43 protein-coding genes and 2 pseudogenes are annotated in these 51,812 nt (G+C 71.0%); 19 read left to right on the top strand and 26 right to left on the bottom strand.

The window, feature by feature from the left end; all coding sequences use genetic code 11:
- A partial coding sequence (locus Q7A36_RS28435; protein ID WP_305107159.1) for a DNA methyltransferase occupies window positions 1–2,267 on the top strand: 2,267 nt, incomplete at its 5' end.
- Complete coding sequence (locus tag Q7A36_RS28430; protein ID WP_305107158.1) at window positions 2,264–4,375, top strand: 3'-5' exonuclease; 2,112 nt, start codon at window positions 2,264–2,266, stop codon at window positions 4,373–4,375. The genes Q7A36_RS28435 and Q7A36_RS28430, both read left to right, overlap by 4 nt.
- A gap of 23 nt (window positions 4,376–4,398) precedes the next feature.
- Here the strand turns inward: Q7A36_RS28430 and Q7A36_RS28425 are convergent, their stop codons facing one another.
- Entirely contained in the window at window positions 4,399–4,614 is a 216-nt protein-coding gene (locus Q7A36_RS28425) for a hypothetical protein (RefSeq protein ID WP_305107157.1), read from the bottom strand.
- A gap of 112 nt (window positions 4,615–4,726) precedes the next feature.
- Between Q7A36_RS28425 and Q7A36_RS28420 the strand changes: the two genes are divergently transcribed.
- The 4 genes from Q7A36_RS28420 (at window position 4,727) to Q7A36_RS28405 (ending at window position 10,145) form a co-directional block, all read left to right on the top strand.
- Window positions 4,727–4,957, top strand: a complete 231-nt coding sequence (locus Q7A36_RS28420) for a helix-turn-helix domain-containing protein (RefSeq protein WP_305107156.1) — start codon at window positions 4,727–4,729, stop codon at window positions 4,955–4,957.
- 426 nt (window positions 4,958–5,383) lie between these two features.
- Window positions 5,384–7,093 (top strand): SIR2 family protein, encoded by a 1,710-nt coding sequence (locus Q7A36_RS28415; RefSeq protein WP_305107155.1) that lies wholly within the window; start codon window positions 5,384–5,386, stop codon window positions 7,091–7,093.
- Window positions 7,094–7,416: 323 nt separating this feature from the next.
- Window positions 7,417–7,725 (top strand): hypothetical protein, encoded by a 309-nt coding sequence (locus Q7A36_RS28410; protein ID WP_305107154.1) that lies wholly within the window; start codon window positions 7,417–7,419, stop codon window positions 7,723–7,725.
- Entirely contained in the window at window positions 7,722–10,145 is a 2,424-nt protein-coding gene (locus Q7A36_RS28405) for an AAA family ATPase (RefSeq protein ID WP_305107153.1), read from the top strand. Before Q7A36_RS28410 ends, Q7A36_RS28405 begins: the two co-directional genes overlap by 4 nt.
- Before the next feature lie 348 nt (window positions 10,146–10,493).
- Here Q7A36_RS28405 and Q7A36_RS28400 read toward each other — a convergent pair whose 3' ends face one another.
- The 8 genes from Q7A36_RS28400 to Q7A36_RS28365 form a co-directional block, all read right to left on the bottom strand.
- Window positions 10,494–10,913, bottom strand: a complete 420-nt coding sequence (locus Q7A36_RS28400) for a lytic transglycosylase domain-containing protein (protein ID WP_305107152.1) — start codon at window positions 10,911–10,913, stop codon at window positions 10,494–10,496.
- An 18-nt stretch (window positions 10,914–10,931) separates the two neighbouring features.
- On the bottom strand, window positions 10,932–13,268 hold the full coding sequence (gene gspD, locus Q7A36_RS28395; protein WP_305107151.1) for a type II secretion system secretin GspD: 2,337 nt from the start codon (window positions 13,266–13,268) through the stop codon (window positions 10,932–10,934).
- Window positions 13,265–13,894, bottom strand: a complete 630-nt coding sequence (locus tag Q7A36_RS28390; RefSeq protein WP_305107150.1) for a hypothetical protein — start codon at window positions 13,892–13,894, stop codon at window positions 13,265–13,267. The genes gspD and Q7A36_RS28390 overlap by 4 nt, the downstream gene beginning before the upstream one ends.
- The gene (gene gspM / locus Q7A36_RS28385; RefSeq protein WP_305107149.1) at window positions 13,891–14,472 is read right to left on the bottom strand and encodes a type II secretion system protein GspM; all 582 of its coding nucleotides are present in this window, start codon (window positions 14,470–14,472) and stop codon (window positions 13,891–13,893) included. The genes Q7A36_RS28390 and gspM overlap by 4 nt, the downstream gene beginning before the upstream one ends.
- 1 nt (window position 14,473) lies before the next feature.
- Window positions 14,474–15,538, bottom strand: coding sequence for a PilN domain-containing protein (locus Q7A36_RS28380; RefSeq protein WP_305107148.1), 1,065 nt, complete (start codon window positions 15,536–15,538; stop codon window positions 14,474–14,476).
- A 131-nt stretch (window positions 15,539–15,669) separates the two neighbouring features.
- Window positions 15,670–16,266 carry a prepilin-type N-terminal cleavage/methylation domain-containing protein gene (locus Q7A36_RS28375; RefSeq protein ID WP_305107147.1) on the bottom strand — a complete coding sequence of 199 codons (597 nt, stop codon included), beginning with the start codon at window positions 16,264–16,266 and terminating at the stop codon, window positions 15,670–15,672.
- Window positions 16,263–16,640: a prepilin-type N-terminal cleavage/methylation domain-containing protein gene (locus tag Q7A36_RS28370; protein WP_305107146.1), complete on the bottom strand. Its 378-nt coding sequence runs from the start codon at window positions 16,638–16,640 to the stop codon at window positions 16,263–16,265. The genes Q7A36_RS28375 and Q7A36_RS28370 overlap by 4 nt, the downstream gene beginning before the upstream one ends.
- Window positions 16,630–17,109 (bottom strand): GspH/FimT family pseudopilin, encoded by a 480-nt coding sequence (locus tag Q7A36_RS28365; RefSeq protein ID WP_305107145.1) that lies wholly within the window; start codon window positions 17,107–17,109, stop codon window positions 16,630–16,632. The genes Q7A36_RS28370 and Q7A36_RS28365 overlap by 11 nt, the downstream gene beginning before the upstream one ends.
- Window positions 17,110–17,428: 319 nt before the next feature.
- Here Q7A36_RS28365 and Q7A36_RS28360 point away from each other — a divergent pair, with 319 nt between their 5' ends.
- Window positions 17,429–19,132 (top strand): tannase/feruloyl esterase family alpha/beta hydrolase, encoded by a 1,704-nt coding sequence (locus tag Q7A36_RS28360; RefSeq protein ID WP_305107144.1) that lies wholly within the window; start codon window positions 17,429–17,431, stop codon window positions 19,130–19,132.
- 6 nt (window positions 19,133–19,138) lie between these two features.
- Here the strand turns inward: Q7A36_RS28360 and Q7A36_RS28355 are convergent, their stop codons facing one another.
- Complete coding sequence (locus Q7A36_RS28355) at window positions 19,139–20,368, bottom strand: type II secretion system F family protein (protein ID WP_305107143.1); 1,230 nt, start codon at window positions 20,366–20,368, stop codon at window positions 19,139–19,141.
- The gene (locus Q7A36_RS28350; RefSeq protein ID WP_305107142.1) at window positions 20,368–22,116 is read right to left on the bottom strand and encodes a GspE/PulE family protein; all 1,749 of its coding nucleotides are present in this window, start codon (window positions 22,114–22,116) and stop codon (window positions 20,368–20,370) included. The genes Q7A36_RS28355 and Q7A36_RS28350 overlap by 1 nt, the downstream gene beginning before the upstream one ends.
- Before the next feature lie 69 nt (window positions 22,117–22,185).
- Between Q7A36_RS28350 and Q7A36_RS28345 the strand changes: the two genes are divergently transcribed.
- Both Q7A36_RS28345 and gspG read left to right on the top strand, forming a co-directional pair.
- Entirely contained in the window at window positions 22,186–22,932 is a 747-nt protein-coding gene (locus tag Q7A36_RS28345) for a prepilin peptidase (RefSeq protein ID WP_305107141.1), read from the top strand.
- A complete protein-coding gene (gene gspG / locus Q7A36_RS28340) occupies window positions 22,929–23,396 on the top strand; it encodes a type II secretion system major pseudopilin GspG (protein ID WP_305107140.1) in 468 nt (155 codons plus the stop codon). The genes Q7A36_RS28345 and gspG overlap by 4 nt, the downstream gene beginning before the upstream one ends.
- Window positions 23,397–23,425: 29 nt before the next feature.
- On the opposite strand, the gene Q7A36_RS28335 is transcribed toward gspG, so the two are convergent.
- The 7 genes from Q7A36_RS28335 to Q7A36_RS28305 form a co-directional block, all read right to left on the bottom strand.
- A complete protein-coding gene (locus Q7A36_RS28335; RefSeq protein WP_305107139.1) occupies window positions 23,426–24,256 on the bottom strand; it encodes a type II secretion system minor pseudopilin in 831 nt (276 codons plus the stop codon).
- A complete protein-coding gene (locus Q7A36_RS28330) occupies window positions 24,253–25,980 on the bottom strand; it encodes a tannase/feruloyl esterase family alpha/beta hydrolase (RefSeq protein ID WP_305107138.1) in 1,728 nt (575 codons plus the stop codon). Before Q7A36_RS28330 ends, Q7A36_RS28335 begins: the two co-directional genes overlap by 4 nt.
- A 419-nt stretch (window positions 25,981–26,399) precedes the next feature.
- Complete coding sequence (locus tag Q7A36_RS28325) at window positions 26,400–28,274, bottom strand: alkaline phosphatase family protein (RefSeq protein WP_305107137.1); 1,875 nt, start codon at window positions 28,272–28,274, stop codon at window positions 26,400–26,402.
- Between the two features lie 319 nt (window positions 28,275–28,593).
- A complete protein-coding gene (locus Q7A36_RS28320; protein WP_305107136.1) occupies window positions 28,594–30,807 on the bottom strand; it encodes a xanthine dehydrogenase family protein molybdopterin-binding subunit in 2,214 nt (737 codons plus the stop codon).
- Window positions 30,804–33,026: a xanthine dehydrogenase family protein molybdopterin-binding subunit gene (locus Q7A36_RS28315; protein WP_305107135.1), complete on the bottom strand. Its 2,223-nt coding sequence runs from the start codon at window positions 33,024–33,026 to the stop codon at window positions 30,804–30,806. The genes Q7A36_RS28320 and Q7A36_RS28315 overlap by 4 nt, the downstream gene beginning before the upstream one ends.
- Window positions 33,023–34,009, bottom strand: a complete 987-nt coding sequence (locus Q7A36_RS28310) for an FAD binding domain-containing protein (protein ID WP_305107134.1) — start codon at window positions 34,007–34,009, stop codon at window positions 33,023–33,025. The genes Q7A36_RS28315 and Q7A36_RS28310 overlap by 4 nt, the downstream gene beginning before the upstream one ends.
- 3 nt (window positions 34,010–34,012) lie before the next feature.
- Window positions 34,013–34,495 carry a (2Fe-2S)-binding protein gene (locus Q7A36_RS28305; protein ID WP_305107133.1) on the bottom strand — a complete coding sequence of 161 codons (483 nt, stop codon included), beginning with the start codon at window positions 34,493–34,495 and terminating at the stop codon, window positions 34,013–34,015.
- 463 nt (window positions 34,496–34,958) lie between these two features.
- On the opposite strand from Q7A36_RS28305, the gene Q7A36_RS28300 reads away from it, so the two are divergent.
- The 3 genes from Q7A36_RS28300 to Q7A36_RS28290 all read left to right on the top strand — a co-directional run bounded on the left by Q7A36_RS28300 (window position 34,959) and on the right by Q7A36_RS28290 (window position 37,223).
- Window positions 34,959–35,999, top strand: coding sequence for a ribonucleotide-diphosphate reductase subunit beta (locus tag Q7A36_RS28300; RefSeq protein WP_305107132.1), 1,041 nt, complete (start codon window positions 34,959–34,961; stop codon window positions 35,997–35,999).
- 157 nt (window positions 36,000–36,156) lie between these two features.
- Window positions 36,157–36,846, top strand: a complete 690-nt coding sequence (locus tag Q7A36_RS28295; RefSeq protein WP_305107131.1) for an SCO family protein — start codon at window positions 36,157–36,159, stop codon at window positions 36,844–36,846.
- Between the two features lie 95 nt (window positions 36,847–36,941).
- A complete protein-coding gene (locus Q7A36_RS28290; protein WP_305107130.1) occupies window positions 36,942–37,223 on the top strand; it encodes a hypothetical protein in 282 nt (93 codons plus the stop codon).
- An 8-nt stretch (window positions 37,224–37,231) separates the two neighbouring features.
- Here Q7A36_RS28290 and Q7A36_RS28285 read toward each other — a convergent pair whose 3' ends face one another.
- Both Q7A36_RS28285 and Q7A36_RS28280 read right to left on the bottom strand, forming a co-directional pair.
- Window positions 37,232–37,981 carry a tRNA1(Val) (adenine(37)-N6)-methyltransferase gene (locus Q7A36_RS28285; protein ID WP_305107129.1) on the bottom strand — a complete coding sequence of 250 codons (750 nt, stop codon included), beginning with the start codon at window positions 37,979–37,981 and terminating at the stop codon, window positions 37,232–37,234.
- Window positions 37,978–38,190 carry a putative signal transducing protein gene (locus Q7A36_RS28280; RefSeq protein ID WP_305107128.1) on the bottom strand — a complete coding sequence of 71 codons (213 nt, stop codon included), beginning with the start codon at window positions 38,188–38,190 and terminating at the stop codon, window positions 37,978–37,980. The genes Q7A36_RS28285 and Q7A36_RS28280 overlap by 4 nt, the downstream gene beginning before the upstream one ends.
- A 125-nt stretch (window positions 38,191–38,315) precedes the next feature.
- Here Q7A36_RS28280 and Q7A36_RS28275 point away from each other — a divergent pair, with 125 nt between their 5' ends.
- Entirely contained in the window at window positions 38,316–39,317 is a 1,002-nt protein-coding gene (locus Q7A36_RS28275) for a polyprenyl synthetase family protein (protein ID WP_305107127.1), read from the top strand.
- A gap of 25 nt (window positions 39,318–39,342) precedes the next feature.
- Here the strand turns inward: Q7A36_RS28275 and Q7A36_RS28270 are convergent, their stop codons facing one another.
- Window positions 39,343–40,581: an O-antigen ligase family protein gene (locus Q7A36_RS28270; RefSeq protein WP_305107126.1), complete on the bottom strand. Its 1,239-nt coding sequence runs from the start codon at window positions 40,579–40,581 to the stop codon at window positions 39,343–39,345.
- A gap of 59 nt (window positions 40,582–40,640) precedes the next feature.
- Window positions 40,641–42,035, bottom strand: coding sequence for an aspartate aminotransferase family protein (locus Q7A36_RS28265; RefSeq protein ID WP_305107125.1), 1,395 nt, complete (start codon window positions 42,033–42,035; stop codon window positions 40,641–40,643).
- A gap of 149 nt (window positions 42,036–42,184) precedes the next feature.
- Here Q7A36_RS28265 and Q7A36_RS28260 point away from each other — a divergent pair, with 149 nt between their 5' ends.
- Window positions 42,185–43,726 carry a PhoX family protein gene (locus Q7A36_RS28260; protein ID WP_305107124.1) on the top strand — a complete coding sequence of 514 codons (1,542 nt, stop codon included), beginning with the start codon at window positions 42,185–42,187 and terminating at the stop codon, window positions 43,724–43,726.
- Window positions 43,727–43,768: 42 nt separating this feature from the next.
- On the opposite strand, the gene Q7A36_RS28255 is transcribed toward Q7A36_RS28260, so the two are convergent.
- Together Q7A36_RS28255 and Q7A36_RS28250 are read right to left on the bottom strand one after the other, a co-directional pair.
- Complete coding sequence (locus Q7A36_RS28255) at window positions 43,769–44,164, bottom strand: hypothetical protein (protein WP_305107123.1); 396 nt, start codon at window positions 44,162–44,164, stop codon at window positions 43,769–43,771.
- Window positions 44,165–44,442: 278 nt separating this feature from the next.
- On the bottom strand, window positions 44,443–46,101 hold the full coding sequence (locus tag Q7A36_RS28250; RefSeq protein ID WP_305107122.1) for a peptide ABC transporter substrate-binding protein: 1,659 nt from the start codon (window positions 46,099–46,101) through the stop codon (window positions 44,443–44,445).
- Between the two features lie 121 nt (window positions 46,102–46,222).
- Here Q7A36_RS28250 and Q7A36_RS28245 point away from each other — a divergent pair, with 121 nt between their 5' ends.
- Window positions 46,223–48,280 carry a methyl-accepting chemotaxis protein gene (locus tag Q7A36_RS28245; RefSeq protein ID WP_305107121.1) on the top strand — a complete coding sequence of 686 codons (2,058 nt, stop codon included), beginning with the start codon at window positions 46,223–46,225 and terminating at the stop codon, window positions 48,278–48,280.
- Between the two features lie 44 nt (window positions 48,281–48,324).
- Here the strand turns inward: Q7A36_RS28245 and Q7A36_RS28240 are convergent, their stop codons facing one another.
- Window positions 48,325–49,044 (bottom strand): orotate phosphoribosyltransferase, encoded by a 720-nt coding sequence (locus Q7A36_RS28240; protein WP_305107120.1) that lies wholly within the window; start codon window positions 49,042–49,044, stop codon window positions 48,325–48,327.
- Window positions 49,045–49,104: 60 nt separating this feature from the next.
- Between Q7A36_RS28240 and Q7A36_RS28235 the strand changes: the two genes are divergently transcribed.
- Complete coding sequence (locus Q7A36_RS28235) at window positions 49,105–50,076, top strand: mitochondrial fission ELM1 family protein (RefSeq protein ID WP_305107119.1); 972 nt, start codon at window positions 49,105–49,107, stop codon at window positions 50,074–50,076.
- A gap of 173 nt (window positions 50,077–50,249) precedes the next feature.
- Here Q7A36_RS28235 and Q7A36_RS28230 read toward each other — a convergent pair.
- Window positions 50,250–50,895: pseudogene (locus Q7A36_RS28230) on the bottom strand (transposase); the annotation flags it as partial.
- A gap of 67 nt (window positions 50,896–50,962) precedes the next feature.
- Here Q7A36_RS28230 and Q7A36_RS28225 point away from each other — a divergent pair.
- From Q7A36_RS28225 to Q7A36_RS41670, 3 genes and pseudogenes are all read left to right on the top strand, one after another.
- Window positions 50,963–51,325: an IS110 family transposase gene (locus Q7A36_RS28225; protein ID WP_305107118.1), complete on the top strand. Its 363-nt coding sequence runs from the start codon at window positions 50,963–50,965 to the stop codon at window positions 51,323–51,325.
- 15 nt (window positions 51,326–51,340) lie between these two features.
- A complete protein-coding gene (locus Q7A36_RS28220) occupies window positions 51,341–51,664 on the top strand; it encodes a hypothetical protein (protein ID WP_305107117.1) in 324 nt (107 codons plus the stop codon).
- A pseudogene (locus Q7A36_RS41670) lies at window positions 51,628–51,812 on the top strand (transposase); the annotation flags it as partial. The gene Q7A36_RS28220 and the pseudogene Q7A36_RS41670, both read left to right, overlap by 37 nt.

The raw sequence follows: 51,812 nt of genomic DNA, 5'->3' as shown, positions 1-51,812 counted from the left end.
CTACGCAGAGCCGGGATGTAAAAGATGGTAAGCGCGAGGATTTGTCGCGTGAGCCGGAACAGGTAAAAGCATTCCGAGATACATGGAAAGACGGCATACACTCATACCTAACATACCTGCGTGATCGTCTCACTGTAGCGCGAGAGTTATTAAATGAAAGAGGTTCGATTTTTGTTCAGATAAGCGATGAAAATGTACACAGAGTACGCGCCGTTATGGATGAAGTGTTCGGCGCCAACAATTTCGCCGGCCAAATTATATTTTCAAAAACTACTGGCCAATCAGGTGGTGCAATACCTTCAGTGTTTGATTATTTGCTATGGTTCGCAAAAGATTTGAGCTATGCAAAAATTCGAAAGATGACGGTTGCTAAGCCGCCGATTGATAATCCAAAGGAGCGCTATGTGTGCGTAGAAACGCGCGATGGCCAGATCATCGACTTATCTCTTAAGCAAAAAATGGGTTTTGATCCTATTCCAGAAGGAAGGATTCTTCGTCTTGACAATACGACTTCTCAAACCGGGAGCGAGACGTCACGAACGCCTTTTGTTTTTGAAGGAAAAAGCCATGTTCCCGCGGGCGCTCGTGGCTGGTCGCTTTCGATCACTGGCCTCGAACGAGTAGCGAAGGCGGGATATTTGGTTTCCGTGGGTAAAAGCCTGCTGTGGAAGAGATATCGGGATGCTAACCGAAGAGTAGGCGTCACTTCTGAATGGTTTGACCTGAAGCCATCCGGCTTCGGCGGGGAGAAAATATACGTTGTCGAGACTAATAAAGAAGTTGTAGAGCGTTGTATACTCATGACAACCGATCCAGGTGATTTAGTCCTCGATCCTACCTGCGGGTCCGGAACCACCGCCACTGTTGCTGAGCAATGGGGGCGGCGCTGGATTACTATTGACACTTCTCGTGTCGCAATGGCGCTGGCTCGTACCCGCCTGATGTCGACGAGGTATCCATACTATCTTCTCGCCGATAGCCGTGAAGGTCGGGCAAAAGAGCAATCCGTCTCCGGAAAAATCCAAGCCGAAACCGGCACGTTCAACGATATTCGACATGGATTCGTTTACGATCGCGCACCCCTAATCACGTTGAGATCTATTGCAAGCAATGCAGAGATCGACGTCCTGTGGAAAGAGGGTAACCAGATCATTGAACCTCTCCGCGACAAGCTCAACGCCGCGATTGGAAAGGCGTGGGAGGAATGGCAGATCCCGCGCGAGGCCGACCCCTCTTGGCCGAGCGAAACTGCTAAAATCCACGCCGCTTGGCGGGCAGCCAGGAACGAACGGCAGCGGCGCATCGATGCCTCGATTGCTCGCCGGGCTGAGATCGAATTCATCTACGATCGACCTTATGAAGACTTGACGCGTATTCGCGTGGCCGGCCCCTTCACCGTCGAAAGCCTCTCGCCGCATCGAATGGTGCCCGCCGATGAGGACGAGCTATTGGGAGCGGCTACTCCTGGCACACGCCGGAAAGCCGCGACACCGCCGCTCGATTTTGCTGCCATGGTGCTGGATAACCTTCGTACCGCCGGCGTTCACCAGACGCGGAAGGCCGATAAGATCCACTTCACAAGCCTTCATTCCTGGCCCGGGAACTACATCGGCGCCGAGGGCCGCTTTTTGGAGGGCGAGACAGAGCGCCGCGCCGGCATAATGATCGGACCGGAATTCGGTACCCTCAGCCGTACCGATCTTGTCACCGCTGCCCGCGAAGCCTCAGAGGCGCGGTTTGACGTGCTCATCGCCGCAGCCTTCAACTACGACGGGCATGCCTCCGAACTTACCAAGCTCGGGCCGATGCCGATCTTGAAGGCGCGGATGAACCCCGACCTCCACATGGCCGCCGACCTGAAGAACACCGGCAAGGGCAACCTGTTCGTGGTGTTCGGGGAGCCGGACTTGGTGGTGGAACCGGTGTCAGGCCAGCCTGATCACGTCCGCATCCGCATTATCGGTGTCGACGTTTTTGACCCGCAGACCGGCGATATCCGCTCCGGCGACACGAAGAGCATCGCGGCTTGGTTCATCGACACCGACTATAATGAGGAAAGTTTCTACGTCCGGCACGCCTACTTCCTCGGCGCCCAAGACCCCTACAAGTCGCTGAAGGCTGCCCTCCGCGCCGAGATCGACGAGGAAGCCTGGGCTACCCTTTACCGTGACACATCTCGCCCATTCCCGCGTCCTGCCACGGGGCGGGTCGCGGTGAAGGTGATCAACCACTTCGGCGACGAAGTGATGAAGGTATTCACGGTATGAGCCTGGAGTTCCGGATCGCCGCCACCTTCACGGCCGCGCTCGCGCGCCTAGCGGCGCCGGAGCAGAAGGCGGCCAAGACCACGGCCTTTGATCTGCAGATGGACCCAGCGGCCCCGGGGCTGAAGTTTCACCGGATCGACCGCTCCCGCGATCCGCATTTCTGGTCCGTCCGGGTCAACAGCGACATCCGAATTATTGTCCACAAGACGGATGCCAGCTTCCTGCTGGCCTATGTCGGCCATCACGACGATTCCTACGCCTGGGCCGAGCGCCGACGCATCGAGGCGCATCCGCGCACTGGGGCCATCCAGATCGTCGAGGTCCGGGAGCGGGTGGAGGAATTCGTCTCCGCGTCGGCGCCTGCGATACCGCCGACCGCGGCACCTGAACTTCCCCTGCCAAAGCCGTTGGTCATCCCTTTCCGGGCTCTGTCGGACGACGACCTGCTGGGAGTGGGCGTTCCATCGGATTGGGTCGCCGACGTCAGGAAGGCAAGCGAGGATGCCTTCCTTGCCATGGCCGAGCATCTTCCAGCCGAAGCGGCAGAGGCGCTGCTCGAGTATGTCGGCACCGGCCGCTTGCCGAAGCCGGCCCCGACTACCGAGGCGGATCCCTTCGCCCATCCCGACGCCTTGCGCCGGTTCCGAGTGGTGGAGAACCAGGAAGCGCTTGCCCTGGCCCTCGACGCGCCTTGGGAGCGGTGGGCGGTGTTCCTCCACCCGGCGCAGCAGGGGGTGGTCGACCGCAGCTACAACGGACCCGCCCGGACCTCCGGCTCGGCCGGGACGGGAAAGACCGTGGTCGCGCTGCATCGCGCCGCGCGCCTGGCTCAGGAGGCGGCGGACGGCAGGGTGCTGCTGACGACCTTCTCGCAGCCATTGGCAAAGGCGCTGGCGCGAAAGCTGGCGGTGCTGGTCGGGGACACATCGCCGGTGCTGCGCCGGGTCACGGTACTGCCCTATCGCAGCGTGGCAGATGAACTCTACCAGTTGGCATTCGGGCGCCGTGCCGTCGTGGCCTCCGATGAGCAGGTCGAGGACGCGGTGCTGAAGGCGGCCGAGGGGGTCGGCGCCAAAGGATTCACTACCAGGTTCCTGCTGTCGGAGTGGCGGCATGTCGTGGATGCCTGGCAGATCGCGGACGTAGAGGCCTACGCCAGGGTGCCGCGCCTTGGCCGGAAGAACCGGATGAGTGCAGGACAGCGGGAGCGGCTTTGGCCGGTCTTCGCCGCAGTGCGCGCCTCCCTGGCGAAGCGTGGCCTGGCGACCTGGCCGGACATCTTCGGTCGTGCCGCGGCCTACTATGCGACGCGGGAGACCAAGCCCTTCACCCATATCGTGGTGGATGAGGCGCAAGACCTCGGCGTGGCCGAGCTACGATTCCTGGCTGCCATCGCGCCGGCGGCGTCTGACGCTCTGTTTTTCGCTGGCGACCTCGGCCAACGAATCTTCCAGCAGCCTTTCTCTTGGAAGGAGTTAGGCGTCGATGTGCGCGGTCGGTCGTCCACGCTGACGGTAAATTACCGCACCAGCCATCAAATCCGCCAAGCTGCAGACAGGCTGCTGCCCAGCGCCGTCCGGGACGTGGACGGCAACGCTGACGATCGAAACCGGACCGTGTCGGTGTTTAATGGGCCAGCACCTACCATCCAGCAGTTCGACACCGAAGCGAAGGAGACTGCAGGCGTCGCCGCGTGGATCGCGCAAGCCCGGGCGGACGGGATCCTGTCTTCGGAAATTGGAGTGTTCGTTCGATCTCGTGTTCAGCTGCAGCGTGCCCGTGCCGCGGTGGAAGGTGCTGGCCTACCTTGGGTTGAACTGTCGGAGCAGGACCAGGAGGTGACCGGCAGCGTCCTGATCGGGACGATGCACCTAGCAAAAGGCCTAGAGTTCAAGGCGGCTGCCGTGATCGCTTGTGACGATGGAATCTTGCCGTTACAGGAAAGACTCGAAGCGGTGGCTGACGAGACTGAACTGGACGATGTCTACGAGACGGAAAGACAGTTGTTCTACGTCGCATGTACCCGGGCAAGGGAGAGGCTGTTGATTTCAGCAACCCGTCCTATTTCTGAGTTCATTCAAGATATCGCTTCTACGCGGGAAGAGTGAAACTGTACAGCTTGCCAACTCAACTAGTTGGCAGGCTGTTCAAGCGTGTCCGGTCGAATCAGACGTAACTTGTCATCTTCGATTTCGGATTCCAAATCATCCAATCTGCTCAATCGCATCTCGATGGATGAAAGACGTTGTTCGATAGCTGCTAAGCGCGCTCGACGAGTCCTCTCTCTGACGCGCAAGCCTTCTACCGCAGTTAGCAAGACGGCAACATCGGTCTCCAACTCAGACATGGGGCTGACACCCTTTCGAACACATGCACTGCTTGGCAGCGATGCTACCTTCCCAGCGGTTGTAGAGTATACTCCGTAGCAAAATACTCGACAAGGCGGCGCCATTGCGCCGATGCATATCCGAGCCGTCCTGGCGCACAACCTTCGGCACCTTCGACTGGATCGCGGCTTGTCCCAGGAGGAACTAGCGTTCCGTGCCGGCATCGACCGAACGTATGTCAGTTCATTGGAACGCGGAGTATATGGTGCGACGGTCGACATGCTCGATAGGATTGCCCAGGCACTGGGCGTACCAGCGGCAGATTTGCTTCGGGTCCCTGATGAAGGGGAAGCGAAATGCTGACGAGGCATGCAGTTCTCGTCGATGCCAAAATTATATCAGTTTATGTTGATTGTCGTAAATCGTAAAGGTGTTTGCTGGCCTTGGAGCTTCCAAAATTAGGGTTGAAACTAGGCGCTTCATGACGGCGCCGAGGTCGGATTAGAAGGGGTTGCTGCCATGAACTGATTGGGGAACAATTCGAGTAGTTCTCAGAGACTGGGCGCCTGATCGGTTGAACGGGGCCACGCCTAATTTGTAAATCAACGACGCTCGAAGATGGAGAGTTCACTCTGTGCATGTAGCCAGAAATTCACTGGGGACCCTGTATTGGAAGGGTTCGCCGTCAACGTTAATATCGATACGCGGCTTTGTGGGCGCCCTAGTGCTGAGAGATGCTGCACGGTGACCTCAACGCCCAGTGCTACTAGCGCGACGGTCGCTAGTGTTTTGGCCGAGCTTGATGGCCGGTTCTCACCAGTAGCGCGCGCCTTTGAGGACGGAGAGTTTGCACTTTGGGTGGGATCCGGCATATCGCGCCGGGCGCCCAATCTCGGAGGGCTGGTCGCCCGCGCTGTCGAGTTTCTACGCGAGCGCGCCGCTGCCACCGCGACTTCAGCGGACTACCTTCCTGCGTTGCGTGAAGTCGTCGAGCTCGCTGGCATGGACCCTGCAACTCTCGAACCCCAATTTGGGCAGCCGTTTGCAACTTGGCCCGAGCAAGGGCAAATCGTGAACGCACTCTGGACCAGGTACTCCCGCGTCCTGGATATCCGGATTCCGCGCGAGGAAAGCGATTTCATCCTCTGGGAAGCGATCAACGTGCGTGACGCATTTGCTGATGCGCGGCACCCAGCGGCCGAGCACCTTTGTATCGCTATTCTTGTGCTCGAAGGTGCCGTCAAGACCATCGCGTCGGCCAACTGGGACGCGTTTATCGAGGCGGCAGTGCACCGGCTAAGCGGCGGAATACTTGGTACTCTCCAAGTGGTTGTCGATCCGAGTCACATGCGCGAGCCACCAGGCCGGGCGACACTGCTCAAGTTGCATGGATGCATTTATTACGCAACAATCGAGCCAAACACATTTCGAAAGTATCTGGTCGGAAGTCACACTCAGCTAGTTGACTGGCCACACAAGCCGGCGTTCGCGGCAATGCGGAACGCCGCGGTTATGGTGGCCACAAACCAGAAAGCGCTCGTACTCGGTCTTTCGATCCAAGATGCAAATCTGCAGGGTATATTCTCCCAAGCAAGCCAGGTGAATTCCTGGCCGTGGCCCTGCGACCCGGCTGCACCAGCGCACGTCTTCTGCGAGGACCGGATTGGGCAGGGGCAGCGGGACGTGTTGCGCGTGGTCTACGGCGACGCCTACAATCACCATTCCGCCGCCATACATCAAGCCGCGCATCTGCGCGCCTGGGGCGAACAGGTACTCATCGCACTATCGCTGAGGGTAGTGTTCGCTAAGCTCGTCCGCTTGATGGCGCTGGCCCTCAAAGCCATGGGTAAGATGCCACTCATTGCTCCCTTAGTGGCTCAATTAAACGAGTTGCGAGATGCGATCGCTGAGAGGGCTACCCCTGATCCGGTCGAGAGAAGCCGCACGGGCGTGACAGAGCTCGGTATTCGGACTTGGTCGCGGATTGCCTGCATCTTCAGAACGGGCACACTTCCAGCCAAACCTGACGCCTACGAAGCAATAAGCGCCTTCACACCGGCGCTGATCGGTGCCGATCAAGGGGCAGTCGCGTCCGGCCTTGGCCAACTCGCCGTTGCGCTCGCTTTGTTGCAGCGTGGTCAGGCTGTCGGACGATGGGAACTGGGGCCACCAACCGACGATGCCGCAACATCGGGCGCGCTCGGCGCCATGTCTGCCCGGGCCGGCGCGCAGCGGCGGCCGCTGTTCCTGGTCAGGTCCGCTACCGAGGCGCTCAGACTGGAGGGCGCCGGGGCATTCGCCGATGACGCGATTGTCGTGCACGCCGATGACACGTGGGCCCAAGCCTTCGGAACTCGCTTAAGTGCCAGACGCGTGAGGGGAGCCCCCGGACGTACGGGCCGGCTGGGAACAACGCACATTAGTCTCGGCGCCATGCTCGCGCGTTGCGATACCGCCGTGGCGCTCGAGGCCGAGTTCGGATCGGAACTTATCGTATGAGTGGCTCTCCCCTTGTGAGTGCAATATCATTCAGGTTGCGGGAGGCCGGCTACGAGGAAGTGTCGACACCGATCAGAGTCGCGGGGGTCGAGTTCGCATTTACCGGTGCGCTCAGAGGGCGTGGCGGTCGCGGTCGCGATCTCGTACTCCTTTTCGATACGATTGCCGGCGATTTTGGCGACCGGGATGCGATCCGGATCCGGCAGAGGGTTGAAGCGCTAGGGCGGGCGCTTGACCTTACGGGCTCGCGTTATGTCGTGACTGCAATTCTTGCTGGCGCGACACCAATCACGGGAGTGGAGGGACTCGCGGAGACATGCCGCGTGCTCCAGGTTGAAGGGGTTCCACTCGATCAGCAGGGCCAGCCGCTTGATGAAGGTTTTGGGAGGCTGCTCGACGATAGCATCCTGCTTCTACTGCCCCTTACGCTGCCTACTTATAGTTTAGAAGACCAAGCTGGGAGCGAAACCGCCCTGGGGCAACTCACGGCGGCTTTACCCGCCACTGTGGACAAAATTCTCGCTAGCGCGCTGATATCAGCGTCCGAGCAGGGGGAAGAGGCAGTCACTACAGCCGCAGGCGACGCGCTTTCCGCCAAGTTCGAGAAGGACGAATGGGGAAGCCAAGCATGACAGGGCCGCGCCTGAAGGAGCTAGAGGTTACGAATTTCAGGAGCATCCGTGGGCACGTCCATGCCCCACTCGACGCCAGCGTCGTGTTGATCCACGGCGAGAACGGCGCGGGTAAGACCAGCTTACTGTCGGCGATCGAACTGGCGCTTACAGGTGCCGTGCAATCACTGCAAAGGGCAGATCCCTCCTACACGGTGCAACTGCTTCACCGTTCGTCGACGCAAGGCGCGGTAATCCTCCGGACTGAAATAAGCGACGACGAGGCAGTTTTCGATGCGGTGCTCGACTCTGGGAGCTTGCGCACCGGTCGGACACTCGACGCGAAACGTGCTTCGTTTTTTAGCGAGCGCGCTTACCTGCCGCAGTCTTTGCTCGGGCAGCTGCTCCAAATTTACCAAGATTCGAACTCAGAAGTCGGCTCACCTCTGGCAAAGTTCGTCAGCAAGCTGCTCAGCCTCGACCGGCTCGACGCGTTGGAAGCTGGCCTTCGGCCACTCGCGGATTTGCGTAATGTCCGCAAGCTCGCTCCCGGTTGGAGCGGGCTTGAGACGAAGCGGACAAGTGCGGAGAGGCTCGTTAACGATCAGCGCCGGATTAGGAAGGAAATCGCTGAGCGGCTCGGGACCGACATACAGCGCCTTCAGGGACTTTGCGCGACCCTCGGCCTAGAGCATCCGGTGACGGAGGTGACACTGGAAGCGCTCCCGCGTGCCCTCGATCCGTCCGACGATGTTAAGTTGCTCGACCACTTGGAAGACCGAAGCCGTGAACTCAGGGCCCTACGGAGGGAGGTCGAGGGCGCTCGCATCTCGACCGGCACGGATGTAATTCAATCGGAAAACTCCGCTGCGGCTGAAGATTATGTGGCTTGGCAACGAGAGCATGGGCCTGCAATCGCCGAGCTTCGCGCTAGGGTGGAGGCTCTCCTGCCGAACGTGGTGCTATCGAGTGACCTTGCAGGCTTCGTAGACGATGCGCCTACGCGCGTCCTTGCGGCCGCTATGGAAGCGGCATCGCGCGCGACGTCCGCGCGCGCTGACGCTGCGAGGCTCATCGTTGTTGAAGGCCAGCGGGAAGCGTCCGTCCGTCAGAGGGATGCGATTGACAAAGAGATTGCGGCCATCCCGGGTGACGCGAGCGGCCTTGCCACGGCGCTCGCTGAACTGTCGGCATTCGTACGAGACGAAACCTGCCCGGTGTGCGATCGCGACTACGCCGAGAATGGGCGAGGTCGTCTCGCGGAGCACGTTCACGCGAAGGTGCGCCGGCTATCTGGAGCGGCGGAACGGCTGCTCGCGCTCGGTGGGTCCCGCGCGGAGGCACAGGCGCTGGTCGAGAGTCTCGATCGGCAGCTAGAAACTCTGAGGGCCACTGTAATCGACTCAAGGGCGCTTGCAGAACTCGACCGCCGGAGTGCTGCGTTAGAGGCGGCGGCCAAGGCGTTGCAGAGTGCGACCGCGACGTTGCGTGAAGGGGCGCGTCTGCTTGCGCTCGATGTCGAGATCCGTCGGGCCGCAAGCGCCGCCCAAGTGCGCGATGCGACACTTCTAGCTGCGCGCGAGAATCTGCAAGCCTTCGTCGCGTCGGTCAATGCGGAGCCATTGGCCGAGGCCGAGTCGCTGAGCGATGCATTTGGACGCATTCAAGCAAGCCTGCAGGTGGAGATCGAGCGCCTGCGCGCTCGCCTGTCCACACGGCGCGAAGCAACGGCGCTACTGGCCATCGTGAGGGAGACGATTGGCCGACGCGAGGTAGTCGACCGCAGCATTGAGGCGGACTCGAAAATGCTGCGGGAGGCGGCTACGGTACTGAAGCAGGCTCAGGCGGTTAGAGAGCAAGGACTAGCAATTCGCAACGCTGTCGATGGCGTAAGGTCAACAATCATACGACGTGAGTTCAACGACCGGCTGAACAGAGTGTGGCGCGATCTCTTCGTCCGCCTCGCTCCAACTGAGCCATTCGTGCCCGCCTTCAGCATTCCGGAAGCGTCCACTCAGCGACTCCAACCTAAGCTGGTCACTCAGCATCGATCGGGAGGCGATGTTGGCGGGACGCCTGGCGCAATGCTCAGCGCCGGCAACCTCAACACCGCCGCACTCACACTGTTCATTGCGCTGCACTTGTCAGTTCCCCGGGAACTGCCTTGGCTCATTCTCGATGACCCTGTGCAATCAATGGACGACGTGCATATCGCCAATCTTGCGGCGCTATTGCGCACGCTCTCCAAGGAGCACGGGCGGCAGGTGATCGTCGCAGTGCACGATCGGCAGCTATTCGAGTACCTGCGGCTTGAGCTCAGCCCGGCATTCCCGGACGACAGTCTACTCACTCTCGAGCTGTCACGCGGGGTTCGGCGCGGCACGCTCTGCGAGCACAGGCGCTACCACTTCCAAGATGAGACGACATTGCTGGTGGCGTAAGCGAGAGCAAGCCGAAAAGCTCTGCTCCCGCACTTGGTCGCACTTCAACCACGCCCCCCAGCGCGCTCACATGATAGATCCGGGCGTCCACCATGGGCAGTGTGTCTCGTCGGTTGCACATACCAGATGTTGTGTGCTGGGGAACTTGCATCGCCGGGATGTCTTGTTGTGGGACGAGGAAACAAACCGCATACTCTCACTGACGGATTCGCCATGGAGTTTCCGATGCCGAGTGCCGAGATGCGCCTTTTTTGCTTTTTGTTCAGCAGGAAAGGCTCCATCCAACACACAGTTTCCGCAGGCTCCGTCCTATAATGCCAGTAGGCGGGGACTGAACCTAAGGGCTGCTCAGGGCAGCGGCCCGCGCGCCGCGCCGAAGAGGCGCGCCGCGGCCTCCAGCACGCGCGCGGCATAGGCGGCGTGCAGGTCCGGCGTGCGGGAGTGGTAATTGCCCACCGCCCGCATCAGGTCGCCATTCGCCTGCCGGAGATGGCCGTGCAGGATCGCGCCGGCGGCGGCGATGTTGAAGCAGGCATCGCCCACCAGCCGCTCCCGCACGGTGCCCTCGGGCAGGCCGGTGACCTGCGCCACCGGCGCGAGCCAGCGCGTATTGACCTGCATGACGCCGAGATCCTCGGACCCATCCTGGTTGCGGCTGACGGTGCCGACCTGGCCGCCCTCCACCGCCTGGATCGCCGGCAGCACGCGGGGCGGCAGGCCGTAGAAGGTGGCCACCGCCATCATGCAGGCGAGGTAGGGGATCGCCATGGCCCGGGCCCCGGCCGCTCAGCGTTCCAGCGATTCGCGGATGCGGCGGCGGATGCGCTCGTTCGGGTCCACCGAGCCGCTGAGCGGCTGCCGCCCCAGCGTCTCGGGCAGGACGGCGGCATTGGCCAGCCCCTCGCGCAGGTCCTCCGTCAGCGCCCGGGCGTCGCGCTGGTCCTGCACCACCCGCGGCGTGATCAGCACCAGCAGCTCGGTACGCGCGCGGGAGTTGTTCTGGCTGCCCAGCAGCGCGCCGAGCACCGGGATGTCCTTGAGGAAGGGCAGGCCCTGGTTGCCGCGCGAGTCGTTGTCGCGGATCAGCCCCGCCAGCCCGATCGTCTGCCCGTCCTGCACCACCACGCGCGACCGCACCGCGCGCTGCAGGAAGGTCGGCGAGCTGATGCCGGTGGCCGGCGCATTGGGGTCCACGTCGCTGACCTCCTGCGCGATGTCGAGCGTGACCATGCCGCCGCTGCTGACCCGCGGCACCACTTCCAGGATGACCCCGGTCTCGCGGTAGTCGACGCTGTTCACCAGCGGCGCGCCGGCCGAAAGCGTGCTCTGCGCCGATTGCGTCAGGAAGGGTACCAGGCTGCCCACCTGCAGCCGCGCCGGCTCGTTGTCCAGCACGAGGAGCTGCGGCGAGGAGAGCACCCGCACCTGGGTGAGCTGCTGCAGCAGGTTGATGGCGTACTGGCTGCCGCCGGTGCCGTCGCCGCTGAGGACGAAGCCGGGGAAGGGGTTGCCGAGCAGGCGCTGCGGCCCGGGCGCGAGCGTCAGCGCGGCCTGCAAGCCGCTGTTGCCGAAGAGGTATTGCGTGCCGTAGCTGAGCTTGTCGTTCAGCGTCACCTCGGCGATCGTCGCGTCGATCCGCACCTGCAGCGGCAGGATGTCGATCCGCCGCAGCATCGCCTGCACCGTGCTCGCCTCCTGCGCCGTGGCGTAGACGACGATGGCGTTGTTCTGCGGGTTCGGGATGATGCGCATGGTCTCGGCCTGCGCCTCGCCGCCGGACCCGCCGCCCAGGCCGCCGAGCAGCGGATTGGCCGCCGCCGTCGGCTGTGCCCCCGGCACGGCGCCGGCCGCGGCCTGCTGCCCTTGGCCGAGCAGCCCGCCGCCCACCCCCGCCCCGACCAGACCGCCGGCCCCGAGGCCGATGCCGCCCCCGCCGCGGCCGCCGCCGAGCCCGCCGCCTCCATACCCGCCGCCCCCGTAGCCGCCACCGCCGAAGCCGCCCGCCCCGCCGAAGCGGCCCGCGCCGATGCCGCCGCCCGCGCCCATCGTCCGCTGGCCGAGCCCGGGCGCGGTCCCGCCCGGCACGCTGGGCTGCGCGGTGACGCTGCCCGGCGTGAAGGCCTGCTGCAGCAGGAAGGCGACGTCGTCGCTGCGGCCGTTCTGCAGGTAGTAGACGTTCCAGGTCCTGACCGTGCGCGCCCGCGCCCGCTCGACCAGCCCGAAGACCCGGCGCGCGCTGTCGATCAGCCGCGGCTGCGCCGCGGTGACCAGCACGGCATTCACCCGCTGCATCGGCACCACGCGGATCTGCGCCGCCAGCGCGCCGCCCTGCTGGGCGCGCAGCGCCTCCTGCAGCGCGGTGGCCATGTCGCGCGCATCGCCCGAGGGCACGGGCAGCAGCGCATAGGACTGGTTCGCCAGCAGGTCCACGTCGAAGGTGGCGGCAAGCTGCGCCAGCGCCTCGCGTGCCGGCGGGTCGCCGCCGAGGATGAGGGCATTGCGCCCGGGATCGGCCGCGACCCGGCCGCCCGGCCCGGCGAAGGGCTGCAGCACCTTGGCGAGTTCCTCGGCCGAGGCGTAGCGCAGCAGCACCACCCGGCTGCCGCCGGCGGCGGCATCGGCGGCGATGCCGCTCGCCGCCGCCGCGGCGGCCTGCGGCACCACGCGGTAGAGGCCGCCCTGCTCGACGACCGCCGCGCCGTTCGGTGCCAGCAGGGCCTGCAGCGTCGGCAGGAGTTGCGCGCGGGTCAGCGGCGTGCTGGTGCGCAGGGTCGCCGTGCCGCGCACCGCCGGGTCGATGGCATAGTTGACCCGCAGCATGCCGCCGAGGATCTGCGCCGCGACCTCGCGAATGTCGGTGTCGGCGAAGTCGAGGGCGTATTCGCCGCGCCCGCCGGCGGCCGGCGTGCCCGCCGGCTGCGGCAGGGTGGCGGGCAGCGCCACGCTGGTCTGCACCGGCGGCACCGGGATGGGCCCGTCCACGCGGCCGCTGACGCGCGGCGCGGCGGGCGTGACCGGCCCGGCGAGCGGGGGCAGGGGCTGGACCACCGGCTGCTCCGGCGGCGTGGCGCAGGCCGCGAGCGCAAGCGTGATCGCGGCGGCAAGGCTGGCCGGCTGCCTCATCGGGCGAGGGCGGCCGGCGCCTGCGGCACCAGGGGATTGGCCGGCGCCTGCGGCGCGTTGGGGTTGGACGGCGCCTGCGGCGCCAGGGGGGTGGCCGGCGCCGCGACCGCGACGGCGGGGCGGGGCGGCCCGACTGCGGCCGGCCGCGGGTCGAAGCTGGTGCGCAGGCTGCGCTCGCCCTCCGGCCCTGCCAGCATCACTTCCCCGGCCAGGATTGCCTTCACCTCGAACTCCCCGAGACGGTCGCCGACGCGCAGCACCTGCGGCTTCGCATGCTCGCCGGCCGGTGCGAAAATGGCGGCGCCGCCGCCCGGCGTGATCATCACGCCCGCCAGCCGCGGCAGGTCGCGCGCCGCCGGGCCGCCCGCCGCGGCCAGGCGCGGCTCGGCCACCGGCCGGCGGTCCTGGGCGAACAACGGCCGGGCCAGCGCCGTCGCCGCCCATTCGCCGCTGCGGTCGGGCGGCGCGGGCGTCGGCACCTCGGGCGCCGGCCGCCAGCGGGCGACCGCCGCGGCCGCGGCGCCGCGCGCCACCGGATCGCCCTCGATGCCCTGCAGCTCCCAGGCGATGGCGCCGGCGAGCAGCGCCGCCGTGGCGCCGAGGCCGGCGAAGGCCGCGCGGCTCACCGCGCCGCCTCCGCCGCGCGGAAGGCATAGACGGTGAAGCTCGCATCCATCGGCCGCGGGCCGGTGCGGAGCAGCAGCGCCGGCGCGCGGAGCTGCAGGTCGTCCACCAGCATGCGCGGCGTCGCGGTCGCCACCGCCTGCAGCAGCCGCACCACCGCGGGCCAGGGCGCATTCACCGCGATGCGCAGGCCGATGCGGCGCCAGGCCCCGGCGGCCTCGCCGGGCAGCGCCTCGGCCGAGGAGAGCGGCGCGCCGGCCCGCGCGGCCATCTGCTGCAGCCGTCCCTGCAGCTCGGCGGCGGCGATCGGGTCGCTCGCGCCCTCCAGCACCGCGCCGGTCGCGGCGCGCGTCGGCTCGGCCGCCTGGCGCGCCTGGTCGCGCAGCGCCGGCAGGCTCTCGGCGATCTCCGCCATGCGGCGGGCGACGGCGCGGCGCGCCTGCACCTCCTCCGCCCGCATGGCGTACCAGTCCAGCAGCGGCGCCACGAGGCCGGCCCAGCCACCGCCGAGCACCGCGAGGGTGAGGCCGATGGCGAGCAGCCGCCCGCGCGGCCCGGCCGGGAGGTCCAGCGCCGCCATGCTAGAGCCCGAGCTCGGCGCGGATGGAGAAGACATCGACCCCGCCCGACTCCGCGCGGGTCACCGGGGCGACGAAGGCGGTCTCCCGGATGCCGGGATCCGCCGAGAGCAGGCCGATCAGCCGCGCCGCACCGCTCGAGCGGCCGGCGATGGTGAGCTTGCGCTGGCGCAGCGTCAGCTCGGTGAGCCAGGTGTCGTCGGGCAGCAGCTCGGTCAGCGTGGCGATGACGCGCAGCGCGTCGCCGATGCGCGCGCGCTCCGCCGCGAAGGCGTCCTGCCCGCCCTTGGCCGTGGCGAGGCGGCGGCGCAGCGCCTCGGCCTCCTGCACCTGCGGTTGCAGGGCCGCGATCTGCCGCTCCGCCGCGGCGAGGGTCATCGATTGCAGCGCAAAGGGCAGCGCGACGGCGGCGATGGCGAGACCGCCGCAGGCCGTCCCCGCGAGCGCGAGGCCGCGCCGCCGCCAGGCCTCCCGCCGCGGCGAGCGGGCGGGCGCCGCTTCGGCGAGCGGGATGGCGCGCGGCCCGTCCGCCGCCGGCGCCTCGATGCCATCGGTCCGCAGCCCGGCGCGCGCCAGCGCCGCCAGGGCAGGGTCCACCACGATGCGGGGCAGCAGCGACAGGCGCAGGCGCAGCAGGCCGCGCGCGGCATCGCGCGCCTCGAGCCGCCAGGCCCAGGCGACCTCCTCGGCGGCGAAGGGGGTGAGGCGGTCGAGCTCGTAGCGCAGCACGCCGCCCGGGTCCTGCTGCGCCGCCAGCGGCAAGGCCACCTCGCGCTCGAGCAGCGCGCCCGGCGGCGCGCGCAGCAGCAGCCGGCGCGGCCGGCGGCGCAGCCCGGGCAGGGCGGCAAGGGCCACCTGGCCGAGCGGCGTCTCCCGCCCGCGGCGGCGCAGCACCACCTCGGCCCGGGCGGAGTCGGCGGTGAGCGGCAGCACCACGAGGGTCGCATCGGGCAGGCTGGCCGGGGCGCGCCAGCGCGCCGGCAGCAGTTCCGTCATGCGCGCGGCCCACCAGCGCCACAGCTCGCGACCGATGCCGGCCACCGGCCCGCGCGCGGGCGCAGCGGCCACGGCAGTCCCCGGAACCGGCATATCGCGTCTCCCTTACCCCAGCGACCCGCCGCCGTGCGGCGCTACTGGATGCGGGCAGGGCGGCAGCGTCAACGCACCGCCCGTTGCCTCACCGAAGCGTGCGAAGCGCCTCACCAGTCCTGCCGCTCGCGCATGGGCGCGGCGACGATGTCGGGCCAGCGGCGCGCATCGCCGCGCGCGAAGACGAGGCGGATGCGCACCAGGTCCGGCAGTTCCGGCCGCGTCCAGGCGCCGAGCCAGCCGCCGCCCGCGGCGGCGGACCAATAGGCGACCTCGATGCGTTCGAGGCCGCGCAGCAGCTCGCTCTCCTCCGGCGCGGGCGGTGGGCCGAGCCGGCGGGCATGCAGCCAGGGCGTCCAGCGCAGCACCAGCCGTCCGGCGCGGTCCACGCCGAGCGCCGCCTGGGCGAGGCGCGTCGGCAGCGCCGCGGTCGCGGGCAGTTCGGTCAGCGCCTCGAAGCCGGTGGCCGTGCCGCGCAGGCCGGGCACGGTGAGGTCGTCGCTCGGCATCAATTGCGTGACGATGCGGCGCAGCGCGCGGTCGGCGATATCGAGATCGGCGACGCGGCCGAGCTGGCGGGCCTGCATGCCCCAGGCCTGCAGCCCGAAGCGCGTGCCCTGCAGCAGGCCGAGCATGAGGAAGCCGAGCACGGCAAGCGCGACCAGCAGCTCCAGCAGGGTGAAGCCGGCCTCGCGCCGCGCCGTCATCGCGCCGCCGTCACGCCGAGGCGCTGCGTCTCCAGCCGCACCTCGCGCGCCTCCCCGCCATCGCGCCAGCCGACCGCGACGCTGACGGCATAGAGCGTGACGCCGCCTGCGCTCGCTTCCGGCACCACCCGCAACCGCCAGGAGAAGCCGCCGCCATCCTCACCGCGCTGGTCCATCGCCGTGACCGGCCGCCCTTCCAGCGCGGCGAGGCGGGAGCGGGCGCGGGCCAGCGCCTCCTCCGTCCGTCCGGCGATCTGGGTGGAGCGCAGGCCGAGCAGCCCGCCCTGCAGCAGCGCGGCGAGGGCGATGGCCGCGATGGCGAAGGCGACCATCGCCTCCAGCAGGGTGAAGCCGGCCTGCCGCTCAGCGCGCATCGGCGGGCAGTTCCGTGAGCGAGACGCGGCCGCTCAGCCAATCGATGCCGAGTTGCATGCGACGGCGGCCATCCGCGAGCTCGATCCAGCCGCCGGTCGAGCTGCCGTCCGGCGCGAAGCGGATGGCGGCGAGCCGGCCGCCGGTCTCGGTCGCCGCCGCGCGCACCACCATGGCGGTGCCGGGCGGCAGGGCGCGCGGCGCGCCGCCTTCCGCCTGCCAGCGCGCATCCGCGGGGTCCAGCAGCACGCGGCGGGAGGCATTGCGCGCGATCGCCGTGGCGCGCGCGAGCCGCAGGTCCTGCACCAGAGTGCCGGCGGCGGCGCGCAGGTCGAGCGCCGCGCTGCGCGGCGGCCCGCGCATGGCGAAAAGCCCGGCGACGAGCGCCAGCACCGCGAGCACCACGATCATCTCGAGCAGCGTGAACCCGGCTTCGGCGCTGCCGGCGCCGCCCCGTTTCGGTCCCTGCATACCTTGACATTACGGCGTCGCCGCGGGCCGCGGATACCGTAAGCCCGTCACGACCGCGCCAGCGGGTCGCGGGTCGGGCTGCCGGCCGGTCGGTCGGGGAAGCGAGGTCGTGCGGGTCCGGAGGCGCGCCGAGCGCGCCCGGCCCCCGGCAGCATAAGACCAGCCTGCCGCCGTCACGCGCCCGTGCGCTGTGCGGCCGCGCGACGCGGGTTTGCGGCCGGCTGCCGCGTCGGCAGGATGCCGCGGCCGGGCACGATTGCAGCGCCGAAGGCACGACGCGGAATCGCGCGCGACGCCGACGCTGCGGAGGAAACATCGAATGGTCATGCAGCCGTGCCGGCTCTGGGCCGCGCTCGCGCTCTGCCTCGGCACCACGCCGGCCCTCGCGCAATCCGGGGGCAGCCGGTTCTGCGGCGACCTCGCCGCGCTCGCGCTCCCCGCCACCACCATCGCCACCGCCGAGGAGGTGACCGGCGGCAGCTTCACCCCGCCCGGCGCCACCACGCCGCAGACCGGGCTTCCGGCCTTCTGCCGCGTCGCCGGCAGCATCTCGCCAGTCGAGGGATCCCGCATCGGCTTCGAGGCCTGGCTTCCGCTGCAAGGCTGGAACGGCCGCTACCTGCAGGTGGGCAATGGCGGCTATGCCGGCACGATCCAGTACGGCAACCTCGCGCCCATGCTGCGCCTCGGCTTCGCCACGGCCAGCACCGATGACGGGCACGATGCCAGCGGGCCGACCGGTTCCTGGGCGCTCGGCCAGCCGCAGCGCATCATCGATTTCGGCTACCGCGCGGTGCACCAGACGGCCTTGCGGGCGAAGGAGATCGTCCAGGCCTTCTACGGGCGGCCGCAGGACTACGCCTACTGGAACGGCTGCTCGGAAGGCGGGCGCGAGGGGCTGATGGAGGCGCAGCGCTTCCCCGCGGATTTCGACGGCGTCCTGGCCGGCGCGCCGGCGCAGTACTTCACGCATCTGCAGGCCGCCGGCGTCTGGAACCAGCAGGCGCTGCAGGCCGACCCGGCCAGCACCATCCCCGCCAGCAAGGCGCCGGCGATCCAGGCCGCGGCGCTGGCGCAATGCGACGCCGCCGGCGACGGGGTGCAGGACGGCATCGTCGGCGATGTCCGTGCCTGCCGCTTCGATCCCTCCGTCCTGCTCTGCCAGGGCGAGGACAACGACACCTGCCTGACGCCGAAGCAGGTCACGGCGCTGACGCGGGTGCAGCGGGGGGCGCACAACCCGCGGACCGGCCAGCGGCTCTTCACCGGCTACCAGCCGGGGGCGGAGGCGGAGCCCTCGGCCAACTGGAATGCCTGGTTCTGGTCTGGGCCGCAGGCCAACCAGTTCGTCTATGGCGACGCGCTTTTCCAGTACTTCGTCTATGACGATCCGGCCTGGGACTGGCGCAGCTTCGACTTCGACACGGACCTGTTCCAGGCCGACAGCAAGCCGATTGCCGAGCAGTCGCTGGGACGCGTGATGAATGCCGTCAGCCCGGACCTGCGCGCTTTCGCCGGGCGCGGCGGCAAGCTGATCCAGTACCACGGCCTGAACGACCCGGCGATCGCGCCCTATTCGATCAACTACTACGAGTCCGTCCTGGCCCATGCGCGGCGCGGCGGCGCGGCCGATCCGGTGCGGGAGACGCAGGCCTATTACCGCTACTACAGCGTGCCGGGCATGGGCCATTGCAGCGGCGGGCCGGGCCCCAATGCCTTCGGCCAGCAGGGCTCCCTGCCGGTGCCGGCCGACCCGCAGCACAACGTGCTGCTGGCGCTGCAGCGCTGGGTGGAGGAGGGCGTGCCGCCCGAGGCGATCATCGCCACGAAGTACCAGGGCGACCAGGCCGCGAACGGCGTCGCCGCAACGCGGCCGCTCTGCCCCTATCCGCAGACCGCCGTGCATGACGGCGCGGGTGACCCGAAGCAGGCCGGCAGCTTCCATTGCGTGGATCTCGGCCTGTCGCTCGCCACCAATCCCGGCCTGACGCCGGCGCGACAGCCGGTCTCGCCCACCCGGTGACCGCGGCTACTGTGCCAGGTCGTTCAGGCTGAGCATCGCCAGCAGCATGGCGGAGACGATGCCGGCGACCACCGCGCCCATGACCACGGTGATCGCCGGCGTCAGCAGGGAGACCAGGCGCTGCAGGCCGATGCGCGTCCGCTCCTCATGGATCTCGGCCGCGCGCAGCGCCATGGGGCCGAGCTGCGCCGTCTCCTCGCCGAGGCGCAGCAGGTGGATGGTGCGGATGGGGAAGACGCCCGCGGCGCCGAGCGGCCCGGCGAGGCCGGCGCCGCCCTTGGCGCTGGCCGTCGCCTCCGCCACCGCCTGCACCGCGGCGCGGTTGCCGAGCGTGCCCTGCACCACGCCGAGCGCGGCATCCAGCGCCATGCCGTTGCCGAGCAGCGTGCCGAGGGTGCGGCCGAAGCGCGCCGCCAGCGCCTCCCGCGCCAGGGGCCCGGCGACGGGCAGGCGCAGCAGCAGCCGGTCGGCGGCGAGCCGCGGCCCCGGCAGGCGCAGCACCTGCCGCACCACCAGGAACAGCAGGCCGAGGGCGATCATCGCCTTGCCGCCATGCGCCGAGACGGCATCGCCGACCGCCATCAGCATCCGCGTCGGCCCGGGCAGCGCCGCGCCGTTCTGCTCGAAGAGCGGGACGAATTGCGGCAGCACATGCGTCAGCAGCAGCGCGATGGAGCCGATGGAGGCGACCAGCAGCAGCGCCGGGTAGATCATGGCCGAGCGCAGCGTGGCCTCCAGCGAGCGCTGCCGCTCCAGCAGCGTCGCCAGGCTCTCGAGCGTCGCGGCCAGCGTCCCGCCGGCCTCGCCGGCGCGCACCAGCCCGACATAGAGCGCGGGGAAGCTGCGCGGCTGGCGGGCGAGGGCGGCGGCGAGCGGGCTGCCGTCCCGCACCTCGTCGCGCACCCGCTGCGCGACCCGACGCAGCCGCGCGCTGCCGGCCGTCTCCGCCACGAAGCGCAGCGCATGGTCCAGGTCCTGCCCGGCGGCGAGCATGACCGCGAGCTCGCGGGTCAGGTCGGTCAGCTCCGCGCGGGAGATCGCGCCGCGGCCGCGGCCGAACTCGGCCTGCAGCACCGCGCCCAGCACCGGGCTGCCGCCCTCGTCCGGCTCGGCGCGCATCGGCAGGTGGCCCTGGCGGCGCAGGCGCTCGACGGCCGCGGCCTCGTTCGGCGCCTCCACCCGGCCGCGCGCCAGCGTGCCGTCCGGTGCGACGGAGAGGGTGCGGAAGGCCGGCATCAGGCCTCCGCGCGGACGCTCAGCAGCACCTCGTCCACGGTGGTGATGCCCTCGATCGCCGCGTCCAGGCCGCAATCCAGCATGGTCACCATGCCGCCGGCGACGCCGGCGCGCTCGATCTCGCCATGCTCGGCGCGGGCGAAGACCAGGCGCTCCACCTGCGCGTCCACCGCCAGGAATTCGGCGATGGCGAGGCGGCCGCGGAAGCCGGTGTTGCGGCAGGCCGCGCAGCCCACGGGCTGCCAGAGCCGCGGGCCGCGCCAGCCCGGGCGGCGGTCGAGCGCGAATTCGGCGACGAGGGCGGGCGGCGCCTCGGCCTCCCGCTTGCAGGCGGGGCAGAGCTTGCGGACGAGCCGCTGCGCCAGCACGCCGCGCAGGACGGAGGCGATGAGGTAGTCCTCCAGCCCCATGTCGCGCAGGCGGGGGATGCTGGCGGCGGCCGAGTTGGTGTGCAGCGTCGAGAGCACGAGGCGGCCGGCGAGCGCCGCGGTCACCGCCGTCTCCGCCGTCTCCAGGTCGCGGATCTCGCCCACCATGACCACGTTCGGGTCCTGCCGGACGATGTTGCGCAGCAGCGAGGCGAAGCTGAGGCCGATCTGCGGCTTCACCTGCACCTGGGTGATGCCGGGCAGGCGGTACTCGATCGGGTCCTCGATGGTGATGATTTTCCGAGTTTCGGCATTCAAGCCAAGAAGAGCCGTGTACAGGGTCGTCGTCTTGCCGCTGCCGACGGGACCCGTGACCAGCACGATGCCATTGGGCAGGGCGAGCGAGGCGGTGAGGCGCTGGACCACCCGCGGCGGCAGGCCGAGCTGGGCGTAGTCGAACTCCACCGCGCTCTGGTCCAGCACGCGCAGCACCACCGTCTCCGCATGTAGGGAGGGGATGGTGGAGACGCGGAAATCCACCTCCTGCCCGCGCACCGCGAGCCGGATGCGGCCGTCCTGCGGCAGGCGGCGCTCAGCGATGTCGAGCCGCGCCATGATCTTGATGCGCGAGATGATGGCGGGCGTCAGCCGCGCCGGCTGGGTGTCCACGGTCTGCAGCACGCCGTCGTAGCGGCAGCGGATGCGCAGGCGATCCTCGAAGGGCTCGATATGGATGTCGGAGGCACCGGTCTCCACCGCGCGGGAGATCATCTGGTTCACCAGCCGGATCACCGGCGCCTCGGAGGCGAGGTCGCGCAGCCGCTCCGCATCCTCCTCCAGCGGCTCGGCCGTGGCGGGCGTGCCGGCCTCCTCCGGCTCGAGCGTCGGGTAGAGCCGCTCCAGCGCCGCCTCCAGCTCGATCGGCAGCGCCACTTCCAGCCGCACGGCGAGGCCGGTCGCGGCGGCGATGGCGGCGGGCGTGAAGGCATCCAGCGGGTCGGCGACGGCCAGGACCAGCGTGTCGCCCTCCCGCGCCACCGGCAAGGCGCGGGCCTGGCGGAGGAAGCGGGGCTGCAGGCGCTCGGGCAGCAGCGGCTCGGCGGGCCAGCGCGCGGCTTCGGCGATGCGCAGGCCGAGCAGCGCCGCATGGGCCTGCGCCAGCCCGCGTTCCGTGACCAGGCCGAGATGCATGAGCACGGCATCCAGCCGCTGGCCGGTCTCGGCCGCGACCCGCCTGCCGCGGTCCACCGCGCGGGCATCGCACTGGCCCTGCTCCACCAGCAGCGCCGCCAGGTCGTCCAGCGCGCGGGCGAGCGGCGCTTCTGGCGCAGGCGTCACCGGCCCCGGGGTTGCGTTGCGCGGCTGGCGCTCGATAAGCATGGTGGGACAATCGTATACGCGCGGTCGCCCGGGCAAGGGTCGCCGCGTCACGGCCACGGGAGGAATCGGTTGCCGGCCTGGGTCCTGCCGCTGCTTGCCGCGCCGGTGGCCGGCAGCCTGCTCGGCGTGCTCATCCGCCGCCTGCCGGAGGGCAGGCCGGTCGCCTGGGCGCGCTCCTGCTGCGAGGCCTGCGGCGGCGTGCTGGCCGCGCGCGACCTGGTGCCGCTGGCGAGCTACCTGGCGCTGCGCGGACGCTGCCGCGGCTGCGGCGCGCCGATCGGCGGCTTCCATCCGGCGGTCGAACTGGCGGCGCTCGGCCTCGCCGCCGTCGCGGCGCTGGCGATCCCGGCGGATGCGCCCCGCCTCTGGCTGGCCTGCGGGCTGGGCTGGGTTCTGCTCGCTCTCGGCTGGATCGACTGGGAGCGGATGCTGCTGCCGGACCTTCTCACCTTGCCGCTGATTCCGGCCGGCCTCGCGGTCACGCTTGCGCTGGCGCCGCAGGACCTGACCGCCCATGCCCTGGGCGCCGTGCTGGGATATGCCGCGTTCCGCGGCCTCGCCCTGCTCTACCGCGCGCTGCGCGGGCGGGAGGGGCTGGGGGAGGGGGATGCGAAGCTGCTGGCCGTCGCGGGGGCCTGGCTGGGCTGGCCAGGGCTGCCGGATGTCGTGCTGCTCGCGGCGCTGCTGGGTCTTGCGCTGGCGGGGCTGCAGGCGCTGCGGCGCGGCCGGCTGGATGCGGCGGCGCGGCTGCCCTTCGGACCCTGCCTTGCCCTGGCGCTGTGGCTGTTGTGGCTGGCGCAGGGCGGGGCGCCATGACGGAGAGGATGCGGGTGCGGACCAGGACGACGAAGGACCGCGCGCGGGGCGCGGAGGCGGGCTTCACGCTGCTCGAGGTGCTGGTGGTGATCGCCATCCTCGGCCTGCTGATCGGCCTGGTGGCGCCGGCGGCGCTGCGGCAACTCGGCGGCGCGCAGACCTCGGTGGCACGGCAGTCCGTCCAGCGCCTCGGCGGCGTGCTGGACATCTACCGGCTGGACATGGGCGCCTACCCGACGACCGACCAGGGGCTGCAGGCGCTGGTGACGCGCCCCTCCGGTGCGGCGGGCTGGAACGGGCCCTATCTGAAGGCCGAGCAGGGGCCGCCGCTCGATCCCTGGAACCGGCCCTACCTGTACCGCAACCCGTCCACGCGGCCGGGGAAGGAGTACGACCTCTGCTCGCGCGGGCCGAACCCGCAGGGCGGCGAGTCCGTCTCCGCCGAGGGCGCGATCTGCAACTAGCGCGCCGGCAGCGCCGCCGCCTCACGCGGTCAGTCGTCGCCGATCGCCCGCCAGCCGAGGATCTGCCAGGGCCGCCCGCGCGTGCCCTGGCCCAGCCGCACATGCGCCTGCCGCACGAAGCGCACGCCGCCGGGCAGCGTGACGGCAGCGGTGATGGCGACCACCGGCGCGGAATCCGGCTCGCCGCCCAGGTCGCCCGCATCCTCCGGATCGGTGGTCGCACGCAGCGCCGCCAGCACCAGCGGGGAGGCGAACCGCAGGTCGGGGTCGCCGCCCTGGTAGAGCGACAGATGCGGCGCCAGGCGCGCTAGCAGCGCCGGCGTCATGCCGAGGACGAGGCCGAGTTCCTCAATGGTCTGGAAGGGCCGCCCGGGCGGCGCATAATCGCGGCCGGCGGCGCGGTATTGCGGCTCCTTGGCGCCGCCGGGCCGCGGGCGGATGCCGCCGCTGCGCCAGTCCAGCATCGCGGCGGCGAGCGAGGTGGCGGCGCGGGGCTCGGCGCCGATCTCCACCAGCAGCGCCTGCATCAGGCCGAGAGGCGCAAGGTTGGGATTGACCTTGCCCTGCTCGCTCTCCACCCGCACGACGGCGACGGCGCCGCCGGGCAATCGCATCTCCCGCGCCAGCCCATCCGGCAGCCAGCGCTGCGGCGAGGGATCGAGCAGCCGGAAGACCGCGGCATGCACCGCGCCATCGGCCGCCGCCTCCGCCGCCGCGGCGCCGCGGAGGTTGCCGGCGAGTTGCAGTTCGGACCGCCCGGTCGCCACCACCTGCGTGCCGAGCAGCGCGAGCAGCGCCATGGACCAGAGGACGAGCAGGAGCGCGAAGCCGCGCTCCCGCCCCGTCCCCCGGGACGTCACCGCCGGTATTCGGGCGCGGCGATCGGCGCCTCGTAGTCGCCGCCGCGCGCGCAGGCGAAGCTGGCGGAGTCGTTCGGGTCGCCCTGGCCGCTGTAGCGCGAGACCCGCGGGAAGGCGCAGAGCGGCCGGGTCGCGGCCACGCCCTGGGCGGGCTGGTCGTTCACGTATTTCGTGGCGATGATGCTGGTGGGTGCCTGGCCCTGCTCCACCCAGCGCTGCAGCGCCAGCAGCGCATTGTGCTGCGGATCGGCCGGTACCGGGCTGATGGTGGCGTTGAAGAACTGGTTCGGGCCGGGGCCGCCGCCGCAATGCCCCATGCCGGGCACCATGAACAGGCGGTAGAACTCCTGCGTGCGGGCCAGCGCGGCATGGTCGCCCTGCACCGCGGAGATGTCGGCCGCCGGTGCCGCCGGGTCGAGCCCCGCCCCCCGCGCCGTGACGCGCAGGTAGTAGTTCACCTGCTCCTGCGGCGGCACCAGCGGATCGGCGAAGCCGTGGAAGCCCAGCAGCTTGCCGCCATGGTCGCGGAAGGCGGAGAGGTCGGCGGTATTGGCGTTGATGACCGGCGCCAGTACGTCGTCGACCAGCGGCGGGTCGCGGTCGAAGTCGAAGCCGCGCCAGTCCCAGTTCGGCCCAAAGACCCAGTAGAACAGGCCCGGGAATTGCGGCTCGTCGATCGCGGCGCGGCCGACGCCCTCGTTGAAGGGCAGGTCGAAGGTGCTGCCGCTCTCCGAGCCGCGCGAGATGCCGGGATAGAGGAGCGCGCCGGTGCGCGGGTTGCGCGGCCCGTCATAGACCTTGCGCAGCGCGTCCACCTGCGGCGGCGTCAGGCATTGCGAAGTGTCCGACGCATCCTCGGCGCATTGCAGCGCGCCGGGGTCCCAGCGGCAGGCGCGCGGATCGGTCAGGTAGGTGTCGGTCGGCAGCCCGCCGCTCTGCGTCACGCAGGCCTGCAGGACGGATTGCGTGATCAGCGGCGCCTTCTCCGGCTCGATGGTCGTCGCCGGGTCCAGGCGCGTCGCCTGGAAGTTCCAGACGCCCGCCATCTGCAGATGAGTGCGGTTGTTGGCCGGGGCGCCGGCCAGGATGCCGTCATAGTCGTCGGGGAATTTCTCGGCTTCGTTGAAGGCCTGCTGGCCGCCGAAGGAGCAGCCGCTGAAATAGGCACGGCTGGGCGGCGCGGTGTAGTATTGCTGCGTCACCGCCTTGCCGGCAACCGTCATCAGGTGCGCGGCGCGGGTGCCGAAATCGTTCCACTTCTCCGGCCGGCCGATCAGCGCCTTGGCATTGCCCGAGGTGGAGGGCGCCGTCCCGGCATCCTGGTTGGCGGTGGCGAAGCCGAGCTGCGTGCCGCCGGCCAGTTCATCGTAGCGGATGGCGCCGCCATAGCCGCCATTGCCGGTGCCGAGGAAGCGGCCGTTCCAGGCGCTGCCCTCGGGCAGCCAGACCTCGATGCGAATGTTGCTGTCGGGCGTCGGCGTCAGGGTCGCCTCGACCCGGCAGAAGGCCGGCAGGTTGGGATAGGTGGTGCCGTCGGGCGCGGCGAAGCTGCCGGCGGGCACGGCCGTCGCGGCGGTGATGCTGCCCTCGCCCGGGATGCTCGCGCCGGCGAGATCGCCGCAGGCGGCGAAGGCCGGGCCGGCCAGGGCCGAAAGCGCGGTGCCGGCCAGCAGCGCCAGGGCAAGCCCCCGGCGCCGCGGATGCAGATCTGGATGCCTTGTCACGCTTCCCCCTTGGTCCCCGGCCGTTCGAGTGCGGCGTTTGAGGAGGGGAGCGTCATCCGGGAGGCCGCGTTGCACGCCGCCGCGAGGAACATGCCTCGTGTCGCGAGCGCTTGATCGGCTCAATCGCTAACGTAGGCGCTGCGCGTCAGCGTCACCGCGCCCGACTCGACATCCTGCACCTTGATCAGCGGGTAGCCGACCGTCCAGGTCGCGCTGGCGCGCTAGGCATCAACGACCATGTCGCGCAGCTCTGCGATGCCGGCGGCGTGCGGCGTGGTGCGGACCGGAGCGCGCGGGCATGCGGCGGGCAGCCGCCAGCAGGCCGGCCGCGTGGCAAGGGCGGCCTGGGTGGCATGCGACGCTCTCCGGGGAAGCGCAGGCCGCGGCGCCCGGGGCGCCACGGCGACATCAGGCGAGGCTCAGCGCGGCTGCCAGGGCGGCACGCCATCCGCGGCCGCGGCATGCACCCGGCCCTCCACCGCCTCGCGCCGGTAGTCCTCGGACAGGCCGAGCGTGCGGTTCGGGTAGCCCGCGACGTCGAAGTAATGCGTGCGGCCCACGGTCTGGTAGCGCAGCACGGTGCGCAAGCCGCGCGAGTCGGGGTCGGACGCGATCACGTGCTGCCGGTACTCCGGGACACCGCCGTCCGGCGTCGCCTCGAGCAGCACGCGGCCGAGCAGCCGGCCGGTATCGGCGACCTCGAGGCCGAGCAGATGCGCGACGGTGCGGCCGATATCGGCGTTGCTGGCCGGCGCCGGGTCGACGAAGCCGCGCCGGAAGTCCGGGCCCATCGCGCCCATGATGTTGCGCGTATCGGCCCGGCTGAAGGAGCCGTGCATGCCCTGGCCCTGCTGCAGGGCGCTGTCGGCCACCTCCGCGCCGCAGGTGGTCGGGTCGTCGCAGCCCAGCGAGACGCTGCGGAAGTTGAGCGCGATGTCGGGCTGCGGCGTCGCCGCCGTGCCGCGCAGGCCGATGGCCGAGATCGGCAGCGTGCCGGCGATGCGGCCGAAGCGGTTGTTGAGGAAGAGGCCGCTGGTATAGTCCTGCGAGGCCAGGATATCGACCACCTTCTCCGCCAGCGCGCGGTCGCCGCCGGGCAGGTAGACGAGGTCCGAGCCGCCATTGGCCGCGACGACGACCGCCGGGTTGGCCGGGTCGCCGATCACCGCATTGCCGTTGGTGCTGAAGCTGCCGGGCGCGACCACCGCGTTGTTCGCATCGGGGTCGTGCAGCGGCAGGCCGAGCGCATGGGCGATGTCGATGCCGACGAAGCCGCGCGGCAGGAGGCCGGCCGGCACGCCGCCGTAGCTCTGGGTCGCGGCGAAGCTGGTCGTGCTCTGCTTGGAGATGGTGGAGAAGCCGTGGTCCGAGGTCAGGATCACGTCGGTGTCGCCGTCGAGGCCCAAGCGCTGCAGCGCCGCCAGGAGCTGCGCCAGGTTGTCGTCGGCGTTCCTGACGGCGGCGATGGTGGTCGGGCCATTGATGCCCGGAACCAGGGTCAGCAGGCTGTCGCCCTGGTTGTGCTGCGTGCCGTCCGGATCGCGCGACCAGTAGACCATGACGAAGGGCTTCTGCCGCTCGGCGAAGAGCGGCAGGACGGCCTCGGTCGCCGCATTGGCGAAATAGCCTTGCTGCATGGTGTTGGCGACGGTGGTGCCCGGCGTGGTCGAGGTGCCGGAGGTGCCGTTGGCGCCGCGCGAGGGTGTCGCCAGCGGCAGGCCGGCGGCGTTCAGCCGGTCCTTCACCTCCTGCGAGAGCGGGATGCCGTTCGCCGTGCCGGTCTGGTCGTCGATGACGATGGTCTGCTGGCCGCTGCGCTCGGTGTGGTCGAAGATCAGGACGGGACCGACCTTGCCGATGCTGGCGGTGGAGAAGCCCTTGGCGCGCGCCGCGGCCAGGATGGTCTCCTGGTTCAGGTAGTCGCCGCCGAAGAGCGTGTCGACTTCGCCGAGCACCGGATCGCTCTCGAGGAAGGGGGTGACGCTGCCGCCCGCAGCGGTGACCGCCGTGCCGACATGGATGGTGTTGCTGAAATCCCCGGTGTCGCCGAGGAGATGCCCCGTCGCCAGGCCCGAGGCATTGGCGGTGGTGAAGGTCGGGAAGAGCGAATGCGTGTTGGTGAAGCGCACGCCGTTCTCGAGCAGCGCCGCCATGGTCGGCGCCGTGTCGGCATTGACGATGCCGGGCCGGAGCCCGTCGGCGACGAAGAGCACGAGATTGCGCGCGTCAGCCCCGCGCGCGCCGCCGGCCAGCAGGCCGAGGGCGAGCGCGAGGGCAGGTAGGGCCCGATGCATGGATCACCTCTCCTTGGAGGCTTCCGAATATTCGCGCCGCGGCGTCCAGGGGCGCGAAGATTGGGTGACGATCCGACGCGAGAAGGGCTTGCTCACATGTAAGACATGGACGCCGCGGCCTCCGTGAACGGGGAGGGCGGCGGCGCCGAACGGGATGGCGCTGCGGGCAGGCGCCTATCGGCAGGTGACGCGCGGGTGATGCCAGGCGGTGTTCACATGGCCCGTGCGGTTCCAGTCCGTCGCAGGCGATTCGTCATCGCTGCTGTCCGCGACCCCGGAGACCGGTTGCCGCATGGCATTGCTTGCCGCCGCCCGCTGGCTAAGCGGACGAGGGCGCATGCGCTGCCGCATCGCCGGTCCCAAGCAGCATGCGCTCCGGCGTGATCGGCAGGTCGCGGATGCGGCGGCCCGTCGCGTGGAAGACGGCATTGGCAATCGCGGCGGCCGCGCCGCAGATGCCGATCTCCCCGACATTCTTCGCGCCGATCGGGTTCACCGCCTCGTCCGCGTCCGGCAGGAAGAAGGCATCGATCACCGGCACATCGGCATTCACCGCCACCAGGTACTCCGCGAGGTTGCGGTTCATGAAGCGGCCGAGCCGGGCGTCGAGATGCGTCTCCTCGAGCAGCGCCATGCCGATGCCCCAGACGATGCCGCCGAGCAACTGACTGTGCGCCGTGCGGGCATTGACGATCCGCCCGCAGCCGAAGGCGCCGGTCCAGCGCGCGACGCGCACCTCGCCGCTGTCCTCGGCGACGCGGACCTCGCAGAACTGCGCGCCGAAGGCGTGCGGGGCATGGGTGCGGGCGTCCTTGTCGGGCGGCTCGTAGGTCGCCTCGCCCGAGACCGGCCCGTGGTTGGCAACCTGCTCCGCCCAGGCTGTCGGGTTCGGCGCGCCGCCCGACAGCGCCGCCAGGCGCCGCAGTGCCGCCTCCGCGGCCAGGCGGATGGCGGACCCGACGCTCGCCGTCGATTGCGAGCCGGCCGAGACTGGGGCGCGCGGCAGCCGCGTATCGCCATAGGCGAAGCGCAGGCGGTCGAGCGGCAGGCCGAGCGCCGCGGCGGCGACCATGGCGAGCGCGGTGGAGCCGCCGGTGCCGATCTCCTGCGTCGCGGTCGCCATCTCGGCCCGGCCATCCGGCAGCAGCGTGACGCGCGCCGAGGCGGGCGACTGCTTGCCGGGATAAACGGCCGTCGCCATGCCCTGGCCGACCCGCCAGCGGCCATCGCGTTGCGTCCGTGGGGCGAGCGGACGGCGTGCCCAGCCGAAGCGCTCGGCGCCCTGGCGGTAGCATTCCCGCAGCGCCTTGCTGGAATAGGGCTTGCCGCCTTCGTCCTCGTCCCGCTCGGTGTAGTTCCGCAACCGCAGCTCCAGCGGGTCGAGGCCGAGTTCTGCCGCCAGCTCGTCCATGGCGCATTCCAGGGCGTAGCTGCCCTGCGCCTCGCCAGGGGCCCGCATGGCGGTCGGCGTGTTGACGTTCACCCGGACGATGCGGTGGCCGGTGCGAATGGCCGGGCAGGCATACAGCATGCGGCTGACGACGGCGGTCGCGTCGGAGAAGGCATCGTAGGGAGAGCTGTGGCCGACCGCCTCATGCAGCAGCGCCTGCAGCCGGCCGTCGCGGCCGGCGCCGACTCGCATGCGCTGCAGTGTCGGCGAGCGATGGCCGGCGCCGACGAAGCCCTGCCGGCGGCCGAGCCAGATGCGGACCGGCCGTCCCACCTCGCGCGCCGCGACGGCGGCAAAGGTGATGTGCGGCCAGGAGGAGCCCTTGGAGCCGAAGGCGCCGCCGGTGAAGGCCGACAGCACCCGCACCTGCTCCTCCTCCAGCGCCAGGAACTTCGCCACGATGCTGCGCACGCCATAGACATGCTGGGTGCTGTCCCAGACGGTGACCCTGTCCCCATCCCAGGCCGCGACCGTGCCGTGCTGTTCCATCGGCACATGGTGCTCGACCGGCGTGCGGTAGATGAGGTCGAGCCGCACCGGCGCCGCGGCCAGGGCCGCTTCCGGGTCGCCGCGGCAGGATTCGACCGGCGGTGTGCCGATCAGCGGAATGCGCGGCGGCACCTCGGCTTCGTCGAGATGCGCCTCGAACCGCGCGCGCGGGCCGGCGGGGTCGGGCTCGTACTCCACCCGGACCAGGTCGGCGGCGTGCTCCGCCGCCTCGATCGTCTCGGCCACCACCAGCGCCACATACTGGCCGGCATGGAAGATGTGCGCATCCTGCAGCGGCATGTGCGACTGGCCCGGCCGCCCCGCCTGGCCCTGCTGACCGACCTGCGCGAGGCGCGGCGCGTTCTCGTGCGTCAGCACGGCGAGGACGCCCGGCGCGGCGCGGGCCGCCGCCGCGTCGACGGCGCGGATGCGGCCCGCGGCGATCGCGCTCTCGGCGAAGACACCATGCGCGAGGCCCGGCGGCATCTCGTCCGTCGCGTAGCGGGCCGCGCCGGTGACCTTGGCCGGACCGTCCCGCCGCGGCAGCGGCGGGCCGATCAGCGGCGCCCCGAAGCCATCCCCCGGGCCGATCACGCCAGCAGGCTCTCCGGCGTGATCGGCAGCTTGCAGATGCGCTTGCCGGTGGCGTGCCAGACCGCATTGGCGATGGCGGGCGCGATGCCGCAGATCGCCACCTCCGCCAGGCCCTTCACGCCCAGCGGGTTGAAGTTGCGGTCGTCGTTCGGGACGAAGATCGCCTCCTGCTCGATGATGTCGGCATTCACCGGCACGTGGTACTCGGCGAGGTTGGCGTTCATCACCTTGCCGAAGCGCGGGTCCCATTCCGCCCGCTCCTCCAGCGCCATGCCGAGGCCGCCGACCTGACCGCCGATGCACTGGCTGCGCGCGATCTTCGGGTTGATCACCCGCCCCACGTCATAGGCACCGATGATGCGCGGCACGCGCACGGTGCCGAGCGCCTCGTCCACCCGCACCTCGACGAAGACCGCGCCGAAGGCGGCGGAGCTGTATTTCTTCGTCTCCTCGCCCGGCTTGGCGCTGGTCTCGGCCTCGATCCAGCCGAGGTTGTGCTGGCGCAGCAGCTCGGCATAAGGCACCACCGGGCCGCCCTCCCGACGCGCCAGGCCGCCATCGCGGGCGGCGATCGCCTCGGCCGGCAGGCCGGCGAAGGGTCCCTCCGCCGCGGCGCGGACCAGGTCGATGAGCTTCGACTGCACGGCGCCGCAGGCCGCGGCGATGGCATTGCCGACGCTCGCCATGGTGATGCTGCCGCCATGGACTGGCGCGAAGGGCAGGTTGGTATCGCCGAGCTCGAAGCGCACGCGCGCCACCGGCAGGCCGAGCGTCTCCGCCGCCACCTGCGTCATGGAGGTATAGGTGCCCGGCCCCATGTCGGAGGCGGCGCTGCGTACCACCGCCGTGCCATTGCCGGTCAACGCGACCGAGGCCGAGCCGGCGCTGCGGTCGGAATGGTAGATCGCCGTCGCCATGCCGGTGCCGACAAGCAGGTGGCCGTCGCGCAGGCTGCGCGGCTCCGGCCGCCGCCGGTCCCAGCCGAAGCGCCGGGCGGCGACCTCGTAGCATTCGCGCAGCTTCTTGCTGGACCAGGGCAGGTCCTTCTGCTCGTCGCGCTCGACGTAGTTGCGCAGCCGCAGCTCGAGCGGATCCAGGCCCAGCTCGGCCGCCAGCTCGTCCATCGCCATCTCCATGGCGAAGACGCCGGTGGCGACACCGGGCGCCCGCATGGGGCAGGGCGAGTTGGTCGCCATCTCCACCAGGCGGTAGCGGGTGCGAAGATTGGCGCAGGCATAGAGGTGCTGGGTGGGCGCCAGCGTCGTCTCGGCATATTCCTCGTATTGCGCGACCTGGCTCCAGGCCTCGTGCACCACGGCCTGCAGCCTGCCGTCCTGCGTCGCACCCAGCGCCACGCGCTGGCGGGTGTGCGGGCGGAAGCCAATGGAGCTGTAGAGCTGCCGCCGCGTCAGCTCCAGCCGCACCGGCCGTCCCGCCACCTTCGCGCCAAGCGCCGCCAGGGTCACATGCGGCCAGGTGCGCAGCGCCGAGCCGAAGGCGCCGCCGACGAAAGGCGAGACGACGCGGATCCGCTCCTCCGGCATGTCGAAGACATGCGCGATCTCCTTGCGGTCGTTGTCCACCCATTGCGTCTTGTCGAACAGCGTGAGGTGCTCGCCCTCCCATTGGGCGATGGTCACATGCGGCTCGATGGCGTTGTGGTGCTCGCGCGGATGCTCGTAGGTGGCCTCCACGCGCACCGGGGCGCGGGCGAGCGCGGCATCGGCATCGCCGCGGCCGGCATCGCCGGGGCGGCCGGCCTTGGCATTCTCCTCCGCCGGCGGCTTGCCGCGGGCGGGGTCGAACTCCGTCGGCGCCTCGGCGCGTTCGTAGTCGACCTGGACCAGGCCGGCGGCGTGGGTGGCCTGTTCCGGCGTCTCCGCCACCACCAGCGCCAGGGGCTGGCCGTTGAACCGGACCTCCGGGTCCTGCAGCACGTGCAACTGTTCGCCGGACTGCGCATCCACCTGCGCCCGCTTCTCCATCTGCCGGTAGGCGAGGCGCGGGGCATTCTCATGGGTCAGCACGGCCAGTACGCCGGGGGCGCGCTCCGCCGCGGCGGTGTCGATGCGCGTGATGCGGCCGCACGGGATGGTGCTCGGCACCACGGCGGCATGCGCCAGGCCGGGCAGGTCGAACTCGGCGGCATAGGTGGCCTGTCCCGTGACCTTGGCCGGGCCGTCCACCCGGCTGACGGGCTGGCCGATGATCGCGTTCATGCCAGGCCCCCCAGCTCGAGGATCGCGCGTTCCACCGCGGCGCGCAGCATCGGCAGCTTGTAGGCATTGCCGGGCCGGGGCAGGGCGCCCTCGGTCGCGCGCGCCGCCGCCTCCGCCGCGCAGGCGGCGTCCAGCCGGCGGCCGAGCAGCACCTGCTCCACCTGCGGCAGGCGCCAGGGCTTGGTGGCGACGCCGCCCGCGGCGATGCGCGCCTCCTCCACCCTGCCGTCATCGCCGGTGCGCAGCGCCACGGCGGCCGAGGCGAGCGCCCAGGCGAAGCTGGCGCGGTCCCGCACCTTCACATAGTGCGACCGTCGCAGCGCGGCATGCGCCGGGATGCGGATGGCGAGGATCAGGTCGCCCGGCCGCAGCACCGTCTCGATCTCCGGATGCTCGGTCGGCAGCAGATGGAAATCCTCCATCGGAACCCAGTGCTCGGCACCGTCGGCGTGGCGCAGCAGCACCTCGGCATCCACCGCGATCAGCGCGACCGGCAGGTCGGAAGGCTGCACGGCGATGCAGCGCTCGCTGCCGCCGAGGATGGCGTTGTGGCGGTTCTCGCCGTCCCAGGCACCGCAGCCGCTGCCCGGCTCGCGCTTGTTGCAGGGCGTGGTCACGTCGCGGAAATAGAGGCAGCGCGTGCGCTGCAGCAGGTTGCCGCCGAGGGTCGCCATGTGCCGCACCATGGGGGAGGCGGTGGCGTCCAGCGCTTCCGCCACCACGGCGAAGCGCTGCCGCAGCGCCGCGTGGTCGGCTGCCTCCTGCAAGCGCACCAGGGCGCCGAGGCGGAGGGCGCCGCCCGGTTCCTCGGTGATGCCGCCGAGCGGCAGGCCGTTGACGTCGGCGATCTCCTCGGGCCGGCGCACGCGCTCCTGCAACAACTGCAGCATGTCGGTGCCGCCGGCGATGTATTCGGCGCCGCGCAATGCGGCGGCGCTGGCGGCGGCGGCATCGGCGGCCGCGGCATAGGCGAAGGGCTGCATCCCTCAGCCCTCCTGCGCGGCGGCGTCGCGCACGGCGGCGAGGATGTTGCTGTAGGCGCCGCAGCGGCAGAGATTGCCGCTCATCTGCTCGCGGATCTCGTCGTCGGAGCGGGCGCGGCCCTCGCGGATGGCGCCGACCGCGGACATGATCTGCCCCGGCGTGCAGTAGCCGCACTGGAAGGCGTCGTGCTCGACGAAGGCGGCCTGCACGGGATGCAGCCGGTCGTCCTGGGCCAGGCCCTCGATGGTGGTGATCTCCTTGCCCTGGCTCATGACCGCGAGGGTGAGGCAGGAGACGATGCGCCGCCCGTCCAGCAGCACGGTGCAGGCGCCGCATTGCCCGAGGGCGCAGCCCTTCTTCGTGCCGGTCAGGTGCAGCCGGTCGCGCAAGGCGTCGAGCAGCGTGGTGCGGGCATCGACCTCGACGCGGCGCGGCACGCCGTTGACGCTGAGGGTGACGGTCGCGTTGTGCGTTGCGTTCTGCATGGGGCCTCGGCGGGGGAGTTGCGGCTGGCAACGCCGCGTGCCTCGCGATGTTCGATCAACATCGCGGTGCGGACCGCGCCGCCGCGCGGCCCGGCCGGACACGGCAGGCGCGCGCGTCATGCTTCAGGCCCGGCCGGCCGGATGGTAGGCTGTGCCCCGCACCGGAGTCGGACGGCGGTGCGGGGCGCGCCGAACCGCCCGCCCGAGATGGTCGCATGACGCCCGAGCCCCGCAACCGCAGAGGATCCCGGTCATTCCTGCAGCGCGAGAATGGCGATCCTGCCCATGATGCCCGGACGCGGCAGGAGCATCCGGCGGTCGCCCCGGTCGATGCGGCAGCGGACCTGTCTTGACCTCCCGCCGGCCGCGCTCACCTGCGGGCGACCCGGTTGCGCGACCACGGCCCGTCGCGCCGCGCCGATCAGCCTCGCCCCATGCCTGAACCCGAAGGATACGACCCGCCATGCCTGACGGCCTGCCCAATGGCACCCCGCCGCGCTTCGACCTGCTGACCGCGAATCCGGTCTACAAGCCCTTCCGCTACCCCTGGGCCTATGATGCCTGGCTGACGCAGCAGCGCGTGCACTGGCTGCCGGAGGAGGTGCCGCTCGCCGACGACGTCAAGGACTGGCAGAAGAACCTGACGGCCTCCGAGAAGAACCTGCTGACGCAGATCTTCCGCTTCTTCACCCAGGCGGATGTCGAGGTGAACAACTGCTACATGAAGCACTACTCCCAGGTGTTCAAGCCGACGGAAGTGCTCATGATGCTGAGCGCCTTCAGCAACATCGAGACGATCCACATCGCGGCCTATTCCCACCTGCTCGACACGGTGGGGATGCCGGAGATCGAGTACACCGCCTTCCTCAAGTACAAGGAGATGAAGGACAAGTTCGACTACATGCAAAACTTCTCGGTCGCCAACAGGACCGAGATCGCCAAGACGCTGGCCGCCTTCGGCGCCTTCACCGAGGGGCTGCAGCTCTTCGCCTCCTTCGCCATCCTCATGAACTTCCCGCGTTTCAACAAGATGAAGGGGATGGGCCAGATCGTCTCCTGGTCGGTGCGGGACGAGACGCTGCACTGCCTGTCCATCATCCGGCTGTTCCGCACCTTCGTGCAGGAGAACCCGGAGATCTGGACGGAGGACCTGAAGCGGGAGATCGTCGAGATCTGCGCCACGATCGTCGAGCACGAGGACGCCTTCATCGACCTGGCCTTCGAGCTGGGCGGGGTCGAGGGCCTCGATGCCGAGCAGACCAAGCGCTACATCCGCTTCATCGCCGACCGGCGGCTGCAGCAGCTCGGCCTCGATCCCCATTACAACATCGAGAAGAACCCGCTGCCCTGGCTGGACGAGATGCTGAACGCCATCGAGCACACCAATTTCTTCGAGAACCGGGCGACCGAGTACTCCCGCGCGAGCACGACCGGATCCTGGGAGGATGTCTGGGCCCCGAGCATCGGCGAGAACTGGTCCTCCGAGGATCTGGCCGCGCACTGACACGTGACGACGGCCGGGCTCCCAGGCCCGGCGGCGGCTCGGACGCGGCGGGTTCGGGGATGGGCCGCGTCCCGGCCGCGCAACGGATGCGCGTCGCATCCGGATTCCCGGGGCCGCGGCGCTGGCCGCGCGCCCGGCCGGGCGCTACATGAGGCCCATGCTGAGGATCATGCGCGTCTTCGCCCTGCTGCTGGTCGTCCTGCTCGGCGGCGTCTGGGCCTTTGCCTGGGTCACCCGCGCGCCGGATGAGGGGCTGGGCGAGGCCTTCGCCGCCCGCCTCACCCAGGTCTTCGGTGGCCAGATGCCCATGCCGGCCGCCGGCGGCATCCAGTTGCCGCAAGGGATGGCGCTCGGCGGCCCCTTCAGCCTGACCGACCAGTCCGGCCGCGCGGTGACCGAGCGCGACTATGCCGACCGCTGGATGCTGGTCTATTTCGGCTATGCCTTCTGCCCCGATGTCTGCCCGACCGAACTCGGCACCATGGCGGCGGCGCTGGATGCCATGGGCCCGGCGGGCGAGCGCGTCACGCCGGTCTTCATCTCGGTCGACCCGCAGCGGGACACCCCGGCGGCGCTGGCCGACTACGTCGCCCGCTTCCATCCCCGCATGCAGGGCCTGACGGGGACGCCCGAGCAGGTCGCGGAGGTGGCGCGGCGCTACCGCGTCTACTACGCCCGCGTGCAGCGGCCGGACATGACCGACTACCTGATGGACCATTCGAGCTTCATCTACCTGGTCGGCCCGGATGCGCGGGTGCGGGCGCTCTTCCGCCCCGAGACCAAGCCGGAGGACATCGCCGCCGCGGTCGCCGCGCAGCTCCGCGCGCCGGCCGGGCGCACCAGCTAGCCTGAGCGGAATCCCGTCGCAGTAGGTTCGAGTGTCTTTTTGTGTCATAACTTCGGCTGCCGGCCGGCGCCGCGCAGGTCCTGGAGACGAGCATTATGGTGGATGAGGTTCCGGATCAGGAGGGGCCCCGGGACGGTGCACGCGGCCCCGCCCCGCGGCACAGCCGGCGACTTTCCGACAAGATCCTGATCGCCTTCCACCACGCCTGCGACCAGGGGGACTACGAGGTCGCCGAGCAGCTTCTCCGCATCCTCGAGATGATGCTGACGCGCCGCGCGGTCTCGCCGGACACCAACCGGCGGAAGAACATGGAGAGCCTGGTCGCGGCGCATGAGCGCCTCTGGTACCTGCGGCACCCCGAGAGCCAGGATAGCTGAGCCGCCGCTCAGCCCGGCAGCGCGGCGGCGTCGCGCAGGACCGCCTCCGCCGCCGCGCTGAACCCCTCGCCCTCATGCACCACGAGGCCCGGCTCCACCCGGGCCGGGCCGCGGCCCTCCCGCCGGCCCTGCAGCAGCACCCGCTTCGCCGCCAGGCCGGCGCGCGGCCAGACCGGCAGCAGCCGCACGCCGCCGCAGCCGGCCCCGGCCAGTGCCGCCATCCCCGCCTCCAGCCGCGCCGCCGGCAGGATCAGGCCGAGGCTGCCGCGGCGCAGCAGCGGCGCGGCCAGGAAGCGCGCCCAGTCCAAGAGGCTCGCCTCCTCATGCGTCGCGGCGCGCCGCAGCGCCTCGGGCGGGGCGGTCCCGCCGGGCCAGTAGGGCGGGTTGGCGAAGGCGTGGTCCACCGGCGGCAGGCGGCGGGCGAGCGCCAGGTCGCGCACATCGGCCTCGATCACCTCCACTTGGCCTTCGAGGCCGTTCAGCGCCGCATTCTCCCGCGCCAGGGCGGCAAGGCCGGGGTCGCGTTCCACCGCCAGGATCGTCAGCCCCGGCACCCGCGCCGCCAGGCAGAGGAAGCCGGCGCCGCTGCCGCAGCCGGCTTCCAGCACGCGCTGACCGGGCTTCGCCGGCACCCCGGCAGCGAGCAGCACGGCATCGAGCCCCGCCCGCAGCCCGCGCCGGGGCTGGCGCAGCCGCACCCGCCCGCCCAGCAGCCGGTCCTCGGTCGGCGCCGCCAGGGCCTCGGGCGGGTCGCTCACGCCTCCGCCTCGCCGGCCTCGCGCAGCACGCGGCGGGCCTGGGCCAGGTCCTCCGCCGCCACCGCGATCCGGCGCGGGAAGGCGCCGATGCCGCCCTCCACCGCGCTGATATGCGCATCCAGCACGATGCAGGGCAGGCCCGCATCCCGCAGCAGCGCCAGTAGGAAACTGATACGCACGGGGTCCGTGCTCTCGGCGACGACGCGCATCCGGTGCGAACTCCTTGTTTTCCCTGCGCTTGCCGCCATGTGGGAGCGTCGTTATGGTGCCGCCCCCTATGCACGGGTCAAGAGACGTGGACGCGGATGCGGGCGCGATGATGGATGCGTCGCCGATGATGGAAGCCGCGTCCCGCGGTGAGGATGCGCTGACGGCGCTCACCGCCCTCGTGCGCGACGACCTCGAGGCCTGCAACCGGCTCATCGTCGAGAAGATGCAGAGCCCGGTGGCGCTGATCCCGCAACTCGCGGCGCATATCGTCGCGGCCGGCGGCAAGCGGCTGCGGCCACTGCTGACGCTCGCGGCGGCGCGGCTCTGCGGCTATCGCGGGCCGCGCCATGTCGCGCTGGCGGCCTGCGTGGAGTTCATCCACACCGCGACCCTGCTGCACGACGACGTGGTGGACGAGAGCGCGCTGCGCCGCGGCCAGGCCAGCGCCAATGCGCTGTTCGGCAACAAGCCGAGCGTGCTGGTCGGCGACTTCCTCTTCGCCCGCGCCTTCGAGCTGATGGTGCAGGACGGCTCGCTGACGGTGCTGGCCATCCTCTCCGCAGCCTCGGCGACCATCGCGGAAGGCGAAGTGCTGCAGCTCGTCATCCAGAACGACACCACGACGACGGAAGCCCAGTACCTGCAGGTGATCGAGGGCAAGACCGCGGCGCTGTTCGCCGCGGCGACGCGCATCGGCGCCGTCGTGGCGGACCGCGCGGTGGCGGAGGAAGCGGCGCTCGACACCTATGGCCGCGCGCTCGGCACCGCCTTCCAGCTCGTGGACGATGCGCTGGACTACTCGGCGGCGCAGGAGCAACTCGGCAAGACGGTCGGCGACGATTTCCGCGAGGGCAAGATCACCCTGCCGGTGCTGCTGGCCTTCGAGCGCGGGACGGAAGCGGAGCGCGTCTTCTGGCGCCGCACGATCGAGGACCGTGCGCAGCAGCCCGAGGACCTCGCCGAGGCGCAGCGCCTGATGGAGCGCCACGGCGCGCTGCGCGACACGGTGGAGCGGGCGCGGGTCTATGGCGACCAGGCGCTCGCGGCGCTGGCCGGCTTCCCCGAGAGCGCGGAGAAGCGCGCCCTGGCCGACATCGTCGAGTTCTGCATCGCCCGGGCGCGGTAGCCCCGCCCGGGCGGGGGGGAGTCGGTCAGCCGGCCATCCGCGGCGGCACGGCCGCGACCGCCGCCAGCGCCAGCAGTTCCGCCCCGACCCACCATTCCTGCCAGGCGCCGAAGCTCAGCATCGCCGTCACGCTGCCCGCCGCTAGCACGGCGGTCGCCACCGCCGGGCGGGCGGCGCGCGCCGCGGCGAGGCCGAGCAGCAGCGCCAGCGCCGCGCCCAGCAACGCCCCCGGCAGGCCGAGCTCCAGCCAGAGCTGCAACGCCAGGTTGTGTGGGTGCAGTGGCAGCAGCTCGGCCGCCGGCAGCCAGGGGGGGGCGGCTTGTCCGCCCAGCCGGAACCGCTCCAGCATCGCCGGCGTCGCATGCTCGCCGTGCCCCGGGATGGCGCGGCTCGCCTCCATCCCCCAGCCGAAGACCGGTCGCTCCGCGATGCGGTCACTCACAAAATCCCAGATCAGCAGGCGATGCGCGGCCGAGGGCGCGAGGCCGTCCGCCGGGACGCCGCGCGCCAGCACGGGCCCCAGCACCGCCGGCATGGCGAGGATGGCAACGGCCAGCCCCGCCCCCAGCAGCCGCGGCGTCCAGCGCGGCGCCAGCAGCGCCAAGCCGCCCGCCGCGCCGCCGGCCAGTACCGCGAGCTTCGCCGATTCGCCCGGCAGCAGCACCAGCACCGCCGCGCCCGCCGTCAGCACCAGCGCCCGGACCCAGCGCGCCAGCCCGGCCGCCGCCACCAGCGGCAGCCAGAGCCCCATGGCGGAGGCCGCCGGCTTCAGGCCGAAGGCGAGTTGCGGCGGGACCTCCCGGAGGCCGCGCACCGCGGCGCGGATGGCATTGCCGCTCGCCGCATCCGCCGCGGCCAGCGCCAGGCCGGCGACGAGCCCCCCGGTCGCCGCCAGCAGTAGCCGGCGCTTCGCCGCCTCCTCATCCAGCGCGACGGCCCGCGCCGCGGCGGCGCCGAGGGCGACGAAGCCGCCGATCTGGAGCGAGGTGCCGAGCGCCCGCAGCGGCTCGAGCGCCCAGAGGGCCGTCATCGCGCCCCAGCCGAACAGCGCCAGCGCCACCCAGGCCAGCGGGCCGCGCGGCCAGGGCCAGGTGCCCTCCCGCCGCCAATGGGACACCACGCAGAGCAGCAGCGCGACGGTGGCGATCGGCGCCAGGGCCTTGGATTGCAGCACGCCGGCGGTCGGCGCGATGGCCAGCGCCACGGCGAGCGGCAGGCTCGGCGCGGCGATCCGCCGCGCCGGGAGGGGAAGGGTGGTCTGCATGGAGGGCCGCACCGGGTCCAGGGAGGAGGGCCCCCTGTGGACCGGCGCGGCCACCATCGTCAAACCGGCGCGATGGCCTCGCGCCGCAGCTCGACCGAGAGCTCGTCCAGGGCGCGGCCGACGCGGTCGAGCATCTCGTCGATCTCGGCCTCGGAGATGATGAGCGGCGGCGAGAAGCCCATGCTGTCGTTCACCATGGCCCGCATGATGACGCCATGCTTCTCGCCGAGCTTCGAGAGCCGCGCGCCGACCTTCTTCGCCGGGTCGAAATTCTTCGCCGCACCCTTGTCGGCCACCAGCTCGACGCCGGCGATCAGTCCGGTGCCGCGCACCTCGCCGACCATCGGGTGCTCGGCGAAGCGCTCCCGCAGCGCCTTCTGCATGTGGGCGCCGACGCGCTTCACATGGGTGCCGATATCCATCTCGTCATAGATCTTCAGCGTCTCGATCGCCACGGCCGCCGGCACGGGATGGCCGGAATAGGTGAAGCCATGGCCCCAGGTGCCGATGGTGGACGAGCCCTCGGCGATGCCCTGGAAGACCTGCTCGCTGACCATGACGGCCGAGATCGGCAGGTAGGAGGCGCTGAGCGCCTTGGCGCAGACCAGGATGTCCGGCTGGATGCCGAGCGTCTGGCTGCCCCAGTAATTGCCGGTGCGCCAGAAGCCGCAGATCACCTCGTCGGCGACGAAGAGCACGTCGTACTTCTTCAGCACGGCCTGGATCTTCGGGAAATAGGTCGCGGGCGGCAGGATCACGCCGCCGGCGCCCATGATCGGCTCCGCCCAGAAGGCGGCGACCGTCTCCGGCCCCTCGGCCAGGATCTTCTGCTCCACCTCCTCGGCGAGGCGGGTGGCGAAATCCTCCTCCGATTCGCCGGGCTTGGCGTTGTGGTAGTGGTGCGGCGTCGAGACGTGGTGGAAGCCCGGCAGCGGCAGGTCGAAGAGCTTGTGGTTCGCCGGCAGGCCGGTGAGGGAGGCCGCGGCGAGCGTGATGCCGTGGTAGCCCTTCAGCCGGGCGATGATCTTCTTCTTCTCCGGCCGGCCGATGGCGTTGTTCATGTACCAGATCATCTTGATGGCGCTGTCGTTCGCCTCGGATCCGGAATTGGCGAAGAACACCTTCGACATCGGGGAGGGCGCCCGCTCGATCAGCATCTCCGAGAGGTCGACCAGCGGCTCGTGCGACTTGGCGGTGAAGGCGTGGTAGAAGGGGAGCTTGCGCATCTGCGCCGCCGCCGCCTGCACCAGCCGCTCGTTGTCGAAGCCGAGGCTGGCGCACCAGAGGCCGGCGACGCTCTCGATGTATTCCTTGCCCTGGTCGTCATAGACCCGCACGCCCTTGCCGCGGCTGATCACCATCGGCCCGTTCTGCAGATGCGCCTTGTGGTCGGTATAGGGGTGCAGCGCATAGGCGATGTCACGGGCGGCGGTGGAATTGCGGGGCGGGGTCATGGGTGTCCGGCCTTCTGCGTCTCGATATCGGCAGTCTGCCAGGGATGGCGCGGCAGCCCAAGCCTTGCACGCGCTTGTTGCAAGGCCCCGGATGGACGCATGCCCGGGGACGGTGGCATGAGGACGCCTGCCGAGACGGGAATGCACGCATGACGGGAACCGGACCCACGCGCCGCGTGCTGCTGACGGCGCCGCTCCTGGCCGCGCCGGGCCTGGCGCAGGCCCAGATCCGCCGCAACGACCTCGATCCGCTGGCCCTGCCGGTGAAGCAGGACGACACGGTGGCGCGCGGCTATCGGCGCGACGTGCTGGTCCGCTGGGGCGACCGCGTGACCTTCGACGCGCCGGCCTGGGACCCCCGGCGGCCGGACCCGGACGGCGCCGCCGCGCAATTCGGCTGGGACGCCCGCATCGCCGGCATCGCCGTGCCGCAGCAGCAGGCGGCCGACGGCATCCCGCGCGCGGTCCTCGCCGTGGTGCACCCGAGGGTGGACCCGGCGCTCGCCTTCCCCGGCGGGCGGGACCAGCCCGCCGCGGCGGCGGCGATGCAGGGCGCCTCCCTGATGAACATCGAGAAGCAGGGCGCCGGCTGGGTGGTGGTGGATGGCGGCTTCCAGAGCCGCCGCCTCTCCGGCGGGACGCTCTGCCGCGTCTCCGGTCCCACCGCCGCCGGCAGCGCCCGCGGCGTGCTGGGCCCCGCGGGCGGCTGCGTCACGCCCTGGGGCACGCTGCTGCTGGCGGAGGGCGACCCTGCGCCTTGGCTCGCCCGCATCCCCCTCGGCAGCCCCGCGGATTATGGCTGGGTGGTCGAACTCGACCCCTTCGACCCGCAATCCCTGCCGGTGAAGCGCACGGCGCTCGGCCGCTTCGCGCATGGCGACGTGGTGGCGACGCTGTCGCGCGACGGGCGGGCGGTGGTCTACCTCACGGATCGCCGTATCGGGGGATTCCTGTTCCGCTTCCTCTCGGCCGGGCCGGCGACGGCGGAGGATGCGCTGGATGCCGGGACCATGGCGGTCGCGCGCCTCGAGAATGACCGCGTCACCTGGGTGCCGCTGCCGGCGGGGGCGCCGGATCCGGTCGCGGCGGCGGCGCAGGCGGGGGGCAGCCCGCTGGACACGCCGGCCGGGCTGGGGCTGGACCCGACGCGGCCGCGGCTGCTGCTGGCCTGCCACGGCAGTCCGGCGCGGCCGGCGGGGCATGTCATCGAACTGACGGCCGACAAGGGCGACGACGGCGCCGATGAGGCGGGCGCCGCGCTGCTCTTCGCCGCCGGCGATCCGCGCAGCGCCGAGGCGCGCTACGGCCGCGCCGGCCTGCCGCCGGGCAGCGCCTGGCCGGAGAACCCTGATACGGTGACCGTGGATGCGCGCGGCCGGGCCTGGATCGGCACGGATCGCGGCGGGCGCGTTGGGCCGCAGGCGGAAGGGCTCTATGCCTGCGACCTGGATGGGCCGGGCCGCGGCGTGCCGGTGCCGATCTATGGCGCGCCGCGCGCCGGCTCGATCGGCGGGGCAGGGCTGACGCCGGATGGCGAGGTGCTGTTCACCGCCGTGCGCCACCCCGGCGCCGAGCCAGGGGCGAGTTTCGAGCGGCCCGCCACGCGCTGGCCGCAATTCCAGCCCGGCGTGCCGCCGCGCACGACGCTGCTGGGCCTGGTGCGCGCGGCGGGCGGCGCCGTCGGCGGGTAGCCAGGACGGGCGCGCCTGCGCGCGCCGCCCGGGCGCCGCGCCTCAGTGCGGCTTCATCACCGCGCGCACCGCATCGGCCAGCGCGGCGCAGGCGCGGCGGGTGTCGTGGCGCGCCATCTCCTCCCGTGCCAGGGCGATGCGGTTCAGCGCCGTCTCCAGCGCCGGCGAGGTGTCGCCATGGCTGATGGCCAGCCGGATCCGCGTCTCGGCCAGCGCCAGGTTGATCGTCGCCGCGCGGTCATGGTCGTCGCGGAGGTCGTGGTCCGCGCCCAGCAGCAGGTCCAGCACGCCGCGCGATTCCGAGGAACCGCCGGTGAGCGGCAGCAGGTGCGGCGGCGGCGGGTCCGCGCTGTGGTCGGGGCCGCGCTTCATCTGCGGCACCAGAGCGGAGGCGAAGAGGTTGAGATAGGGATGCGGCTGCGCGGCGGCGTTGGGCATGGTTCGCTCCTCGGCCGGGAGCCGGGCGCGCCCGGACCATGGCGACAGGCTAGCGCCGCCGCTGCGTCCCGGTGTGACACGGCCGCGCGATGCGCCGCCGCTTCACGGCAGTGCGATGGGTCCCGTCCTCGCCGGACGGGATCGTCCCGCCTGCCGGGTCGGGTGGCGCGGGCGGGCAGGTCCTCCTTCGACCGGACGCACGGGCGGCCGGGCTGCGAGGTCAGGGTCCCCGGCCGCGGCGGCCCCCATCCGACCGGGCGAGGCGCGGCAGGCGCGGCTCAGCGCACCCGCCATTCCTCGACCCAGAGCGAACTCGGGTTCAGGTGCCCGGTCGGCCGGACATTCTCCAGCCATTGCGGCCAGACATGCGCATCGGCCCGGAACCAGAGCGGCAGCGCCGGCAGCTCCTCGGCATAGATCGCCTGCAGCCGGGACCAGAGGGCGCGGCGCTTCTCGCGGTCAAGCTCCACCGGGATCGCCTCCAGCAGCCGGTCCATCTCGGCATTGCGGTAGCCGCCGAAATTCTGCCCGGACCAGTTGCGCGCCTCGGTCGGCACCTCCTCCGAGTGCAGCACCGTGCGCGGGACACTCTCCGGCGCCGAGATCCAGGCGAAGAGCGCGGCGCCCTGGAAACGGCGCTTCGACAGCGTCTCGGAGAAGAGCACGCGCGGCGGCTCGTTGCGGACCCGCGCCTCCACCCCCGCCTGCCGCCACATGCCCTGGATGACCTGCTGCACCGCCTCCCGCGCGCGGTTGCCGGCGGTGGTCATCAGCTCGAAGGAGAGCCGCTCCCCGGCCGCATTGCGGCGGATGCTGTCCGGCGCACGGGTCCAGCCGGCCGCCTCCAGCAGGGCATTGGCGCGCGCGGGATCGAAGGGCCAGGCGTGCGCCACGTCGTCATGCATCGGATCCAGCGGGTTGACGCTGGTATGCGCCACGGTCTGCCGCCCCTCGAAGAGCCGCGCCACGATCTGCCCGCGGTCGAGGGCGAGCAGCAGCGCCTGCCGCACCCGCGGATCCGCCAGCATCGGCGTGTCGAGGCGGAGGGCGAGATGCTCGTAGACCAGGCCCGGCTTGTACTGGATGCGGAAGCGGCTGCCGGTCCGCTTCTCCAGCGCCGCCGCCTGCTCCACCGGCAGGCCGAGCTCGCCCGCGACCATGTCGACCTGCCCGGCCAGCAATTGCGCCTCCAGCGCCGCGGTGTTCTCGACGGTGCGGACCTGGATGCGGCGGAAAGCGGGCGCGGCCCCCTGCCAGGCCGGATTGCGCTCGAGCGTCACCCCGGCGCCGGGCTGCACGGCGGTGACGCGGTAGGGGCCGGACCAGAGGGCGGGGTTCGTCGTCTCGGTGTCATAGGCCGTGCGGCTGCGATAGGCCTTCGGCTCCTGCGCCCAGCGCGCCCGCTCGACATGCGCCGGCAGCGGCTGGAAGTCGCCGAGCGAGGCGAAGTCGAAGGTCACCCGGTCGAAGCGCAGGGTGACGGTGCGCGCATCCTCGACGATCAGCTCATAGGCCGAGCGGTAGAACTCCGCGCCGCCGAAGCCGGTCTCGCCGTTGCGGCCGGCCTCCCAGGCGAAGCGCAGGTCCTCGGCCGAGACCGGCGTGCCGTCGCCCCAGCGCGCATCGGCGCGGAGGCGCCAGGTGGCGCGCAGGCCCGGCTTGCCCTCCGGCGTCTCCTCCCGCCGGGCCAGGCCGTTCTCCAGCGACGGCAATTCCTCGCAGAGCATGCAGGCGAGGCGCCAGTCGGCGTCGTAGACGGTGACGGGGCGGCGGGCGAAGCCGAGGACATAGGATTTCGCCGCCATGCTCTCGATGTTCGGGTGGAAGGTGCTGGGGAACTGGGTGATGCCGATGGTCAGCGTGTCGCGCTGGCCCTGGGCCGCAGCCAAGCAGGGGAGCAGCAGCAGGGCGAGCAGGCGGAGGGCGGCAAGGGGCATCGTGGATCCTCGGGAGGCTCTCGGGCCGGCAGCATAGGCGGGAAGGTGCCCGGTTAAGGAATGGGGCAAGCCTTTCTGCGATCAGGACGATCCGGCGCCGGTTGCGCCTCAGGTCTGGACCATGCGACTTCGCACTCTCTTCCTCGTCACCATCTCCGTCATCGCCGGCCTCGGCACGATCGCCGCCGCCGTCTTCGTCGCGGACCAGTGGGCGACGCTCCGGCGCGTCGAACTGGCGCAGCGCGATGCCCGCCTGCTCGGTTCCGGCCTGAAGCTCGCCGCCGCGCTCAACATGGAGCGCGCGCTGATCAATCCGCGGCTGGCCGGGCCGGTGGCCGCCAGCGCCGAGCAGCGCGCCGCGCTGGAGAAGCCGACCGGGGAGACCGACCGGGCGCTGGCGGCGGTGCGGGCCGATGCGACCGCGGCCGACGAGGCGGCGGTCGCCGCCCTGGCCGAGCGGCTGGCGGCGCTGCGCAGCGGCGCCATGGCGGCGATCGGGCAGGAGCGCGCGCAGCGGCCGCCGGCGGTGGTCGGCCGCTACGTCCCGGACATGATCGCGCTGATGGACCGTGCCGGCGGCTTCATCCAGGCGGTGCGCGCGCGCGCCCAGCGGAACCACCCGGACTCCGCCACGGTGCTGGAGATCGCCACCCTCGCCTGGACCATGCGGGACTGGGCGGGGCGGCAGGCGACGCTGCTGATCCGGGCCGCGACGACGGGCGAGGTCATGGGGCCGGAGCAGGCGGAGCAGGCGGCCGAGTTCCGCGGCCGCGTGCTGCGGCTCTGGGATGCGCTGGGGGAGCGGGTGCGCGGGGCCGGCGATCCGCCCCGGCTGACCGCGGCGATGGCGCGCGCCGAGGCCGGGTTCTGGAAGGCGGGCGGCGACATCTACGCCACCTGGGTGGTGCCGCGCCGTGGCCAGACCCTGACGACCACGGGCGACGAGATGATCCGCCAGATCATGCCGATCTTCGACAGCCTGTTCCCGCTGCGCGACGCCGCGCTGGAGGAGGCCGCGGCGCGGGCGGAAGCGGCGCGCGGCGATGCCTCGCGCGCCGTGCTGCTGGCCGTCGGGCAATTGCTGCTCCTGCTGGCGACCGTTGCCGCCGCGACGCTGGCCTTCAATCGCCGGGTGGTCCGCCCCATCGGCCAGCTCACCGAGACGATGCGGCGGCTGGCGGCGCGCGACCTGGCCGCCGAGGTACCGGCGACCGACCGGCAGGACGAGATCGGCGCCATGGCCGGGGCGCTGCTGGTCTTCCGCCGCGGCATGCAGGATGCCGAGCGGCTGGCGGCGGAGCAGGCGGCCGAGCGCGGCGCCCGCGAGGCCCGCACGCGGCGGATCGAGGCGCTGGTGCACGGCTTCGAGGCCAGCGCCGCCGCCATGATGCAGGAGCTGACCGCCGCCGCCGGCGCGCTGGAGGCCACGGCGGGCGAGATGAACGGCGCCGCGACGGAGACCGGCACGCGGGCCGGCGCGGCGGCCCGCGCAGCCGGCGAGGCCTCGGAGGGCGCGCGGACCGTCGCCGCGGCGGCCGAGGAGCTCAGCGGCTCCATCCGCGAGATCAGCCGCCGCACCGGCCAGGCGACCGAGGCCGCCGCCCGCGCCGTGGCCAATGCCGAGCGGACGGATGCCACGGTACAGGCCCTAGCCGAGGCGGCGCAGCGGGTGGGCGCGGTGGTCGAGCTCATCAACGCCATCGCCGGCCAGACCAACCTCCTCGCGCTGAACGCGACCATCGAGGCGGCGCGGGCGGGCGAGGTCGGCAAGGGCTTCGCCGTGGTGGCCGAGGAGGTGAAGTCGCTCGCCGGGCAGACGGCGCAGGCGACGGAGGAGATCGGCACCCAGATCAACGAGATCCGCGCCGTCACCGGCTCCGCGGTCGAGGCGATCCAGGGCATCGCCGCCGCCATCCGGGAGGTGCGCGGCATCGCCGATGCCATCGCCGGGGCGGTGGAGGAACAGGCGGCCGCGACCCGCGACATCGCCTGCACCGTGCAGTCCGCCGCCGCCGCCTCCGGCGCCGTCAGCAGCAACATCGCCGCGGTGACGGAGGGCAGCAGCCGGACCGAGGCCGCGGCGACGCAGGTCTCGGGCTCCGCCTCCGACCTGCGCCGGCAGGCCGCGCGCTTCACCACGGAGATCGAGGGCTTCGTCGGCAGCGTCCGCGCCGCCTGAGCGGCGCGGAGGGCGGAGGGCGGCCTCCGCTCCGCCGCCGCCGCCTATTCGGCGTCGCGCGGGCGGGCTTCCTCGACCGAGCCGATGCCGCCATGGCGCTTCGACCAGCCGACCGGGTCCTCGAGGAATTTCCGCACTTCCTTGAGCGCGCTCTCGGCGAAATAGGGGCGCTCGCGGCAGACCTCCAGCACGTCCCACCAGGTGCAGAGGTGGTGCAGGTTCAGCCCCATGGACTTCATCGTCTCGAAGCTGCCGGGGAAGACGCCGTAGTAGAAGACCACGAAAGTATGGTCGCAGGTGGCGCCGGCATCGCGCAGCGCCTGGGCGAAGCGGATCTTGGAGCCGCCATCGGTCGTCAGGTCCTCGACCAGCAGGGTGTTCTTGCCCTCCGGCACGTCCCCCTCGATCTGCGCGCCGCGGCCGAAGCCCTTCGGCTTCTTGCGCACATAGGCCATGGGCGTCGCCATGCGCTCGGCGATCCAGGCGGCGAAGGGGATGCCCGCGGTCTCGCCGCCCGCCACCACCTCGATGGTCTCGTAGCCGACATGGCGGCCGATCTTCTCCACGGCCAGGTCGGAGATCTTGGTCCGGGCGCGGGGGAAGTAGATGATCTTGCGGCAGTCGATATAGACGGGGCTCTTCCAGCCCGAGGTGAAGGTGTAGGGCTCGTCGGGACGGAAGTTCACCGCCTTGATCTCGAGCAGGATGCGCGCGGCCGTCAGCGCGGCGTCCCGGTCCCAGTCGGAAGCATGTTGCATGGCCATGGCGCGTATCCCTGCCGGCGTCGTGTCGCCGTCTCGTAACCCTCGCCGGGAATGGCGTCCATGAGCGAGGCGGGCGCGGTCTGGGTGCTGGCCGATCCGCGGGCCGGCACGGCGGCGCAGGCACTGGGCATCGCGGACCGGCTGGGCGTGCCGGTGCGGGAGGTGCCGCTGGCCTGGGGCGGGCTGGCGCGCCTTCCCTGGCCCTGGCCGACCCTGGCCGGCCTGACGCCGGAGGCGCGGGCGCGGATCGCGCCGCCGCCCGGGTCCGCCTGGCCGCGGCTGGTGATCTCGGCCGGGCGGCGGTCGGCGCCGGTTGCCCGCTGGCTGGGGCGGCGCGGGGCGCGACTGGTGCATTGCATGCGCCCCGGGCTGGGGGCGGGCGCCTTCGACCTGCTGGTGATCGGCCGCCACGATCTGCCGCCCGGGCGCTTGCCGGGCGACCCTGGCCTGGCGCCGAACCTCCTGCCGATCCTCGGCGCCTGCCACCGCATGGCGCCGACGCGGCTGGCGGCGGCGCGGGCGGAATGGGCGGCGCTGGCGGGGCTGCCCTCGCCGCGCATCGGCCTGCTGGTCGGCGGCCCGGTGCGGGCGGAGGGCATGGCGCCGGCCGTCGCCGCCGCGCTTGGCGCCGCGGTCGCGGGCTTCGCCGGCAGCGTCCTGGCGACCGCCAGCCGCCGCACCGGCGCCGCGGCGACCGAGGCGCTGGCCGCCGCCCTCGCCGGCCGGCCGCACCGGCTGCACCGCTGGGGGGAGGGGGGGCCGAACCCCTATGCCGGCTTCCTCGCCTGGGCGGATGCGCTGGTGGTGACGGGCGACAGCGTCTCCATGCTGTCGGAGGCGCTGGCGACCCAGGCCTCGGTCTTCATCGCCGATCCGGGCGGCCTCGGGCCGCGGCACCGGAGGCTGCAGGAGAGCCTGGTCGCGGCGGGGCAGGCGCGGATGCTGGCGGCGGCGCCGGCGCCCTTCGTCCGGGCACCGCTGGACGAGGCGGGGCGGGTCGCGGCGGCGATCCGCGGGCGCGGGTGGGTCTAGCCCGAAAAATTCACGAGGCCCGCGGCGGACTGGTTTCCGCCTGACAGGGTTCGCCTTCTGGTTGGGATGGGTGCGCGTCGACGATGCCGCCTTCGGGACCGGTCTATGGCTGCGGATCGCGGGGCTGGCTGGTTGCGGGTCGGAGGGCTCGGCTGGGGCAATCGCCCCGATGTTCAGCAGGTCAGGCGCGGCAAGCGCTCGAGGGCGAGACGCAGGATGGCCTTGTCCGGACAGGCGCTCGGCAGGTGCAGCATGACCCTGGTCTTCAGGGCGACGACACGGGTGGCGAGTTTGACCAGGCGCAGGCGGAGGGTGTCGAACTGCGCCACGCGCCAAGTGGAGCGCTTCGGCATGAGGCTGCGCAGCGACCAGAGCAGCCAGTAGGCGCCGGTGTGCAGCATGAGGCGGAGTTGGTTGGCGGTGGCGCGGCTGCACGACGTGCGGTCGGCGGCGAGGTGGCGGCGCCAGGCCTTGATATGGTTTTCGGCCTGTCCCCTGGCGCAGTAGAGGTCCTCATAGATCCGCCGTGGCGTGCCGCCGGCGAGGTTGGTGACGACGTAGCGCGTGTCGGTGCCCTGCGGCCCGACCTCGACGCGGGCGATGATGCGCTCGACCCGGCTCCAGCTGCCGGCGCCGTCCCAGAACTCCTTGTAGCGGCGCAGCTTGTCCACGCGCGGCGTGCCGGGCGGCGGTGCTCTGCTCCAGCGCCTCGACGTGCCGGTGGAGGGTGGTGGTCGCGGCGACGCCGAGCACGAAGTCGAGCCGCTCGGCGCGGCAGAAGTCGAGGACTTCCGGTGCGCAGTAGTGATGAGGTGGACGGCCCCCAGCGGCATCGTGTGCCAAGCTCGGAGCTGTTGCAGGCATCGAGCAAAAGGAACCGTCCATCATGAAGAATACCGCAAAGGCCGTTCCGGTCACCATCGGCCTGGATATCGCCAAAAACGTCTTCCAGATGCATGGGGTCGATGCCGCCGGCCAGTTTGTGCTGCGCCGCAAGCTCAGCCGTGGCGATGTGCTCGAGTTCTTCAAGGGCCAGCCCAAGGTTTTGGTGGGCATCGAGGCATGCGGCACGGGGCACTACTGGGCCCGCGAGATCGCCGCCCTTGGCCATGAGGTGAAGCTGCTACAGCCCACCTACGTCAAGCCGTACGTCAAACGCGGCAAGACCGACGCCGCCGATGCTGAGGCAATCTGCGAGGCGGTCACGCGGCCCACCATGCACTTCGTGCCGATCAAGACGCCCGAATAACAGGCAACCATGATAATGTATCGCTCCCGTGAGCTGCTGGTCGGCCAGAGAACGGCGTTGGTGAACGCGCTCCGGGGTCACCTGGCCGAGCTGAGCATCGTCGCTGCCAAAGGCGTCAGGCGTGTTGCCGATCTCCTGGCAGAGCTGGTCGGCGTGGATGACACCAGGATACCATCGCTCGCCAAGGCATCGCTCAACTGCCTCACCGCACAGCTCGAGGCGGTGGAGGCGCAGATCGACAAACTCGAGGCGTTGATCCTGGAATGGCACAAGGGCAATGAGGCGAGCCGGCGATTGCCACGATCCCCGGTGTCGGACCGATCATCGCCTCGGCCGTAGTTGCAACGGTCGGCGACGCTTCGAACTTCGCCTCCGCCCGGCATCTCTCGGCGGCATGGGGGTTGACGCCGAAGCAGAACAGCAGCGGCGGCAAGGCCAAGCAGGGCGGCATCTCCAAGGCTGGGAACGCCTACCTGCGGCGCCTGCT

Origin of the sequence: Paracraurococcus lichenis, from assembly GCF_030657435.1 — a bacterium.
Taxonomy (GTDB): domain Bacteria; phylum Pseudomonadota; class Alphaproteobacteria; order Acetobacterales; family Acetobacteraceae; genus Paracraurococcus; species Paracraurococcus lichenis.
This window is presented reverse-complemented; position numbering and strand designations above follow the sequence as displayed.

Excerpts from the sequence above, each read along its gene's own strand:
- Q7A36_RS28430 (WP_305107158.1), top strand. The coding sequence starts at position 2,264 with ATGAGCCTGGAGTTCCGGATCGCCGCCACCTTCACGGCCGCGCTCGCG.
- Q7A36_RS28425 (WP_305107157.1), bottom strand. The coding sequence starts at position 4,614 with ATGTCTGAGTTGGAGACCGATGTTGCCGTCTTGCTAACTGCGGTAGAA.
- Q7A36_RS28420 (WP_305107156.1), top strand. The coding sequence starts at position 4,727 with ATGCATATCCGAGCCGTCCTGGCGCACAACCTTCGGCACCTTCGACTG.
- Q7A36_RS28405 (WP_305107153.1), top strand. The coding sequence starts at position 7,722 with ATGACAGGGCCGCGCCTGAAGGAGCTAGAGGTTACGAATTTCAGGAGC.
- Q7A36_RS28400 (WP_305107152.1), bottom strand. The coding sequence starts at position 10,913 with ATGGCGATCCCCTACCTCGCCTGCATGATGGCGGTGGCCACCTTCTAC.
- gspD (WP_305107151.1), bottom strand. The coding sequence starts at position 13,268 with ATGAGGCAGCCGGCCAGCCTTGCCGCCGCGATCACGCTTGCGCTCGCG.
- gspM (WP_305107149.1), bottom strand. The coding sequence starts at position 14,472 with ATGGCGGCGCTGGACCTCCCGGCCGGGCCGCGCGGGCGGCTGCTCGCC.
- Q7A36_RS28375 (WP_305107147.1), bottom strand. The coding sequence starts at position 16,266 with ATGACGGCGCGGCGCGAGGCCGGCTTCACCCTGCTGGAGCTGCTGGTC.
- Q7A36_RS28370 (WP_305107146.1), bottom strand. The coding sequence starts at position 16,640 with ATGCGCGCTGAGCGGCAGGCCGGCTTCACCCTGCTGGAGGCGATGGTC.
- Q7A36_RS28365 (WP_305107145.1), bottom strand. The coding sequence starts at position 17,109 with ATGCAGGGACCGAAACGGGGCGGCGCCGGCAGCGCCGAAGCCGGGTTC.
- Q7A36_RS28360 (WP_305107144.1), top strand. The coding sequence starts at position 17,429 with ATGGTCATGCAGCCGTGCCGGCTCTGGGCCGCGCTCGCGCTCTGCCTC.
- Q7A36_RS28355 (WP_305107143.1), bottom strand. The coding sequence starts at position 20,368 with ATGCCGGCCTTCCGCACCCTCTCCGTCGCACCGGACGGCACGCTGGCG.
- Q7A36_RS28350 (WP_305107142.1), bottom strand. The coding sequence starts at position 22,116 with ATGCTTATCGAGCGCCAGCCGCGCAACGCAACCCCGGGGCCGGTGACG.
- gspG (WP_305107140.1), top strand. The coding sequence starts at position 22,929 with ATGACGGAGAGGATGCGGGTGCGGACCAGGACGACGAAGGACCGCGCG.
- Q7A36_RS28325 (WP_305107137.1), bottom strand. The coding sequence starts at position 28,274 with ATGCATCGGGCCCTACCTGCCCTCGCGCTCGCCCTCGGCCTGCTGGCC.
- Q7A36_RS28315 (WP_305107135.1), bottom strand. The coding sequence starts at position 33,026 with ATGAACGCGATCATCGGCCAGCCCGTCAGCCGGGTGGACGGCCCGGCC.
- Q7A36_RS28310 (WP_305107134.1), bottom strand. The coding sequence starts at position 34,009 with ATGCAGCCCTTCGCCTATGCCGCGGCCGCCGATGCCGCCGCCGCCAGC.
- Q7A36_RS28305 (WP_305107133.1), bottom strand. The coding sequence starts at position 34,495 with ATGCAGAACGCAACGCACAACGCGACCGTCACCCTCAGCGTCAACGGC.
- Q7A36_RS28300 (WP_305107132.1), top strand. The coding sequence starts at position 34,959 with ATGCCTGACGGCCTGCCCAATGGCACCCCGCCGCGCTTCGACCTGCTG.
- Q7A36_RS28295 (WP_305107131.1), top strand. The coding sequence starts at position 36,157 with ATGCTGAGGATCATGCGCGTCTTCGCCCTGCTGCTGGTCGTCCTGCTC.
- Q7A36_RS28290 (WP_305107130.1), top strand. The coding sequence starts at position 36,942 with ATGGTGGATGAGGTTCCGGATCAGGAGGGGCCCCGGGACGGTGCACGC.
- Q7A36_RS28280 (WP_305107128.1), bottom strand. The coding sequence starts at position 38,190 with ATGCGCGTCGTCGCCGAGAGCACGGACCCCGTGCGTATCAGTTTCCTA.
- Q7A36_RS28275 (WP_305107127.1), top strand. The coding sequence starts at position 38,316 with ATGATGGAAGCCGCGTCCCGCGGTGAGGATGCGCTGACGGCGCTCACC.
- Q7A36_RS28270 (WP_305107126.1), bottom strand. The coding sequence starts at position 40,581 with ATGCAGACCACCCTTCCCCTCCCGGCGCGGCGGATCGCCGCGCCGAGC.
- Q7A36_RS28265 (WP_305107125.1), bottom strand. The coding sequence starts at position 42,035 with ATGACCCCGCCCCGCAATTCCACCGCCGCCCGTGACATCGCCTATGCG.
- Q7A36_RS28260 (WP_305107124.1), top strand. The coding sequence starts at position 42,185 with ATGACGGGAACCGGACCCACGCGCCGCGTGCTGCTGACGGCGCCGCTC.
- Q7A36_RS28255 (WP_305107123.1), bottom strand. The coding sequence starts at position 44,164 with ATGCCCAACGCCGCCGCGCAGCCGCATCCCTATCTCAACCTCTTCGCC.
- Q7A36_RS28250 (WP_305107122.1), bottom strand. The coding sequence starts at position 46,101 with ATGCCCCTTGCCGCCCTCCGCCTGCTCGCCCTGCTGCTGCTCCCCTGC.
- Q7A36_RS28245 (WP_305107121.1), top strand. The coding sequence starts at position 46,223 with ATGCGACTTCGCACTCTCTTCCTCGTCACCATCTCCGTCATCGCCGGC.
- Q7A36_RS28240 (WP_305107120.1), bottom strand. The coding sequence starts at position 49,044 with ATGGCCATGCAACATGCTTCCGACTGGGACCGGGACGCCGCGCTGACG.
- Q7A36_RS28235 (WP_305107119.1), top strand. The coding sequence starts at position 49,105 with ATGAGCGAGGCGGGCGCGGTCTGGGTGCTGGCCGATCCGCGGGCCGGC.
- Q7A36_RS28225 (WP_305107118.1), top strand. The coding sequence starts at position 50,963 with ATGAAGAATACCGCAAAGGCCGTTCCGGTCACCATCGGCCTGGATATC.
- Q7A36_RS28220 (WP_305107117.1), top strand. The coding sequence starts at position 51,341 with ATGTATCGCTCCCGTGAGCTGCTGGTCGGCCAGAGAACGGCGTTGGTG.